61 protein-coding genes and 1 pseudogene (1 of these 62 cut by a window edge) are annotated in these 55,231 nt (G+C 69.1%); 10 read left to right on the top strand and 52 right to left on the bottom strand.

The genetic code is table 11. From position 1 onward, the window contains the following. The 12 genes and pseudogenes from QM721_RS10260 to mraZ form a co-directional block, all read right to left on the bottom strand. Positions 1 to 113 carry the start of a cell division protein FtsQ/DivIB gene (locus tag QM721_RS10260; RefSeq protein ID WP_415121574.1) on the bottom strand. The gene continues 613 nt to the left of window position 1, outside the view, so the window shows 113 of its 726 coding nt (coding positions 1–113); the start codon lies at positions 111 to 113; its stop codon lies off the left edge, out of view. Next, entirely contained in the window at positions 110 to 1,513 is a 1,404-nt protein-coding gene (gene murC, locus QM721_RS10265; RefSeq protein ID WP_415121576.1) for a UDP-N-acetylmuramate--L-alanine ligase, read from the bottom strand. Before murC ends, QM721_RS10260 begins: the two co-directional genes overlap by 4 nt. Position 1,514: 1 nt before the next feature. After that, positions 1,515 to 2,612, bottom strand: a complete 1,098-nt coding sequence (gene murG, locus QM721_RS10270; RefSeq protein ID WP_415121578.1) for an undecaprenyldiphospho-muramoylpentapeptide beta-N-acetylglucosaminyltransferase — start codon at positions 2,610 to 2,612, stop codon at positions 1,515 to 1,517. A 19-nt stretch (positions 2,613 to 2,631) separates the two neighbouring features. Next, positions 2,632 to 3,894, bottom strand: coding sequence for a putative lipid II flippase FtsW (gene ftsW, locus QM721_RS10275; protein ID WP_415121580.1), 1,263 nt, complete (start codon positions 3,892 to 3,894; stop codon positions 2,632 to 2,634). Positions 3,895 to 3,899: 5 nt separating this feature from the next. Next, on the bottom strand, positions 3,900 to 5,390 hold the full coding sequence (murD, locus tag QM721_RS10280) for a UDP-N-acetylmuramoyl-L-alanine--D-glutamate ligase (RefSeq protein WP_415121582.1): 1,491 nt from the start codon (positions 5,388 to 5,390) through the stop codon (positions 3,900 to 3,902). Beyond that, positions 5,387 to 6,457 (bottom strand): phospho-N-acetylmuramoyl-pentapeptide-transferase, encoded by a 1,071-nt coding sequence (gene mraY, locus QM721_RS10285; RefSeq protein WP_415121588.1) that lies wholly within the window; start codon positions 6,455 to 6,457, stop codon positions 5,387 to 5,389. Before mraY ends, murD begins: the two co-directional genes overlap by 4 nt. After that, positions 6,454 to 7,883, bottom strand: a pseudogene (locus QM721_RS10290) (UDP-N-acetylmuramoyl-tripeptide--D-alanyl-D-alanine ligase). The gene mraY and the pseudogene QM721_RS10290 overlap by 4 nt, the downstream one beginning before the upstream one ends. Continuing rightward, positions 7,876 to 9,360, bottom strand: a complete 1,485-nt coding sequence (locus QM721_RS10295; RefSeq protein WP_415121590.1) for a UDP-N-acetylmuramoyl-L-alanyl-D-glutamate--2,6-diaminopimelate ligase — start codon at positions 9,358 to 9,360, stop codon at positions 7,876 to 7,878. The pseudogene QM721_RS10290 and the gene QM721_RS10295 overlap by 8 nt, the downstream one beginning before the upstream one ends. 11 nt (positions 9,361 to 9,371) lie before the next feature. Beyond that, positions 9,372 to 11,204 carry a peptidoglycan D,D-transpeptidase FtsI family protein gene (locus tag QM721_RS10300; protein WP_415121592.1) on the bottom strand — a complete coding sequence of 611 codons (1,833 nt, stop codon included), beginning with the start codon at positions 11,202 to 11,204 and terminating at the stop codon, positions 9,372 to 9,374. Next, entirely contained in the window at positions 11,201 to 11,863 is a 663-nt protein-coding gene (locus QM721_RS10305) for a hypothetical protein (RefSeq protein WP_415121594.1), read from the bottom strand. The genes QM721_RS10300 and QM721_RS10305 overlap by 4 nt, the downstream gene beginning before the upstream one ends. Beyond that, positions 11,860 to 12,825, bottom strand: a complete 966-nt coding sequence (gene rsmH, locus QM721_RS10310; RefSeq protein WP_415121596.1) for a 16S rRNA (cytosine(1402)-N(4))-methyltransferase RsmH — start codon at positions 12,823 to 12,825, stop codon at positions 11,860 to 11,862. Before rsmH ends, QM721_RS10305 begins: the two co-directional genes overlap by 4 nt. A gap of 170 nt (positions 12,826 to 12,995) precedes the next feature. Further along, complete coding sequence (mraZ, locus tag QM721_RS10315; RefSeq protein WP_415121599.1) at positions 12,996 to 13,424, bottom strand: division/cell wall cluster transcriptional repressor MraZ; 429 nt, start codon at positions 13,422 to 13,424, stop codon at positions 12,996 to 12,998. 139 nt (positions 13,425 to 13,563) lie between these two features. On the opposite strand from mraZ, the gene QM721_RS10320 reads away from it, so the two are divergent. The 3 genes from QM721_RS10320 to QM721_RS10330 are packed head-to-tail and all read left to right on the top strand — an operon-like array spanning position 13,564 to position 17,870. Continuing rightward, entirely contained in the window at positions 13,564 to 14,529 is a 966-nt protein-coding gene (locus tag QM721_RS10320; protein ID WP_415121601.1) for an AAA family ATPase, read from the top strand. 6 nt (positions 14,530 to 14,535) lie between these two features. Beyond that, complete coding sequence (locus QM721_RS10325; protein WP_415121603.1) at positions 14,536 to 15,729, top strand: DUF58 domain-containing protein; 1,194 nt, start codon at positions 14,536 to 14,538, stop codon at positions 15,727 to 15,729. Then, the gene (locus QM721_RS10330) at positions 15,726 to 17,870 is read left to right on the top strand and encodes a transglutaminaseTgpA domain-containing protein (protein WP_415121605.1); all 2,145 of its coding nucleotides are present in this window, start codon (positions 15,726 to 15,728) and stop codon (positions 17,868 to 17,870) included. The genes QM721_RS10325 and QM721_RS10330 overlap by 4 nt, the downstream gene beginning before the upstream one ends. Positions 17,871 to 18,032: 162 nt before the next feature. Here QM721_RS10330 and QM721_RS10335 read toward each other — a convergent pair whose 3' ends face one another. The 5 genes from QM721_RS10335 to QM721_RS10355 form a co-directional block, all read right to left on the bottom strand. After that, a complete protein-coding gene (locus QM721_RS10335) occupies positions 18,033 to 18,404 on the bottom strand; it encodes a DUF3040 domain-containing protein (protein ID WP_415121607.1) in 372 nt (123 codons plus the stop codon). A gap of 104 nt (positions 18,405 to 18,508) precedes the next feature. Next, positions 18,509 to 19,777, bottom strand: coding sequence for a DNA polymerase IV (gene dinB / locus QM721_RS10340; protein WP_415121609.1), 1,269 nt, complete (start codon positions 19,775 to 19,777; stop codon positions 18,509 to 18,511). After that, a complete protein-coding gene (dnaE, locus tag QM721_RS10345) occupies positions 19,774 to 24,018 on the bottom strand; it encodes a DNA polymerase III subunit alpha (protein ID WP_415121611.1) in 4,245 nt (1,414 codons plus the stop codon). The genes dinB and dnaE overlap by 4 nt, the downstream gene beginning before the upstream one ends. Positions 24,019 to 24,081: 63 nt before the next feature. Then, the gene (locus QM721_RS10350; protein ID WP_415121613.1) at positions 24,082 to 24,465 is read right to left on the bottom strand and encodes an SAV_6107 family HEPN domain-containing protein; all 384 of its coding nucleotides are present in this window, start codon (positions 24,463 to 24,465) and stop codon (positions 24,082 to 24,084) included. Then, the gene (locus QM721_RS10355) at positions 24,465 to 24,806 is read right to left on the bottom strand and encodes a DUF6504 family protein (RefSeq protein WP_415121615.1); all 342 of its coding nucleotides are present in this window, start codon (positions 24,804 to 24,806) and stop codon (positions 24,465 to 24,467) included. Before QM721_RS10355 ends, QM721_RS10350 begins: the two co-directional genes overlap by 1 nt. A gap of 481 nt (positions 24,807 to 25,287) precedes the next feature. On the opposite strand from QM721_RS10355, the gene QM721_RS10360 reads away from it, so the two are divergent. Continuing rightward, on the top strand, positions 25,288 to 26,622 hold the full coding sequence (locus tag QM721_RS10360; RefSeq protein ID WP_415121617.1) for an FAD-dependent oxidoreductase: 1,335 nt from the start codon (positions 25,288 to 25,290) through the stop codon (positions 26,620 to 26,622). An 89-nt stretch (positions 26,623 to 26,711) separates the two neighbouring features. Here the strand turns inward: QM721_RS10360 and QM721_RS10365 are convergent, their stop codons facing one another. The 6 genes from QM721_RS10365 to QM721_RS10390 form a co-directional block, all read right to left on the bottom strand. After that, positions 26,712 to 27,083, bottom strand: a complete 372-nt coding sequence (locus tag QM721_RS10365; RefSeq protein WP_415121619.1) for a DUF1707 SHOCT-like domain-containing protein — start codon at positions 27,081 to 27,083, stop codon at positions 26,712 to 26,714. 157 nt (positions 27,084 to 27,240) lie between these two features. Then, complete coding sequence (locus QM721_RS10370) at positions 27,241 to 28,083, bottom strand: transglutaminase family protein (protein WP_415121621.1); 843 nt, start codon at positions 28,081 to 28,083, stop codon at positions 27,241 to 27,243. Beyond that, positions 28,080 to 29,012, bottom strand: a complete 933-nt coding sequence (locus tag QM721_RS10375; RefSeq protein ID WP_415121623.1) for an alpha-E domain-containing protein — start codon at positions 29,010 to 29,012, stop codon at positions 28,080 to 28,082. The genes QM721_RS10370 and QM721_RS10375 overlap by 4 nt, the downstream gene beginning before the upstream one ends. Continuing rightward, positions 29,006 to 30,580 carry a circularly permuted type 2 ATP-grasp protein gene (locus QM721_RS10380; RefSeq protein ID WP_415121625.1) on the bottom strand — a complete coding sequence of 525 codons (1,575 nt, stop codon included), beginning with the start codon at positions 30,578 to 30,580 and terminating at the stop codon, positions 29,006 to 29,008. The genes QM721_RS10375 and QM721_RS10380 overlap by 7 nt, the downstream gene beginning before the upstream one ends. Before the next feature lie 62 nt (positions 30,581 to 30,642). Next, positions 30,643 to 32,070, bottom strand: a complete 1,428-nt coding sequence (locus tag QM721_RS10385) for a sodium:proton antiporter (protein WP_415121627.1) — start codon at positions 32,068 to 32,070, stop codon at positions 30,643 to 30,645. Continuing rightward, positions 32,067 to 32,294 (bottom strand): hypothetical protein, encoded by a 228-nt coding sequence (locus QM721_RS10390; protein WP_415121629.1) that lies wholly within the window; start codon positions 32,292 to 32,294, stop codon positions 32,067 to 32,069. The genes QM721_RS10385 and QM721_RS10390 overlap by 4 nt, the downstream gene beginning before the upstream one ends. A 185-nt stretch (positions 32,295 to 32,479) precedes the next feature. Here QM721_RS10390 and ctlX point away from each other — a divergent pair, with 185 nt between their 5' ends. After that, positions 32,480 to 33,412, top strand: coding sequence for a citrulline utilization hydrolase CtlX (ctlX, locus tag QM721_RS10395; RefSeq protein ID WP_415121631.1), 933 nt, complete (start codon positions 32,480 to 32,482; stop codon positions 33,410 to 33,412). A 105-nt stretch (positions 33,413 to 33,517) separates the two neighbouring features. Here ctlX and map read toward each other — a convergent pair whose 3' ends face one another. From map to rpsJ, 25 genes are all read right to left on the bottom strand, one after another. Beyond that, the gene (gene map / locus QM721_RS10400; protein ID WP_415121633.1) at positions 33,518 to 34,354 is read right to left on the bottom strand and encodes a type I methionyl aminopeptidase; all 837 of its coding nucleotides are present in this window, start codon (positions 34,352 to 34,354) and stop codon (positions 33,518 to 33,520) included. Between the two features lie 3 nt (positions 34,355 to 34,357). Further along, positions 34,358 to 34,933, bottom strand: coding sequence for an adenylate kinase (locus tag QM721_RS10405; RefSeq protein ID WP_415121635.1), 576 nt, complete (start codon positions 34,931 to 34,933; stop codon positions 34,358 to 34,360). 23 nt (positions 34,934 to 34,956) lie between these two features. After that, entirely contained in the window at positions 34,957 to 36,267 is a 1,311-nt protein-coding gene (gene secY / locus QM721_RS10410; protein ID WP_415122081.1) for a preprotein translocase subunit SecY, read from the bottom strand. Positions 36,268 to 36,365: 98 nt separating this feature from the next. Next, positions 36,366 to 37,103, bottom strand: coding sequence for a FadR/GntR family transcriptional regulator (locus QM721_RS10415; RefSeq protein ID WP_415121637.1), 738 nt, complete (start codon positions 37,101 to 37,103; stop codon positions 36,366 to 36,368). A 375-nt stretch (positions 37,104 to 37,478) separates the two neighbouring features. Then, on the bottom strand, positions 37,479 to 37,925 hold the full coding sequence (gene rplO, locus QM721_RS10420) for a 50S ribosomal protein L15 (RefSeq protein ID WP_415121639.1): 447 nt from the start codon (positions 37,923 to 37,925) through the stop codon (positions 37,479 to 37,481). A 1-nt stretch (position 37,926) separates the two neighbouring features. After that, positions 37,927 to 38,109, bottom strand: coding sequence for a 50S ribosomal protein L30 (gene rpmD, locus QM721_RS10425; protein WP_415121641.1), 183 nt, complete (start codon positions 38,107 to 38,109; stop codon positions 37,927 to 37,929). Then, positions 38,109 to 38,720 (bottom strand): 30S ribosomal protein S5, encoded by a 612-nt coding sequence (rpsE, locus tag QM721_RS10430; protein WP_415121643.1) that lies wholly within the window; start codon positions 38,718 to 38,720, stop codon positions 38,109 to 38,111. The genes rpmD and rpsE overlap by 1 nt, the downstream gene beginning before the upstream one ends. A 24-nt stretch (positions 38,721 to 38,744) precedes the next feature. Next, positions 38,745 to 39,128, bottom strand: a complete 384-nt coding sequence (rplR, locus tag QM721_RS10435) for a 50S ribosomal protein L18 (protein ID WP_415121645.1) — start codon at positions 39,126 to 39,128, stop codon at positions 38,745 to 38,747. Then, positions 39,128 to 39,670, bottom strand: a complete 543-nt coding sequence (gene rplF / locus QM721_RS10440; RefSeq protein ID WP_415121647.1) for a 50S ribosomal protein L6 — start codon at positions 39,668 to 39,670, stop codon at positions 39,128 to 39,130. The genes rplR and rplF overlap by 1 nt, the downstream gene beginning before the upstream one ends. A 15-nt stretch (positions 39,671 to 39,685) precedes the next feature. Further along, entirely contained in the window at positions 39,686 to 40,093 is a 408-nt protein-coding gene (rpsH, locus tag QM721_RS10445) for a 30S ribosomal protein S8 (protein ID WP_415121649.1), read from the bottom strand. A 136-nt stretch (positions 40,094 to 40,229) separates the two neighbouring features. After that, the gene (locus QM721_RS10450) at positions 40,230 to 40,415 is read right to left on the bottom strand and encodes a type Z 30S ribosomal protein S14 (RefSeq protein ID WP_415121651.1); all 186 of its coding nucleotides are present in this window, start codon (positions 40,413 to 40,415) and stop codon (positions 40,230 to 40,232) included. Between the two features lie 4 nt (positions 40,416 to 40,419). Further along, positions 40,420 to 41,076 carry a 50S ribosomal protein L5 gene (rplE, locus tag QM721_RS10455; RefSeq protein WP_415121653.1) on the bottom strand — a complete coding sequence of 219 codons (657 nt, stop codon included), beginning with the start codon at positions 41,074 to 41,076 and terminating at the stop codon, positions 40,420 to 40,422. Continuing rightward, a complete protein-coding gene (gene rplX, locus QM721_RS10460) occupies positions 41,076 to 41,447 on the bottom strand; it encodes a 50S ribosomal protein L24 (RefSeq protein ID WP_415121655.1) in 372 nt (123 codons plus the stop codon). The genes rplE and rplX overlap by 1 nt, the downstream gene beginning before the upstream one ends. Position 41,448: 1 nt before the next feature. Continuing rightward, a complete protein-coding gene (gene rplN / locus QM721_RS10465; RefSeq protein WP_415121657.1) occupies positions 41,449 to 41,817 on the bottom strand; it encodes a 50S ribosomal protein L14 in 369 nt (122 codons plus the stop codon). Positions 41,818 to 41,824: 7 nt separating this feature from the next. Next, positions 41,825 to 42,091 (bottom strand): 30S ribosomal protein S17, encoded by a 267-nt coding sequence (gene rpsQ / locus QM721_RS10470; RefSeq protein WP_415121659.1) that lies wholly within the window; start codon positions 42,089 to 42,091, stop codon positions 41,825 to 41,827. A 5-nt stretch (positions 42,092 to 42,096) separates the two neighbouring features. Further along, positions 42,097 to 42,327, bottom strand: a complete 231-nt coding sequence (rpmC, locus tag QM721_RS10475; RefSeq protein ID WP_415121661.1) for a 50S ribosomal protein L29 — start codon at positions 42,325 to 42,327, stop codon at positions 42,097 to 42,099. Further along, positions 42,327 to 42,746 carry a 50S ribosomal protein L16 gene (gene rplP / locus QM721_RS10480; protein ID WP_415121663.1) on the bottom strand — a complete coding sequence of 140 codons (420 nt, stop codon included), beginning with the start codon at positions 42,744 to 42,746 and terminating at the stop codon, positions 42,327 to 42,329. The genes rpmC and rplP overlap by 1 nt, the downstream gene beginning before the upstream one ends. Before the next feature lies 1 nt (position 42,747). After that, positions 42,748 to 43,560, bottom strand: a complete 813-nt coding sequence (rpsC, locus tag QM721_RS10485; protein ID WP_415121665.1) for a 30S ribosomal protein S3 — start codon at positions 43,558 to 43,560, stop codon at positions 42,748 to 42,750. Positions 43,561 to 43,562: 2 nt separating this feature from the next. Further along, positions 43,563 to 43,955: a 50S ribosomal protein L22 gene (rplV, locus tag QM721_RS10490; protein WP_415121667.1), complete on the bottom strand. Its 393-nt coding sequence runs from the start codon at positions 43,953 to 43,955 to the stop codon at positions 43,563 to 43,565. Positions 43,956 to 43,977: 22 nt separating this feature from the next. Then, on the bottom strand, positions 43,978 to 44,259 hold the full coding sequence (gene rpsS, locus QM721_RS10495) for a 30S ribosomal protein S19 (protein WP_415121669.1): 282 nt from the start codon (positions 44,257 to 44,259) through the stop codon (positions 43,978 to 43,980). Between the two features lie 22 nt (positions 44,260 to 44,281). After that, positions 44,282 to 45,118 (bottom strand): 50S ribosomal protein L2, encoded by an 837-nt coding sequence (gene rplB / locus QM721_RS10500; RefSeq protein WP_415121671.1) that lies wholly within the window; start codon positions 45,116 to 45,118, stop codon positions 44,282 to 44,284. 19 nt (positions 45,119 to 45,137) lie between these two features. Then, complete coding sequence (gene rplW / locus QM721_RS10505; protein WP_415121673.1) at positions 45,138 to 45,446, bottom strand: 50S ribosomal protein L23; 309 nt, start codon at positions 45,444 to 45,446, stop codon at positions 45,138 to 45,140. After that, positions 45,443 to 46,081: a 50S ribosomal protein L4 gene (rplD, locus tag QM721_RS10510; RefSeq protein WP_415121675.1), complete on the bottom strand. Its 639-nt coding sequence runs from the start codon at positions 46,079 to 46,081 to the stop codon at positions 45,443 to 45,445. The genes rplW and rplD overlap by 4 nt, the downstream gene beginning before the upstream one ends. Then, the gene (gene rplC / locus QM721_RS10515) at positions 46,078 to 46,737 is read right to left on the bottom strand and encodes a 50S ribosomal protein L3 (protein ID WP_415121677.1); all 660 of its coding nucleotides are present in this window, start codon (positions 46,735 to 46,737) and stop codon (positions 46,078 to 46,080) included. Before rplC ends, rplD begins: the two co-directional genes overlap by 4 nt. Before the next feature lie 11 nt (positions 46,738 to 46,748). Next, entirely contained in the window at positions 46,749 to 47,060 is a 312-nt protein-coding gene (gene rpsJ / locus QM721_RS10520) for a 30S ribosomal protein S10 (RefSeq protein WP_020488540.1), read from the bottom strand. A gap of 351 nt (positions 47,061 to 47,411) precedes the next feature. Here rpsJ and QM721_RS10525 point away from each other — a divergent pair, with 351 nt between their 5' ends. From QM721_RS10525 to QM721_RS10535, 3 genes are all read left to right on the top strand, one after another. After that, positions 47,412 to 47,861 (top strand): hypothetical protein, encoded by a 450-nt coding sequence (locus QM721_RS10525; protein ID WP_415121679.1) that lies wholly within the window; start codon positions 47,412 to 47,414, stop codon positions 47,859 to 47,861. After that, on the top strand, positions 47,861 to 48,070 hold the full coding sequence (locus QM721_RS10530; protein ID WP_415121681.1) for a helix-turn-helix transcriptional regulator: 210 nt from the start codon (positions 47,861 to 47,863) through the stop codon (positions 48,068 to 48,070). The genes QM721_RS10525 and QM721_RS10530 overlap by 1 nt, the downstream gene beginning before the upstream one ends. Before the next feature lie 85 nt (positions 48,071 to 48,155). Then, positions 48,156 to 48,572, top strand: coding sequence for a glyoxalase (locus tag QM721_RS10535; RefSeq protein WP_415121683.1), 417 nt, complete (start codon positions 48,156 to 48,158; stop codon positions 48,570 to 48,572). A 121-nt stretch (positions 48,573 to 48,693) separates the two neighbouring features. Here the strand turns inward: QM721_RS10535 and malQ are convergent, their stop codons facing one another. From malQ to QM721_RS10555, 4 genes are all read right to left on the bottom strand, one after another. Then, complete coding sequence (gene malQ / locus QM721_RS10540; RefSeq protein ID WP_415121685.1) at positions 48,694 to 50,868, bottom strand: 4-alpha-glucanotransferase; 2,175 nt, start codon at positions 50,866 to 50,868, stop codon at positions 48,694 to 48,696. Between the two features lie 432 nt (positions 50,869 to 51,300). After that, positions 51,301 to 51,795 (bottom strand): MarR family winged helix-turn-helix transcriptional regulator, encoded by a 495-nt coding sequence (locus QM721_RS10545; protein ID WP_415121687.1) that lies wholly within the window; start codon positions 51,793 to 51,795, stop codon positions 51,301 to 51,303. Between the two features lie 7 nt (positions 51,796 to 51,802). Further along, positions 51,803 to 53,158: an MFS transporter gene (locus tag QM721_RS10550; protein ID WP_415121689.1), complete on the bottom strand. Its 1,356-nt coding sequence runs from the start codon at positions 53,156 to 53,158 to the stop codon at positions 51,803 to 51,805. A gap of 57 nt (positions 53,159 to 53,215) precedes the next feature. Next, a complete protein-coding gene (locus tag QM721_RS10555) occupies positions 53,216 to 54,256 on the bottom strand; it encodes an anthranilate synthase component I family protein (RefSeq protein ID WP_415121691.1) in 1,041 nt (346 codons plus the stop codon). Between the two features lie 107 nt (positions 54,257 to 54,363). Here QM721_RS10555 and QM721_RS10560 point away from each other — a divergent pair, with 107 nt between their 5' ends. Both QM721_RS10560 and QM721_RS10565 read left to right on the top strand, forming a co-directional pair. Next, positions 54,364 to 54,624, top strand: a complete 261-nt coding sequence (locus QM721_RS10560; protein WP_415121693.1) for a DUF3039 domain-containing protein — start codon at positions 54,364 to 54,366, stop codon at positions 54,622 to 54,624. A gap of 1 nt (position 54,625) precedes the next feature. Then, positions 54,626 to 55,120, top strand: a complete 495-nt coding sequence (locus tag QM721_RS10565; RefSeq protein WP_415121695.1) for a SixA phosphatase family protein — start codon at positions 54,626 to 54,628, stop codon at positions 55,118 to 55,120. Positions 55,121 to 55,231 lie beyond the last annotated feature (111 nt).

Consider the following 55,231-nt stretch of genomic DNA (forward strand, 5'->3'; position numbering starts at 1 on the left):
AGCGCGAGCACGCCGGCCGCCAACCCGACCCACAGCCAGCGCTTGCGGCGGTCGCGACGGCGGCGCAGCGTGATCCGCCCGGTGGCGTCGCCGACCTGCGTCATGATGCTCATTCCACCACCTGCCGCAATGCCGCGGGCCCGACGGTGGTCACGTCACCGGCACCAACGGTGAGCGCCAGGTCACCCGGACGCAGCATCTCGGCCAGCACCCGTGAAGCGTCCGCGAGGTCGGCGACGTAGCTGACCGTGGCGCCGCTCGCTCGAGCGGCCCGTGCCACCAATTCGCCGGTGACGCCCGGTATCGGGTCTTCGCGGGCCGGGTACACGTCGAGCACCAGCACCTCGTCGGCCAGGGCCAGCGCGGCGCCGAATTCGGCGGCGAAGTCGCGGGTGCGGCTGAACAGGTGCGGCTGAAAGCAGACCACCAGGCGTCCGGCCCCGGCGATCGGACGGGCGGCACCCAGCAGTGCCCGCACCTCGGTGGGGTGATGGGCGTAATCGTCGTACAGACGGGCGCCGCGCAGCTCGCCGACGTAACTGAACCGCCGGTGGGTGCCGCGAAACGACTCCGCCGCCGCGCGCAACTGCGGCCCGGGTAGGCCCAGGGCACGACCGACGGCGTAGGCGACCGCGGCATTCTGCAGGTTGTAACGGCCGGGCACCGACAGTTGCAGCGGGCCCTGGTCGTCGCCGGCATGCAACGTGGCCCGGGCTGCCGGGCGGTCGGCCACCAGATCGGTCAGCCGAATATCGGCCCCGGGCGACTCGCCGACGGTGACCACCCGGCGTCCGCCGCCCTCGACCAGCGGTCGCAATGCCTGCGTGCCGACGTCATCGGCACACAGCACCACCGTGCCCACCCGCGGCTGGGTGCACAGCCGGACGAACCCCGCGAAGTAGTTCTCGGCGGTGCCCCAGTTGTCGAGATGGTCGGCCTCGATGTTGGTGACGGCAACCACCTCGGCCGGGTACTGCAGAAACGAGCCGTCGGACTCGTCGGCCTCGACCACGAACGCCTCGCCGGCGCCGATGCGCGAACTGCGGCCAGTGCTGGCCAGCGGTGAACCGATCACGTACGACGGGTCGGCGCCCACCCCGGTGAGCAGTTCGGCGGTCATCCCGGTGGTGGTGGTCTTGCCGTGCGTTCCGGTGATCGCCACCCCGCGGCGGCCCAGCATCAGGGCACCCAGGGCGGCGCTGCGGTGCCACACCCGCAGCCCGCGGCGGCGGGCTGCGGCCAGCTCGACGTTGCCCTCGCGGATCGCCGACGACAGCACCACCGTGCCGGCATCGCCGAGATTGGCCGAATCGTGCCCCACGTGCACCTCGATGCCGCGCTGCTGCAACTGGCGCAGCGCTGCGGAGTCGGCCCGGTCGCTGCCGCTGACCGTCACCCCGGCGTCGGCGTAGGCCGCGGCGATGCCGCTCATGCCGGCCCCGCCGATGGCGATGAAGTGCACGCCCCCGAGCTCGGTGATCGGCTCCAGCGGCACGGCCTCGACCAGCCCCACCTCAGGCCCCCTTCGCCGTGGCCAGCACCAGGGTGGCCAGCCGACCGGCCGCGTCGGCGGGCACCAGATCGCGGGTGGCGGCGCGCATGGCCGGCAGCCGGGCCGGATCGGCGAACAGGCCGAGCACCTCGGTGGCCATCCGATCGGCGCTGAAGTCGGCGTTGTCGATCAACAGCCCGGCGCCGCCGGCCACCAGAAAGCCGGCGTTGCGGGCCTGCTCGCCGTTGCCGTGCGGCAGCGGCACGAAGACCACCGGCAGCCCGACGGTCGCGGTCTCCATCACCGTGCCGGCGCCGGCCCGTCCGACCATCAGGTCAGCCGCGGCGTAGGCGTCCTCCATCGCGTCCACGTAGCCCAGCGGCACGTAGCGGGCACCGCTGACCGAGTCGGTCAGCACGGTGTCGGCCTCGGTGATGTTCTTGGGCCCCAGCACGTGCAGCACCTGGATGCCCGCGGCCAACAGGCGGTCGCGGGCTCCGGCGGTGGCCTGGTTGATGCTCTGCGCACCCTGAGAGCCGCCCGAAACCAGCAGGGTCGGACGGTCGGGGTCGAGCCCGAACGCCGCGCGGGCCGGCCCACGCCGCTGGTCGACGTTCAGCTCGGCGATGCCGCGGCGCACCGGCAGGCCCAGGTATCGGGCATTGGCCAGCGGTGTGTCGGGAAACGACACCCCGACCACGGCGGCGAACCGGGCGGCCACCTTGTTGGCCAGGCCGGGCAGCGCATTCTGCTCGTGGATCACCACCGGAATGCCCAGCGAGCGGGCCGCCAGGTAGACCGGCAGCGACACGTACCCGCCGAAGCCGACGGCCACCTGAGCGGCCTCGGCCTGCAGAATGCGCCGGGCCTGGCGCACCGCGTCGATCAGCCGCCAGGGCACCGCCAGCAGCTCCGGGGTGGGCTTGCGCGGTAGCGGCACCGGCGGAATCAGCTCCAGCCGCAGCCCCGCCGCCGGCACCACGGTGGTTTCGAGCCCACGCGCGGTACCCACCGCCACCAGGGTTCCGGACGGGTTCTGCTCGGCGATCCGCTCGGCGGTCGCGATCAGCGGTGAAGTGTGGCCGGCGGTTCCTCCGCCGGCCAGCACGACGTGGGCCATGGTTCTCCTCCGGTCCGGCCTAGCCGCGCCGAGACTCGACGACGGTGACCGCGGTGCCGCCGGCGCGCTTCTTGCGTTCGGCCAGCCTTCGGGCCTCCGGTTCAAGCTTGGCGCAGGCCAGCAGCATGCCGATGGCGGCCAGGTTGGCCATCAGGCCCGACCCGCCGTAGCTCAGCAGCGGCAGCGTGACACCCAGCACCGGGATCATCTTGAGCACCACCATGATGTTCACCAGGGCCTGGATCATCAGCCACACCGTGACGCCGGCGGCCAGGTAACGGCAGAACCCGATGTCTGAGCGCAGCGCGATGCGGAAGCCGGCGTATGCCAGCACCAGGAACAACGACAGCACCACCAGGGTGCCGATCAGCCCGAGCTCTTCGCCGACGATGGCCAATACGTAGTCGGTGTGCGCCTCGGCCAGCGATCCCCACTTCTGCCGGGACGCGCCGAGCCCCAGGCCCCACCAGCCGCCCGAGGCGAGCGCGAACACGCCGCGCAGCGGCTGCAGGTTGACGCCCATCGTGTCGTGGTCGGCGTTGAAGAAGCCGAGAATGCGGTCCATTCGGTTGATCGAGGTGAGCACCAGCAGCACCACGCCGGCGCCCACCACAGCGCCGATCGAGGCCAGCATCCGCCACGAAGCACCGACGTACCACAGCATGGCCACGACGATGGCGCCCATGATCATGCCGGTGCCGAGGTCATGCTGCAGCACCACCAGGCTGATCAGCAGCAGCGAGACCGGCACGAACGGCACCAACAGGTGCTTGGGCTGCTCGAGCAGCTTCTGCTTGCGGGCGAACAGGTCGGCGCCCCACACGATGATGGCCAGCTTCGCCAGCTCGGAGGGCTGAATGCGAAAGAACGAAGTTCCGAACTGCACCCAGTTGCGGTTGCCCTTGGCCTCGCCCCAACCCAGCGGGGTGAAGGTGAGAATCTGCAGCGCGAGCGCCACCACCACCAGCACCCACCCCAGAATCTTCAGCGCGCGCACGTTGCAGCGGGCCAGCACGAAGGCGGCGGCCCCGCCGACGGCCAGGAAGAACACCTGCCGCTTGACGAAGTAGTAGGCGTCGCCGAACCGCACGCTGCCGAGCACGCTGGAGGCCGATAGCACCATCATCATGCCGAGCGACAACAGCAGCACCGTGGGCACCAGCACCAGAAAGAAGCTGGCCCGGGGGTGCGCCAGCGCGTCGGCGATCAGCGACGAGCGGGTGCCGCGAGCAGTCCTCTTCGGTGCGGCCTTTCGATCCAGCGGGGAGGAAAGGATCGCCACTGAACTCAGGCCTCCTCGTCTGCCCCGGTGATCGCCTCCACCGCTTCGGCGAATGCGACACCCCTGGCGTCGTAGCCGGTGAACATGTCTTTACTGGCACAGCCCGGCGCGAGCAACACGACATCGCCGGGCCGGGCGTAGGCGCGTGCGGCCTGCACCGCCTGCACCATCGCTCCAGTGTCGACCGAATCGATCACTGTGAGGGGGATCTGCGGCGCGTGTCGGGCGAGTGCCTCGGCAATCACCTGCCGATCGACCCCCAGCAGCACCGCCGCCCGCAACCGTCCGGCGAAGTCGCGCACCAGGTCGTCGAAGCTGGTCCCTTTGGCCTGGCCGCCCGCCACCCACACCACCGACTCGAAGGCCCGCAGCGACGAGGCGGCGGCGTGCGGGTTGGTGGCCTTGGAATCGTCCACCCAGGTGATGCCGTCGCGCACGGCGATGGTCTGAATGCGGTGGTCGCCCAGCTCAAGCCGCTGCAGCCCGTCGCGGACGGCGGTGGCCGGAACGCCGAACGAGCGGGCCAGGGCCGCCGCCGCGAGGGCGTTCTCGACGTTGTGCGGCGCGTAGGGCCGCACGTCGCTCAGCTTGGCGATCTCGATTGCCGAGTCACGGCGCTGCGCGACGAAGGCGCGATCGACCAGCAGGTCGTCCACCACTCCGAGCATCGAGATCGCCGGCGTGCCCAAGGTGAACCCGATGGCCCGGGCGCCCTCGGTGACCTCGGCGTCCTCGACCATCCGCCGGGTGGCCTCGTCGGCCACGTTGTAGACGCAACTGTGGGTGACGCGTTCGAAGATCTTGGCCTTGTCGGCCGCATAGGCGGCCATCGCGTCGGGGGCGGCGCTGCCCCACGAAGCCGGGTCTGCGTACCACTCCAAATGGTCGGGTTGCAGGTTGAGCACGGCCGCGGAGTGCAGTTGCAGCGAATTGGTCGCGTGCAGTTGAAAGCTCGACAACTCCACTGCCAGCACGTCATAGGGCACCTCGTCGAGAATCGCCTCGACGATCGGCCGCCCCACATTGCCGACCGCGCTGGTGCGCAGCCCGGCCGCGGTGAGGATCGATTCGAGCATGTTGACCGTGGTGGTCTTACCGTTGGTGCCGGTGACGGCCAACCAGGGCACCACCCGGTCGGGCTGCATCATCCGCCAGGCCAGCTCGACCTCGCCCCACACCGGTATGCCGCGTTGCCGGGCCTGGGCCAGCAGCGGCGCGGTGGGCCGCCAGCCGGGCGAGGCGATCACCAGGTCGACGTCGTTCGGCAAGGTCGCCGTGGCCCCGCTGCCGAGCCGCACCTCGGCGTCCAGCACCCCGAGAAGGGCCGCCTTCTCACGATTGGCCGGCGTGTCGGCCTCATCGAGCACGATCACCGTCGCGCCCAGTTCGAGCAGCCCGTCGGCCGCCGCGTAGCCGGACGCCGCCAGGCCGGCGACCACCACGGTGGCCTGCGGCCAGGGTGATAGCCGGGTGGCGGTGGGCAGCCAGTCGATCACTGGGCCACCGTCCACTCGGCGTAGAACAGGCCCAGGCCGAGCGCGACGCACAGGCCGCAGATGATCCAGAACCTGATCACGATGGTGATCTCGGCCCAGCCGATCAGTTCGAAGTGGTGCTGCAGCGGCGCCATCTTGAACAGCCGCTTGCCCTTGGAAAGTTTGAACCAGCCCACCTGCAGCACCACCGACAGCGTGATGATCAAGAACAACCCGGCGATGATCAGCATCAACAGCTCGGTGCGGGTGAAGATCGACAGCGCCGCGAAACCGCCGCCGATCGCCAGCGAACCGGTGTCGCCCATGAAGATCTTGGCCGGGCTGGCGTTCCACCACAGAAAGCCGAAACAGGCTCCGGCCAGGGCCAGCGAAACCAGCGCCAGGTCGCTGGGGTCGCGCACCCAGTAGCACTGCGGGCCGAAGGTAGAGGTCGTCGAGCACGACTGGTTGTTCTGCCAGATGTTCACCACCGCGTAAGCGGCGAACACCATGGCCGCGGCGCCGGTGGCCAGCCCGTCGAGGCCGTCGGTCAGGTTGGCGGCGTTCGACCAGGACGCGATCACCAGCATCAACCAGACCACACCGAGCCAGGGGCCCAACTGCAACCAGCTGATGTCGCGCAGGAACGAGATCGCCACGCTCGCCGGGGTGAGGCCCTGCTCGTCGGGAAACTGGAACGACAGGATCGCGAACGACAACCCCACCGCACCCTGGCCGGCCAGCTTGGCGACGCTCGTCAGGCCCAGCGAGCGGGCCTTGCTGATCTTGGTCCAGTCGTCGGCGAAGCCGACCAGCCCCAGGCCGGTGACCAGATAGATCACCAGCAGCCCGGACGCCGTGGGCGGCGACCAGGTGATCAGGTGGGCCACGGTGTAGCCGAAGATCACCGCGGCGATGATCACGATGCCGCCCATGGTGGGAGTGCCGCGCTTGGTGTGGTGCGCCGTCGGGCCGTCGTCGCGAATGAACTGGCCGTAGCCGTTCTTGACCAGCACCCGAATGGCGAACCGGGTGCCCAGCAGGGTGCCGATCAGGGCCAGCCCGCCGCCCAGCAGAATGCTTCTCATGCGCCGCTCACCCCCGCCCCGGCCAGCGCGTCGGCCACCCGGTCGAGGGCCAGCCCGCGCGACGCCTTGACCACGACCACGTCGAGGGGTTGCAGGTTCGCTCCGGCCACCTCCACCGCCTCCTGAACATCGTTCACCCGGGTCACTGTGCCAAACGCCCGGCGTACGCCACTCGCGATCTCGCCGGCGAGTTGCCCCACCGCGACCACCTCAAAGCCCAGCCCGGCGGCCAACTCACCCAATCTCTCATGCTCGGCGGGGGCGGCCTCACCCAGCTCGAGCATGTCGCCCAGAACCGCCACCAGCCGTCCGCCGGCCCGGCGCATGCCCGCGACGGTGACCAGCGCCACTCGCATCGAGTCGGGGTTGGCGTTGTAGGCATCGTTCACCACCAGCGCCCCGTCGCTGCGCGGCATCAACTGCATGCGCCACGACGACTGGGCAACCGCCGCGCTCAACGCCGCGGCCACCGACTGCCCCGGCAGACCGAGGGCGAGGGCGACGGCGGCCGCGGCAAGCGCGTTGCTGACCTGATGCCGTCCGGAGCCCCGCAGAGTGACCGGCTCGCCGCACCCGACGGCACCCGCATTGCCGGTGCCGGCTGCGCGCAGCGTGAACGAGTGGCGCTGCAGCGCGTCGGCGCTCAGGTTCTCGGCCCAGACCCGCAGTTCGCCCGCCGCCGGCTCACGCTCCACGGCAAAGAACGCCTGCCGGGCCACGGTGCGCGAGGCCATGGCGGTCACCACCGGGTCGTCGGCGTTCAGCACCGCCCAGCCGTGCGGCGGCAACGCCTCAACAAGTTCACCCTTGGCCTGCGCGATGCCCTCGACCGAGCCGAACTCGCCCAGGTGGGCGTGGCCGACGTTGAGTACCAGCCCGACCTCGGGTGGCACGATGCGGCACAGCCAGGCGATGTGGCCGCTGCCGCGGGCCCCCAGCTCGCCTACCAGGTAGCGGGTCTCGTCGTTCACCCGCAGTGCCGTGAGCGGTACTCCGATCTCGTTGTTGAACGACCCCTTCGGGGCAACTGTCGGCGCGTGCGCGGCCAGCACCTGGCCCAGCAGGTCCTTGGTGCTGGTCTTGCCCGACGACCCGGTGAGGCCGATGCAGCACAGGCCGGCGGCCGTCGCCTCGGCGATCACGCCGCGGGCCAGGTCGGTGAGCCCCTGGACGGCGTCCGGCACCAGCAAATGGGCCAGCGCCGCCCCGGTCTGGCGAGTGCAGAGCGCCGGCCGCCGCTCCCCCGGCGGCGGCCGGCCGCGACGAAGTCGTGGCCATCGGCGTGCTCGCCGGGCAGCGCGACGAAGACCGCGCCCGGCGTGGCCAGCCGCGAATCGATCACCACGTCGGGCCCGGCCGTGCCGTCGGCGATCGGGGTGGCGGCCCCGGCCAGGGCCGCCACCTCTCGAATGGTTCTTTCACGCACCGTCGCCGCTCCCCCCACGCACCCGTTGCCATTCCTGCCGCAGCACAGCCACGTCGTCGAACGGGCTGATCACCCCAGCCACCTCCTGGCCGGTCTCGTGCCCCTTGCCGAGCACGGCGACCCAGGTGTCGGGGGTCGCGCGGCTCAGGGCCAGGGCAATCGCCGAGCGGCGGTCGCCGCCGTCGATAACCTCGACCCGGCCGCTCTCACGGGCACCCTCGAGCACGCTGGCCCGGATCAGCTCGGGTACCTCGGAGCGCGGGTTGTCGTCGGTGACCACCACCAGTTCGGCATTGGCCGCAGCCGCGGCGCCCATCGGGCCGCGCTTGCCGACGTCGCGGTCGCCGCCCGCGCCCAGCACCGCGATCCGCGGCGCCGGCAGCACCGCCAGCGCGGCGGTCACCGCCTCCGGGGTGTGCGCGAAGTCGACGATCACCCGCGGCGCGTCCGGGCCGAGCTGCACCCGCTGCATCCGGCCGGGCACGGACGCCCGGGCGAAGCCGGCCACGCCCCGAGCGAGGTCCAGCCCGGCGGCGCTCAGCATGGCCGTTGCCGTGATGGCGTTGTGCACATTGAAACCGCCCGGAATGCCGACGGTGAAACCCAATTCGCCGCTCGGGGTGACCACCCGCACCACGCTGCGCTGCTCGTCGTCCACGCCGACGTCAACCAGCCGGAAGTCGGCCTCGGCGGTGCTGCCGGTGGTGATCAGCGGCGTGCCCGCATCGGCGATCAGAGCAGCCAGTCGACGGCCCCACTCGCCATCGATGTTCACCACGCAGGCCCGGGCCCGGCCGTCCAGGAACAACCGGGTCTTGGCCTCGAAATAGGCCTGCATGGTGTGGTGAAAGTCCAGATGGTCGCGGCCCAGGTGGGTGAACGCCGCCACGTCGAAGGTGATGCCGGCCACCCGCTGCAGGGCCAGCGCGTGCGACGACACCTCCATCGCCACGCTGGTCGCCCCCTCGTCACGCAGTTCGGCCAGCAGTTGCTGCAAATCGGGAGCCTCGGGGGTGGTGACCGTTGAACGCGAACGCGCCAACTGCCGCCCGGCGATGCGAAAACCGATCGTGCCCACCGTGCCGACCGTCTCACCCAGGGCCACCAACGCTGACTCGAGCAGAAACATCGTGCTGGTCTTGCCGTTGGTGCCGGTGATGCCGAACATGCGCATAACCCGGGCCGGGTGGCCCTGAACGGCGGCGGCCACCTCTGCCAGCGCGGTGCGTGGGTCGTCGACCACGATCACCGGCACGTCGGCCTCGACCAGGGCCCGTCCGGCGGCGTCGGTGAGCACGGCGACCGCGCCCCGCGCTACCGCCTCGGCGGCGAACCGCGCGCCGTGGGTGTGCTCGCCGGGCAGTGCGGCGTACAGATCGCCGGCCCGTACGTGACGCGAGTCGAGGTTCACCCCGGCGACGGCCACATCGCCCGCGCCGGGCAGCAGCCCCCGCAGGTGAACAAGGTGGTCAACCATGCCTCACCCTATTACCGGAGCGGGAGCTTGACGCCCTTGGTGGTCGACGGTGCGACCGCATACCGGGGCAGGGCCAGGGCAAGCACATCGTGCATGATCGGGGCCGCCACGGCCGCACCCGAAGCGCCCTTGTACTGGGGGTTCCAGACCACCGCATAGACCAACACCTGCGGGTCGTCGATCGGGGCCACGCCGATGGTCGACACCACGGACTCGCCGCGGTAGCACTTGCAGTCGGCGCTGACCTGACGGGCCGTGCCGGTCTTGGTGCCGATCCGGTAGCCGTTGATGGTGAACGCGCTGCTGGTCTGGTTGAGCGCCTGCTGCTCCATCAGCGAGCGCACCTGCTCAGAGGCCTCTTCGCTGATCACCCGGCGTGCCGTGGTGTCTTGGTTGGTCGCAGTGTATGGCTGGCCGTCCATGGTCGCGATCACCGTCGGAGCGTGGTAGACGCCGCCGTTGACCACCGACGCAACCGCGGCGGCGTTCTGCAGTGCCGTCACCGAGAGGCTGGTGCCGAAGGAGATGCCGTCGCGGGTGTAGTCGGCCATGGTGGCCTTGGGCAGGTAGCCGGTGGCCTCGCCGCCAATGCCGATGTTGGTGCGCTGGCCCAGCCCGAACGACGTGTAGTAGTCGTGCAACTGCTCCTTGCTCATCTCACGGGCCAGAGTGATGGTGCCCACGTTGGACGACTTGGCGAACACGCCCCGAGCCCGCAGGGTGATCGTGCCGTGGTTCCACCAGTCGGTGATCGTGAACTGGTCCTGCTTGATGAAGCCCGGAACCTTCACCTTGGTGTCGGCGGTGGTGGTGCCCGAATCGAGCAGAGCCGCGAAGGTGAGAACCTTCTGCACCGAACCGGGCTCGTAGGCGTTCATCGCGGCACGGTTGCCCATGTTCTCGATGTCGCCCTCACCGGGGTCGTTGCTGTCGAACGAGGGCCCGTTGGCCATCGCCAGCAGCTCGCCGGTACGCGGGTCCATCACGATCACGGCCCCCGCCTCGGCGCCGGTGTTGGCCAGGGCCTTCTCCAAGCGCTGTTCGGCCATCAGTTGCATGGCCGAGTCGATGGTGAGGCTGAAGTTGTGCCCGTTCTGGGCCGGAACGAGCACGTTGTCGCCGAGCGGAATCTTGCCGTTGGGTGACGAGTCGTAGACCTCTTTACCGTCAGTGCCGTGCAGCAGCTTCTCCAGCGACAACTCCAGCCCGCCGGCCGCGTCGCCCTGCTCGTTCACCCAGCCCAGCAGGTTCGCGGCCAGGGTGCCGTTGGGGTAGCGCCGGGTCGGCGCTGTGACTCGCGACAGCCCGAGCAGCCCAGCGGCCTTCATGTCGGTCTGCAGTTCTTGAAAGGTCTCAGCCGGCACCTGCTTGGCGATCACCTTGTACGAGATCTTGTCGTTGGTGAGTTTCGGCAGGTAGTCGGCGGCGGCGCCGCCCAGGTACTTGGCCAGCAGGTCGGCGATCTTCTGCGGCGCGGTCGCGGCGATCGCCTTGTCGCTCTCGGTCATCGGCTGCAGGTTCATCTTGCCGTTGGTGGCGATCGCCTTGGGGTCGGCGATCACATTGACCGTCTGCTCGGTGTAGGCCAGCACGTCGCCGTAGCGGTCGGTGATCTCGCCGCGCAGGGCCGGCAGCACCTGTGACTGCTGCATCTGGTCGGCGGCTTCGGCGGCATAGGCCTGAGCGTCGAAGGCCTGCACCTGCAGGGCACGTCCGGCACACATACTGAACACCACCGCGATCGCGATCAGCATCAGCCGCATCCGGCCGACCGGCGAGGCCAGCGGCCAGCGGGCCCTGCGCAGGTCGGACAAACGCCGCAGGAGTCCGTTCCGCACGCTCATCGATCGGTGCCCTTCTTCTTGTCCGCGGCCTGCTGCTCGGCCTTCTTCTTGGCCGCTTCGGCCTTCTCTTTCTCTTCGGCCTTCTTCTTGGCCGCCTCCGCCTTCTGCTTCTCTTCGGCCTTCTTCTCGGCCGCCTCGGCCTTCTGCTTCTCTTCAGCCCTCTTCTCGGCCGCCGCCTTGAGCTCGGCCACCCGCTTCGCCTCGGCATCGGCCGCCCGCTTGGCCATAGCGGCCAGTTCGGCCGGGGTGCGGTAACGGACGTCCGGCACCTCGTAACCGCTGATCGTGCTCGGGTCGCCGATCACCGTGCCGGCAGGCAGTGCCAGGTACACCGGGTAAGGGTTCGGCACCATGCCGAGCTTGGTCGCCTCGATCGCCAGCCTGGTGCTCGACCGGGCCTCGGTGACCTCGGACTCGAGCGCCGCCACCCGGTAGCCGAGCTGGGTGGCCTGCTTCTGCTGGGCCTGCACCGCGAAGCCCTGCTCTTGCAGTGCAGTGTTGAGCAGCAGCAGCCCGACCATGCCGAGCCCCAGAAAGACGCCGAGCACCAGCACGAACGGCACGCTGGCCATCCGCCGGTCGGGAATCGGCACCTGGGTGAGCCCCCAGCGCCGGGGCCGCTGTTCCGAGGTTCTACGCGGGGCCTCGAGTGCTGTCATGCCGCCACCTCTTCGATTCGTTCGCCGGCCCGCAACCGCGCCGAGGCGGCTCGCGGGTTGTCTTGCACTTCGTCAGACCCGGGCCGCTCCGCACCCCGGGTCAACAGCGCCAACTGCGCCCGCAACTCAGCCGGCACCGCCGGCAGCCCGCGTGGGGCGCGGTCGGTTGTCGCGTCGCGCAGCGCGTTCTTCACCAGCCGGTCCTCGCCGGAGTGGTAGGCCAGCACCGCCATCCGTCCACCGAGCGCCAGGGCGGCGATTGCGGCGGGCAGCAGGCCGGTCAGCGCGACCAGCTCGTCGTTGACGGCGATGCGCAGGGCCTGGAACGTCCGCTTGGCCGGGTGACCCCCTCCGGCCCGGGCCGCCGCGGGAATGGCCGACTCGATCACCCGCACCAGGCGGGCCGAAGTGCTGAACGGCTGATCGGCCCGCTCGGTCACGATCCGGCGGGCGATCCGGTCGGCGAAGCGCTCCTCACCGAACCGACGCAGCATGCCGGCCAGTTCCCCCACTGACGAGGTGTTCACCAGATCGGCTGCGGTCAGCGACTGGGTGTCGTCCATACGCATGTCGAGTGGGGCGTCGACGCTGTAGGCGAAGCCTCGGTCGCGGCGGTCGATCTGCATCGACGACAACCCCAGGTCGGCCAGAATCGCCTGCACCCGCGGCCGTCCGGCCTCGGCCAGCACCTCGGGCAGCTCGTCGTAGCGGGCCTGGTACAGCCGCACCCGGTCGCCGAACGGGGCCAGCCGTTCCCCCGCCAGCAGCAGCGCGTGCTGGTCGCGGTCGATACCGATCAGGCTGGCTTCGGGGCAGGCGCTCAGGATCGCCTCAGCGTGGCCACCCAGGCCGAGGGTGCAGTCGACGTAGACCGAGCCGGGCGCTTGCAGCGGCACGCTGAGCAGCTCGACGATGCGGGCGCACATCACCGGCACATGCCCCGCAGCCTGCTGCTCGACCATCTCGACCCTTCCTCCATCGCCGGCTGGCACCGTCTCCGTCGCCCTGGCTGGCACCGTCGCATGCGCCGTGGTTTCAACCCGCGGCACCCCCCTGGCACCGGGGAAGGTGCGCCAGGAGGTCCTCGGATTGAAGCCGCACCGCACGCGACGGTGTTGCTTGCCCGGTGCGGTCAGCCCGCGCCGAACCCCTCTTCGTCCAGTTCTGCGAAGGCCTCTTCCTGCGCCGCGGCGTAGCTTGCCCAAGCCTTCGCGTCCCACACCTCGATGTGGTCCAAGGCGCCGATCACGACGACCTCCCGTTGCAAGCCCGCATAACTACGCAGGTGCTCCGGCACGGTGATCCGGCCCTGGCTGTCTGGTGCGGACGCTTCCGCTCCGGACGCGAACATGCGCTGCTGCGAGCGCACCTTCGCCAGGCCGGACGATGCCGCCATCATCCGATCGGCGGCCGCCTGGTAGGCGGCCGGGGTGAAGATCCCCAAGCAGCGCTCGGGCTGCCTGGTGATGACGAGACCCCCGTTCAGTTCCTCGCGGAACTTGGCGGGGAGGAAGAAGCGGCCTTTGTCATCGAGCTTCGGGGTGTGGGTGCCCAGGAACACGAAGGCACCCCCCTTCCACTCAGTCCTCCACTGCCCACCACTCTACTCCACTTTGCTCCACCAGGCACCCCCTGCCGGTCTCAGTTGGCACAACGGCGCCCGGTAGGGTTGCCGCAGGCCATCACCAGAGGGGGACCCCGTGGAGCGCAGCGTTGCCAGCCAGGTCGACGAGCTGCAGGCCGTCGCCCAGGACGTCCGGGCAGCCGTTGAGACCGTGATCGAGGGAAAGCCCGAGGCGATCGACCTGGCCCTGGTGGCGCTCTTCGGATCAGGCCATTTGCTGATCGAGGACGTGCCCGGCGTGGGCAAGACGATGCTGGCCAAGGCGCTGGCCCGCTCGATCGCCGGCACGGCGCAGCGCATTCAGTTCACCCCCGACCTGTTGCCCAGCGACATCACCGGCGTGTCGATCTTCAACTCCCAGTCGCGCGGCTTCGAGTTCAAGCCGGGCGGGGTGTTCGCCAACGTGGTGATCGGAGACGAGATCAACCGGGCCTCACCCAAGACCCAGTCGGCCCTGCTCGAGGCGATGGAGGAACGCCAGGTCACCGTTGACGGCATCACCCACCCGCTGCCCGACCCGTTCATGGTGGTGGCCACCCAGAACCCGATCGAGATGGAGGGCACCTACCCCTTGCCCGAGGCCCAGCGCGACCGGTTCATGGTGCGCATCTCGATGGGCTACCCGGTGCGGGCGGCCGAGCTGGCGATGCTCGACCATCACGGCGGCGGCAACCCGCTGGCCGCCCTGCGGCCGGTCACCAACGCATCGACCGTGGCCGCCCTGGCCGAGTCGGTGCGCACGATCTTCGTGCACGGCGCGGTCAAGGACTACCTGGTCGCCGTGCTCGAGGCCACCCGCTTCAGCGCCGATGTGCGGCTCGGCGCGTCACCCAGGGCCGGGCTGCAGTTGCTGCGCGCGGCCCGCGTCCGAGCCATGCTGCAGGGCCGCCACTACGTGATTCCCGACGACATTCAGGCGCTGGCCGGCCCCGCGCTGGCGCACCGCATTCTGCTCAGCCCGGCCGCTCAGTTGGCCCGGCGCAGCGTCGACGAGGTCGTCGACGCTGCGGTCGCCTCGGTGCCGGTCCCCGACCGCGACTGAGCGACCATGATTCGCCTGACCACCAGGGGCTTCGTCCTGCTGAGCGTGGGCGGGGCCCTGCTGGTCACGGCCGCCGCCACCGGCCTGCGCCCACTGGCCTGGCCGGGCGGTGCGTTGATCGGCCTGGTCGGGGCCGGTGCGCTGCTGACCTGGCTGGCGACCCGACGCCCGGCGCTGCACCGGCAGGTGCTGCCCCAGCGGCTCGCCACCGGTGCACCGGTGCGGGTCACCCTCGACCTGCGCCGTCACAGCATCGGCGTCGGCGTGTGGAGTGTGGTCGAGGAAAACATCCCGGCCGGGCTGAGCGGAGCCCCGGCGCTAACCGTCCCCTCGGGCTGGGGGCCGCTGCGCAGCCTGCTCTCTTACCAACTGGGCACCCACCTGCGCGGCCGCTACCGCGTGGGGCCGAGCACCTGGATCACCACCGATCCGCTCGGACTGGCCGCCAGCCGACACCTGCTGGGTGCCACGAACCTGATCACCGTGACGCCTGCGATCCATCCGCTGGGCGATGCCGTCCGGGGCGCCGGAGCCGGCCTGTCGGGCGAGTCGGCGCAGCAGCGCAGCAGCCTGCTCGGGGCCGACGACGCACTGATTCGCGAGTACCGGCCGCGCGACGAGTTGCGGCGCATCCACTGGCCCTCCACCGCCCGGGTCGGCACCTTGATGGTGCGCCGGGAGGAGCATGCGTGGGAGCCGAGCGCACTGCTTCTGCTCGACAACCGCGAACAGGCGCACACCGGGAGCGGGCCGCGCTCGAGCTTCGAGTGGGCGGTGTCGGCGGTGGCCTCGATCGGCGTGCACCTGTGCGACGCCGGCTACGACGTCGATCTCGTGGACGCCGCGGGCAACACCCTCGGCGCCCACGGTGACTCGGTACGCGAGGCCCTGCTCGACCACCTCACCGACATTCGGCTGAGCACCGCCCACGAGTTCGCGGGTGCCGTGGGCCCAGGCGACCGGGCCAAGGGGCAGTTGCTGATCGCGGTGCTGGGCCGACTGTCGCACGCCGATGCGATCACCCTGACCAACACCCGGCGCGACGGACGGCAGTGCCGCGCGATCATGCTGCACCCCGCACCCGAAGGCGACGACGACCCCGCGGAGGTGCTGATCGCGAGTGGCTGGCGGGTCGTGCGCACGACTGCCGACAGCACCGTCACGCAGGCCTGGCAGGCCCTCGACCGGGGGTTGCGATGAGGGACACCGACCGGCTGGGCCTGGCTGTGCTGGCCGCCATGGCGCTCGCACTGACCGCACTGGAGCCGGTGACCACAGACCGGCGGCTGTTCATCGACGCGCTGGTGATGATCGGCGTCGTCGGCATCGGTGGCATCGTGATCCGGCGGCTGCTGCCGTCCGATCGCGGGACGCGGTTCATTCACGTGCTGGTCACCCTGGTGGCGTTCGTTGCGCTGGCCGTGAGCGAGGGGGTGAGCGCGAACCCGTTCGCCGTTCCCGAACTGCTGGCGGACGCAGCGGGCTGGACCATGGAGTCGTCCGCTCCCATGGGCGCCAACGTGGCGGTGCGCATGGTCGTCGTGGCCGCGGTCACCCTGCTGGCGTTGCTGGCCGACCTGTTGACCATCTCGCTCGGCAATCCGGCCTGGTCACTGCTGCCGCTCGGCTTGCCCTACCTGGTCGTGGCCCTGTCATTGCCCACCCTGGCCGAGTTCTGGCCCGTGCTCGGCCTGGCCGGCGGGTACGTGCTGGTGCTGCTGGCCGATGCCACCAACCGCAACCGGGTGCTGCGCTCTCAGGCCGCCAACGGCCCGCGCCACAGCCTGCTGCTCGGTGCGGCGATCAGCCTGATCTGCGCCCTGCTCGTCTCGGCTCTGGCCGGCGTCTTCACCCCCGGGCTCGACCCCGACCGGGGCCCACCGTTCACCGGGCAGGGACCGGTGCAGATGGGCGATCCGTCGCTCGACCTGCGCCGCAACCTGCAACAACCGGTCGATCGCCGGGTGATCAGCTACACCACCAGCAACAACGCCGGCTCGTACCTGCGCCTGACCTCGTTGCCTGGCTTCGACGCCACCGGCTTTCACCTCAACGCCATCGACCTGCTCACCGGCGCCCTGCCCATGCCCGAGGGCGCGCCGTGGGGGCTGCCGCGGTTCACCATCGACGCGGCCGTCGACGACTTCAACGCCGAATGGCTGCCGCTGCCCTACGCCCCGGCCGCGTTCAGCGCCGACGGCGACTGGCGCTTCGACCCTGTGTCGCTCAGCGTGCTCGCTGCCGGAACGCAGCAGAAACGCGCCACCAACGGCCTGCGCTACTCAGCCACCGTCGTCGACGTAACCCCGACCCTCGACAGGTTGCTGCCCGCGACCGCCGGACGGCCGAGCGATGCCGAGGTCACCGCCGGGCTGCCCGCCGACTTTCCCAGCCGGATCGTCGAACTCGCCCGTCGGGTGACCGCCGACGGCAGCACCGACGGCCAGAAGGCGATGCTGTTGCAGAATTGGTTGCGCTCGTCGGCGTTCAGGTACAGCACCGATCCGGCCCCGGGCTCGGGCTACGACGCCCTCACCCAGTTTCTGCTGGTCGACCACACCGGCTACTGCGAGCAGTTCGCCGCCTCGATGGCGGTGATGGCCAGAGCGCTGGGCATTCCGTCGCGGGTGGCGATCGGCTTTCTGCCCGGCCGTGCGGTGGGTGACCACTGGGAGATCACCATTCACGACATGCACGCCTGGCCCGAGCTGTTCTTCGCCGGTCTGGGCTGGGTCAGCTTCGAGCCCACCCCCGGCGTCGCCACGGCACCCGCGCACACCTCGTCGAGGGACGCGACGCCGTCGGCCAGCCCGTCACCCAGCCCGACCCCGACCCGCTCGACCGATACTCGGCAGCCGACCGCGCAGGCGTCCGCTCCGGCCGAAGTCGACGAGCCGGGTGGCGGGCCCGCGGCCGACCTGTCGTGGCTCGGCTGGGTGGGCGCCGGCGTCGGCTTGCTGACTGTGGCGGCGCTGCCCGCGCTGGTGCGTCGGGGCCGCCGGGCTCGTCGGCTGGGCGCCACCGCCCCGGGTGAGGCGGTCGTCGGAGCCTGGGACGAACTGCGCGACAGCCTGTGGGACGCCGGCTACGAGTGGCCGCTCGGGTCGGCCCGCCAGATCGGCGTCGCGGTGGGCCGCACCTTGCCCGACGACGCCGCGGCAGCCATGAGCCGGGTGGCTGTGCTGGTGGAGCGGTCTCGCTATGCCGACAGCATCGGCGACACCACAGGGTTAGCCCAGGATGTCCGGCAGGTGCGTGACGCCGTGGACGCCCGCGGCCGCGGCTGGTGGCGACGGGTGTTTCCGCGGTCGTTGTGGCGCCGGCTGTGGTGGATCGGCTGAGAACTCCGCCGGTTGAGCCCGTCGAAACCCATTTCCGGAGACGAATATCCGAGGTCTCGACAAGCTCGACCAACGACGATCAGCGCCTTCCTCAAAAACGACACGGTTGAACACGCCGAAACGCCCCGCCGAAATAACGGGGCGTCGGTGACTGGTGAAGACCTACTGACCTTCGTCCTGGCGACGTCGCCAGCGTTCTTCCATCTTGTCCATGAAGGCCTTCTCGCCCTGTGGTGAGCGGGCGGCGGGACGGCTGGCCGAAACCTCGCCGACGTGACGCCACGAGGTGACGGCGACCACGGTGGCGACCAGCATGATGACGAAACCGGCGATGCTCAGGGCAGGGCTCACTTCCATGCCGCCGATCAAACAGGCGACACCGATCAGGAATCCGACTCCGGCGATGGCGGCCCTGCGTCGATGCAGGCGACGAGTGGTGGTGCCGCGCAGCGCATTGGCCAGCTTGGGATCTTCGGCTGCCAGAGCCGCTTCCATCTGGTCAAGGAGTCGCTGTTCCTCCTCGGAGAGAGCCATGCCAACCTCCCTTCGGTTAGGCGCACCCATGGTATGAGCGCAGAGCAAGTCTAGGCGGGTGGGTGGTCAAACGGAACAGGTCGGGGTCTTGTTCACTGAGGGTTTCACAGTTGTTTCGATGCATACCCGTGCCGGGTCAGCACCGCCCGCTGTACACCGTGCGGCCCGAACTTGCGCCGGACGGCGTCCGTGGCCCGTTCGGCCTCGCGCCAACCCCGCTCGGGAGCGTCCAAGGTGGGCTGGCAATATGCTTTGTCGGCGTCGACGAGGCCCTCAACCCGAATGCCGACCCGGCGGATCCGCGGTCGCTCCAGGCCGAGCTTGGCGTAGAGCCTCATGGCCTGGGCGTACAACTCGTCGGTGGAATCGGTGGGGCTGGCCAGGGTGAGCGAGCGCGAGACGGTGCGAAAATCGGCGAACCGCAGATTGAGGGTGACCACCCGCCCGAGAACCCCGGCCTGCCGCATCCGCCACGCCACCGTGCCGGCCACCCGCAGCAGTTCGGCGCGCACCACCGCGGGGTCGTCGGTGTCGCGGCCGAAGGTCTCTTGGCAGCCCACGCCGCGCTCGCCCGGGCGGGCCACCACCCGCCGTCCGTCGCGACCCCACGCGAGTTCGGACAGCAGTGACCCCTGCTGCGGGCCGAAGGCGCGGCGCAGCGTGCTGACCGGGGTGTGCGCCAGGTCGGCGACGGTGACGATGCCGAGCCGGTGCAGTTTCTCGGCGGTGACATCGCCCACTCCCCCGATCGTGGTCACCGGCAGCGGGTGCAGAAAGGCGGTGACATCGCCCCGGCCCACCTCGACCAGGCCGTCGGGCTTGGCTCGGCCGGACGCGATCTTGGCGACGAATTTGCTCGGCCCGATGCCGACCGAGCAGGTGATGCCCTGCTCGTCGGCGATCAGGGCACGCAGGTGCTCACCGATCTGGCGCGGGCTGCCGAATATGCGCCGGCTACCGGTGACGTCGAGGTACGCCTCGTCGATGGACGCGCTCTCGACGTGCGCGGTGACCGACTCCAGCACCGCGACGATGCCGGCCGACACCTCGCCGTAGGTGTCGAAGTCGGGCGGCACCGCCACCGCCTGCGGGCACAGCCGGAGGGCCCGCGACGAAGGCATGCCGCCCTCGACGCCGAACGCCCGGGCCTCGTAATTGGCGCTCAGCACCACGCCACGCTCAGCGCCGCCGACGAACATCGGGGTGCCGGCCAGTTCGGGGCGGCGGCGCAGTTCGACCGAGGCGTAGAAGGCGTCCATGTCGATGTGCATGATCACCCGGTCGTGACCACCGGGTTCGGTGGGCAGTGCGGGTGTGGACGGCAACCAGTCCGACCAGGAGCGGCGCGGCCGGGTGCCAGGCTGAGCGGTCATCGTCCAGAGCTTCCGGGGCTGGAGTGCCACAGCTTGCGCGGCGCCGCCGCGATGCTCTCGCCCGCCGGCTTGACGTCGGCGTACGGCGACTGCCGAAAGCCGCTGGCGTGCACAAGCACCCGGCGACGACCGGTAGCGTCGCCGACGCCGTACCCATTGGGTACCTCGGCCATCAGTTCGCGCACCCGCTGCAGGGCCCGGTCGGCCTCGCCGGTCTCGGTGAGCGCCTGGGTGTACAGGTTGTGCAGCACGGTGAGATCCCAGGCGCCGGTGGCCCGCACCGACACTCCGCGTGGGCCGGTGCGGCGCAATTCGCCGCGCACCAGCAGCAGCCACGAGTTGAACACGGTGGCGGCGTAGGGCCCCTGGGCGTCTTCGAAGAAGGTGGCGTCGGCGGGGCCGGTGGAGTCGTCGACGGTGAGAAACACCACCCGACGTCCGGATCGCACCGGCGGTGTCTGGGTGGCCACCTTCACCCCGGCGATCAGCACTTCGCCGTGGCTGCGCCGGCTGAGCAGGTCGGCGGCGAAGATGACCTCGATGGCGTCCAGAAACGGCAGGTACCCGGCGAGCAGGTGCCGGCTGGCGTCCAGCCCGACGATCTCGAGTTCAGCCCCCAGCCGCTCGGCCTCGCTCAACTCGGCCAGCCCGGTCGGCACCACATCGCTCGGCACCGGCCGCCGGCCGAGCCCACGCTGGTCGAGCCCGTCCAGACCCTGCCCACGCTGGTCGAGCCCGTCGAGACCCTCCACCGGTTGGTCGGGATCCGGCTCGCTGAAGTCCAGCGGCAACTGGATCTCTTGTGGGGCGACCGGCTTGGTGGCCTTCGCCTGCCGCCGGGCCTGCTCGCGCGGGTCGCCGGCGGTCTCGGCCGCCCGGACGGTCTTCAGCCCGCGAGCCCGTCCGTGCGCCCGGGCGTGGGCCCGGTCGGCCCGTTCCAGGTCGGCGACGGCCAGCAACAGGTCACGGCGGGTGATCGCACCTCGGCGGCACACTGCGCCGGGCGGTTCGATGCCGTAGAGGGCGTCGAAGGCTCCGGCCAGCGCCAGCCGCTCGGTGATGTCGGACGGGTTGCCGGTGCGCTGCCAGAAATCGCTCAGCGAGTGGTACGGACGACCCGCCACGATGCGGGCGATCTCGGCGTCGGTGATGCCCTTCACATCGGCCAGCGACAACCGGATGCCGCAGCCCCGGCCGTCCGGCAGGCCGTCGCCGGGAGCGAGCCGCTTACCCCGCACCGGCAGATCGGCCGGACGCCGCCCGTCACTGCTCGCGGGTTGAGCTGGTCGAAACCCAGCGCTGCTCGCTGGTTGCGCGGGTCGAAACCCGTTCTCGACCGACATGGCCGAAGGGGTCTCGACAAGCTCGACCAACGGCTCCGCCGCGGAACCAGTCGCAACCGAAAGGGTCTCGACCAACGCAACCGAAGGGGTCTCGACAAGCTCGACCAACGGCTCCGCCGAAGCGGTGGAGCCGGACGACCCCGCCACGCCGACGAGCAGAACCGGAGGTGCCGGAGGGGGGCTCGACTCGAGATGTGGATGGGTCTGGCCGCCGAGGGAGCCTGCGACCGAGGCTGGTTTTCTCGAGTCGAGCCCCCCTCCGGCACCGACCCCGCCCACCGAAGCTGGGGTCTCGACAAGCTCGACCAGCGACTCAGACGTCTCGACAAGCTCAACCAACGACTCAGACGTCTCGACAAGCTCAACCAACGACTCAGACGTCTCGACAAGCTCGACCACCGCAGAGACGTCCAGCTTCTCGACCCGGTAGGCCTCGTCGCTGACGTTCACGTCCAGGCCGAGGATCGCGATGCCGCAGCGTCGGGCCTCTTCGAGGATCAGCCGCTTGGGGTACATGCCCGGGTCGTGGGTGAGCACCCCGGCCAGGAAGTGCGCCGGATAGTGCCGCTTCAACCACGCCGACTGGTAGGTGGGAAGCGCGAACGCCGCCGCGTGCGCCTTGCAGAAGCCGAACGAGGCGAACGACTCCAGCACGAACCAGACCCGGTCGACCACCGCCTGCGCATACCCACGGCCCAACGCTGTGGGCACGAACCAGCGCTTCACGTCGGCCTGTGAATCCGGACGCCCCAACGCCCGCCTGGCCTCGTCGCCTTGGGCCAGCGTGCAGCCGGTCATGATCGCGATGATCTGGATCACCTGTTCGTGGAACACCACCACCCCGCCGGTCTCGGCCAGCGCCGATGTCAGGTCGGGGTGCAGGCAGCCCGGGTCACGCCAGCCCTGCCGGGCCTCGAGAAACGGCACCACCATCTCGGACTTCACCGGCCCGGGCCGAAACAGCGAGATGTCGATGATGATGTCGGAAGAGTCGCTCGGCCCGAATTTGCCGACCAGTTCGCGCTGGCCCGGCGACTCGATCTGAAAACAGCCCAGAGTGACCGCTTTGCCGATCAGATCGTAGGTGTCAGGGTCGTCGTAGGGGGCCAACCCGTCGATGTCGGCCTCCACCCCCTCGACCCGGCGAATCTCGCCGATCGCATGCGCCATCGCCGACTGCATGCGAATGCCCAGCACGTCGAGCTTGAGCAGACCGAGCTCTTCGACGTCGTTCTTGTCGAACTGGCTCATCGGGAAGCCACCGAAGCTGGCCTCGACCGGGGTGCGGTCGAGCAGCGTGGTGTCTGACAGCAGCACCCCGCACGGGTGCAGCGCGATGTGCCGGGGCAGGCCGTCCAGCGATTCGACCAGCGAGAACAGCACCTCAAGGCGCCGCTCCCCCAGCCCGGCGGCGCGCAGTTCGGGCAGGTCACGCAGGGCAGCCGTGGCGTCGCCGGCCCGAATGTGCGGAAATGCCTTGGCGATGGCGTCGATCTCGCTCGGCGGCAGGCTGAGCGCCGCCCCCACGTCGCGGATGGCGTGCCGCACCCGGTAGGTCTCGGGCATCGCCACGCAGGCCACCCGCTCGCCACCGAAGACGTCGAGAATGGCGTCGTAGATCTCGGTGCGGCGAGCCGATTCGACGTCGATGTCGATGTCGGGCAGCACCTGCCGCAGCGGCGAGAGGAAGCGTTCCATCAGCAGCCCGTAGCGCATCGGGTCGACCCCCGAGATGCCGAGCAGGTAGTTGACCAGCGAGCCGGCACCCGAGCCACGGGCCGCGCAGCGCACGCCGAGCCGCGCGATCATGGCGACCACCTCGGCGACGGTCAGAAAGTAGCTGGCGAAGCCGAGGGCCTCGATCACCGCGAGTTCGTCGGCCAGCCGCACTTCGATCGCCGGGCCGGACGTGCCGTAGCGGGCCGCGATGCCGGCCTCGCAGCGCAAAGTGAGCGCCGTCATCGCATCGGGTGCCGTGCCACGCACGTCGAGCACATCGAACTCGGGCAGGTGAATCTCACCCAGGCCGATGTCGGCGTGCGGGTCGAGCCGTGCCCGGATCGCCAGCATGCGGGTGTCGCCGATCAGCTGGTCGGCGTCGCGTCGTCCGGCCAGCCGGGCCACCTCGTCGGCCGCGGCCAGCATCTCTTTGCCGGTCTTCAGATAGCCCTCGGCATTGCGCCGGTCAACGGCGCGAGCATTCAGCGGTACCAGCCGGCGGGACGCGTCGAGCACGTCGACGGTGGGCGCCAGGTGCTTGCCGGCCATCCGGACGGCGTTGGTCAGCACCCCGGTGATGCCGTGGGCGTCGGCGAAGCCGAGCATGCGCCCGGCCAGCGCGGCCGACCCGGCACCCTGGCCGGGCGCATGGTGGTTGGTGACGGCGATGGCCAGGCGGTGCCGGTCGACCAGCTCGAGCCAGCGCCGCAGCACCCGTTCGGCCTCGTCGGGCGATCCGGTGGCCAGGGTGCGGCCGAGGTCGGAATCGTCGCCCAGCATCACCACCAGGTCGTCGCGGCCGGCCAGCAGTTCGGGCGCGCAGCGCGGCCGGCCCCGGTCGCCGGCCAGGTGCACCGCCGAGCTGAGCCGGCACAACGACGCCCAGCCCCGCCGCGAGGTGGCCAGGCTGACCGCCCGCGAACCGTCGGCCATGGTGTGGTCGACCCCGACCACCGGTGCAATGCCGGCGCGCTGACAGGCTCGGGCGAATTTGACCGCGCCGTAGAGGCCGTCGCGGTCGGTGATGGCCAGGGTGTCCATCTCGGCGTCGGTGGCCGCCGCGACCAGTGCCGCCGGCTGGGAGGCCCCGTAGCGCAGCGAGTAGCCGGATGCCACCCGCAGGTGCACGAACGGATCGCTCATCGCAGCGCCCACCAGGGTCTCGACCAGCTCGACCAACGAACAACCACGCACGAACCACTCATCAGACTGCCCACCAGGGTCTCGACCAGCACGAACCGCTCATGATGCTGCACCGGCCGAGCGTGCCGAGACTCGTCGCAGCCGCCCGGCCACCTGGTCATGGAAGAGCCGGACGTCGCGCAGCAGGTCGTCCGCCTCACGGACGCCGACCAGCGCGACCGCACCCGCCTGCACGGCCCGCCGCTTGAGCGCCGAGGCGGCGAAGAAACCGGCCCATTCGCCGTACTCGGGGGCCGTCTCGGCAAGCACCTGCCAGACATCACGGGGGCGCGAGCCGTGGCCGGTGGACGCTCGGCAGGCCAGCACCACCGCCGCCACCCGCAGCGCGGCCAGGTGGGCGAGCAGAAACCGCTGCGCAGGCGCATCGGTCAGCTCGGCCTCGGCCAGCGTGGCCGCGGCGGCGGCCAATTCGTGGCCGGCCATCAGTCCACCACCGTGCGCAGCCGCCAAACCCCGCTGCCCCACGAGCGGGCCAGCTCGTAGACCCCGGACGATCCGTGGCGGCCGTCGGCGGCCACCACCCGCCAGACCTCCTGCTCGCCGAGCAGGTCGTCACCTTCCCCATCGGCAAAGATTGGGCCAGCAGCGTCCTCCCCGCGGGCGACCCGCACCTGGGTGGAGTTCCACCAGTCGGCGGTCTCGACCCAGCGGGTCTGCAGTTCGAGCACCTTCCACAGCCGGCGCCGCCACAGAAACTGCGCCGGGCCCTCGTCGCCGCCCACCAGGCCCTGGCGAACCTCGATCGCCTCGTCGTATCTACGCACGTTTGAACCCCCCGGTGATCGCCGGCTGCGAATGAAACGATCCAAGGAAAGCACGACCCCGGTGCGGACGGGGGTCGAGATCCGTCCGCACCGGGGAGCTAAGAGCCCTTCCCCGACTCAATATCGAACAACTGTTCGACTTGATCCAGTCTGCCGGCCCGGCCCTGGTTCGTCAAGGGCTGGCCCGGACGGATTCGGCCGCCGGTGGTTCGCGAGCCGTCGAGAACCGACTCGGGACACCAGTTTGACCCCACCGCCACCGCAACGCCGCTTGCCACGCCGCGAACCGCTCAGCCTGGGTGGGCAGACTCGTCATCGTCATCGACGTTCGAACTCGTCAGCACCTCGGGCAGCCGTCCTGACCAGGGGTTTCGACCCGCTCGACCAACGGTTCCCGCAGGGTCGAGCCGGTCTGAAACCAACGCCGCCGGGTCTGGCACCCTAGGCGCATGAAGATGCTTGCGCGGCCGGGTGGTCCGGCGTGCCCGACACCGGCGTGCACCGCATGAGCGACGACCCGGTCGCCGTGGTCGGAGGCTCACTGGCCGGCATGGCCGCGGCTGCCCGGCTGGCCAAGCAGCGGCATCGGGTCGTGCTGTTCGAAGCGGCTGACCGGTTGGGCGGCCGGTGGGTCGAGCCGGGCGTGCTGCCACCGGCATTCACCCTGCCCGCCCCATGGCGCGACCTGTTTCGCAAATCGGGTCGCGCCTTCGACGCCGAACTCGCCCGCACCGGCCATGCCCTGGCCCCTGCCCCGCCGGCCACCCACCATTTCGCCGACGGCTCGGCGCTGACGCTGCCCGCCGATCGCGGTCAGCAGTGGGCCGCCCTCACCGACGCCTGGGGGCGCCCAGCGGCCACCCGCTGGCGCGACCTGCTCGACGACCTCGACGACCGCTGGCAGGTGCTGCGCCGGCTCGGTCTCGAACATGAGTTCACCGCGGCCGATCTCACCCCGCAACGCCGCCGGGCCGTCGGCCTGAACCAGACCGTGCAGCAGTTGGCCCGGCAGATCGACCACCCACAGGCCGCCGCTCTGCTGCTCTCGACGGCATGGCGGATCGGCTCCGACCCCGCCCGCACCCCCGGGTTCATCACGGCGCGGCTCGCGCTGGAGCGCACCTTCGGACGCTGGCAACTGACCCGCGACGGGGCTCCTGTGCCCGCGGCGGAGCTGATCGCTCTGCTGGCCGCCCGGCTCGAACTGCGTGGGGTCGAGGTGCGGCTGACCGAACCGGTCACCGGCATTGAGCCCGGGCTGGTGACGACGGCGTCGGGCAGCACCCGGGTGGCCGCCGTGGTCGCGACCGTGAACCCGTGGAGCTATCTGCGACTGGCCGGCCCCACCGAGCCGACGTTGCGCCGGCGAACCCGCTGGACCCGGCCGGCGTGGGCGGCGAGCGTGCGGGTGCGAAACGTCTCACAAGAGGTATCGACAGGCTCGGCCGGTGGCAGCGGGGTCACCAGCGGCGAGGTCTCGACCGGCTCCACCAGCGAAGCCGTGCACCACCTGCCGGACGGCGTCATGGTCGAATACCGCATTCCGGCCAGCGGCGGCCACACCCTGATCACCCACGGCCACGGTGCCGGCCCCGAGGACGCCTCCGCGGGCACCCGCTGGACCTCACCCCGCACCTGGCTACGGCTGCCCCCGCTACGCGCCGAGACCCCCGGCGTGGTCACCGCGAGCGCTTCGAGCCGAGGCGGCAACGACCCGTGGGCCCAACTGCTCAGCGGCGCCCTGGCCACCTACGTCACGCACGAGAACCTGACCGGAGCCGACATCCGTCCGACCAACAAGGCGGTTCGCCCCTGAACCGACGGGCCCCCCGTCCCGACGTTGCCGCCCTCGTGGGCACGTGACTGACTGCATTCAGGCAGCAGCGTGTCACAGGGGCAGCCACGTCACAGAATGATCAGCACCACCAGCAGGATCGCGACCGCGATGCCCGTGCCCAGGCCGGCGACCAGCAGCAGCGGGGCCCGCAGGCCGGTCGTCCGCGCCGGCAGCAGTTCGCCGGGTGCCGCCGTTCCGGTCTCGATCACCACGGGTACCGCGAAGGTATCTTTCGCCGGCAGCGATGCCACCACGCTCGCCACCTCGCCCAGGGTGTTCGCGGCGAAGACCTGGTCGAGCATCGCGCGGTAGGCGTCGGTGTCGATGCCCCCGCGAGCGAATTCGTCGTTCAACCGCTCGGCGAGTTGCTCGCGCTCGGCGTCGCCCAACGGCTCCAGCGGCCGCGAGCGGTACTTCGACGAGATCGGCAGGTTGTCCACCTCACCCAGGGTAGTGGGACGCCGAGGCCCGGGATCGCGGAGGGCGGTCCGGGGTCTCGACAAGCTCGACCAACGACACGCTCGACCAACGGACACGCTCGACCAACGGACAGGGTCGACCCGCGCGACCAGTGACGGGCTCGACCAGCGACATCCCTCAGTCGAGCACCGTCATCTCGACCTCGACGTACATCTTGGACGTTCCGCCGCCCGAATAGATGCCCCGCAACGGCGGCACGTCAGAATAGTCCCGGCCAATGCCGACCTCGACGTGGAACTCGCCCGGCGCGGAGTCGTTGGTGGGGTCCAGGCCGATCCAGGCACCGTCCCAGTACTGCAGCCAGGCGTGCGACTGGGCGCTGCGCGGCTCACCCGGCTGCGGGTCGAGCGACGGCATCAGGTAGCCCGACACGTAGCGCGCCGGAATGCCCACCCGGCGCAGCGCACCGATCGCCACGTGCACCATGTCTTGGCAGACGCCGGCACCCGCGGTCCACACGTCCCTGGCCCGGGTTTGCACGTGAGTGACTCCCGGCACGTAGCGCACCTTCTCGCGAATGCGCTGCACGACTTCGAGGACGGTCTCGGCCGGGCTGTACGCAGCGGCCACCCGAGCCGCGAACCTGCCCAGCTCATCGCCCGGGTCGACATGCTCGCTGACGCTGAGCATCTCGGTCATCCGGTCGGTGAACGCGTCGTCGCGCAACTCGCCCCAGCTTGCCCCGGGCGCCACCTCAGGCGGACGGGTCACCTCCACGGTCGCGGTCGAGGTGACGTCGAGCCGGGCGTGCTTCTCGCGAATCTCGAATGCCGTGACCCGGGTGCCCCAGTAGTCGGTGTAGCTCAGCACCCAGGGGCTGGGGTGAATGTCGATGCGCGAGTTGATCACCCACTGCTCCCGGCTGGCCCTGGGTGTCATTCGCACCTCGTTGTGCGAACCCAGCACGTTCTGCGGGTAGGCGTAGCCGGTGTGGTGAACGATGCGGATCTGCCTGGTCACTGTTCGCCTCCCTGCCACACGGCGGCGGTGGCTCCTTCGAAGTAGCGCTGGCTGATCGCCGTGCTGGCCTGGTTGCAAACCCGCTGCAGATCGGCCATGCGGTTCGGCAGATCGTGCAGCACCTCGCCCGGCGGGCGGTACTCCAGCGCCGCCCGGGCCGTGCCGAGCAGCCGCTGGGCGTCGTCCTCAATGCCCGCCCGACGCTCGGTTCGGCCCAGCTCGGACAGAGCCTGCTCCGCGGCGGTCAAGGTATGCACCAGCGAACGCGGGAACAGCCGGTCGAGCAGCAGAAACTCGGCCGCGTCACGGTCGGTGGTCACGCCGCCGTAGGTGCGCACGAACGCGTGATGCGCCCCACAGCCACGCAGCACGTTGTTCCACGCGCTCTGCGAGCCCGACGTGATCGACGCCGACTGGATCAGCCGCGCCGTCATGTCGGCCCGCTCGATCGAGCGGCCCAGGATCAAGAAATTCCAGCCCTCGTCGTGGCTCATCGTCGAGTCAGCGGTGCCCGAGATGACCGCACACCGCTCCCGGATGAATTTGAACGCGGTCGCCGGACGCATGCGCTGCAGCCGTCCGGCCCGCACCGAGTTCCAGGTGGTGTTGATCGACTCCCACATCTCGGTCGACACGGTTTCGCGCGCCCGCCGGGCCGATTCGCGGGCCCCGCCGAGCGCGGTGGCCACCGAGGCCGGTGCCTCGTCGTCGAAGCACAGCGCGGTGAGCACGTACTGCGGGTCTGCGGTGACTCCCTCGGGTGGCGGGTAGCCCATCACCTCGAGCAGCGACAGCCCCGCGGCCTCCTGGTCGACGGTGGGGTCGTCGAGCAGCAACTGCAGGTGCACCTCCACGATGCGGCAGGTGTCTTCGGCGCGCTCGAGGTAGCGTCCGATCCAGAACAGCGACTCGGCGATGCGGCTCAGCATGACGCCTCCTGACCGGCCTGCTGCTGTTGTTGTTGCTGCTCCTGTTGTTGCTGGATGCCCTCGACGCCGATGTCGGCCAGCGGCACCCGGACCGGCGCGACATGCGCGCGGGCCTTCTTGCGCTGGCCGCGCACCCCGTCGCGGGCCAGCACCCAGGTGTCTTTGGAGCCGCCGCCTTGGGAGCTGTTCACAATCAGCTCCCCCTCGGGCAGCGCCACCCGGGTGAGTCCGCCCGGCAGCACGTAGATGCCGGTGCCGCTGTTCACCGCGAACGGGCGCAGGTCGACGTGCCGCGGCGCCATTCGTCCGTCGATCATGGTGGGCACCGTCGAGAGCTGCACCACCGGCTGGGCGATCCAGCCGCGCGGGTTCTTCAGCACGTCGGCGCGCAGCTTGTCGAGCTTGCGCTGGCTGGCGACCGGGCCGATCACGATGCCCTTGCCACCGGAGCCGTCCACCGGCTTGAGCACCAGCTCGTCCAACCGGTCGAGCACCTCTTCGCGCGACGCGGGGTCTTCCATGCGCCAGGTGTCGACGCCGGGAATGATCGGCTCCTCGCTGAGGTAGTAGCGAATCAGGTCGGCCACATAGGTGTAGATCAGCTTGTCGTCGGCCACGCCGTTGCCCACGCAGTTGGCCAGGGTCACGTTGCCGGCCCGCACCGCGTCGATCAGCCCGGCACAACCGAGCATCGAGTCGGCGCGGAAGGTGGCCGGGTCGAGAAATTCGTCGTCGAGCCGGCGGTAGATCACATGCACCGGGCGCAGGCCCTGCGTGGTGCGCACCCGCACCCGTCCGGCCTGGCACACCAGGTCGCGACCCTCGACCAGTTCGACGCCCATCATGCGGGCCAGCAGGGCGTGCTCGAAGTAGGCGGAGTTGTAGACCCCCGGGGTGAGCACCACCACGTTCGGGTCGCTGATGCCTGACGGCGCGGCGGCCCGCAGCGCGGCCAGCAACTGCAGCGGGTACTGCTCGACCGGACGGATCCGGTGCCGGCTGGTCACCTCCGGCAGGGCCGAGAACATCGCTCGCCGGTTGGTCATCACGTACGAAACCCCAGACGGCACCCGGACATTGTCTTCGAGCACCCGGAAGGTGCCCTCGTTGTCGCGGATCAGGTCGATGCCCGACACATGCACCCGCACCCCGTTGGGCGGCACGACACCGTGCATCACCCGGTGGAAGTGCGGCGAACTGACCACGACCCGGCGCGGAATGACGCCGTCGTCGAACACCTTGCCGTAGCTGTACACGTCAGCCAGGAACGCCTCCAGCGCCCGCACCCGCTGCGCGACCCCGGCCTCGACTACCGCCCACTCGTCGGCCATCAGAATGCGCGGCACGATGTCGAGCGGGAACGGACGCTCCTCACCGCCGATGTCGAAGGTGACGCCCTGGTCCAGATAGGTGCTCTTGAGGTAGTCGGCCCGGGCCCGCACCTCATCGGCCTCAAGCTTGCCCATCTGCCGCTGCGCCGCCGAGTAGGCCGTCCGTACGCCTTCGTCCGAGATCATCTCGTCGAACGCCGGTCCGGAAGCCCGATAGTTCGAGAACAATTCACTCACGAGCGTCAGGGTATTGCTGATTTGTTTCACGCCGGTATCGAAGCGGGCTCCAGTCCGGCGGATCAGTCGATCGTCCGCTCCGCGCCGACGCTGCGGATCGTCAGCCCCGCTCGGGCGAGCAGAGCGGCGACGATCGCCCAGCCGGCCAGCATCGCCGACCAGTGGCCCGACAGGAAGATGCACACCAGCGCGATCAGGACAGGCACCAGGTGGGCGAAAGCCCAGCCCAGGTAGCCGCCGAAGCTGGGCATCGCCACCCCGGAGTGTTCGGCGACCGCCTTCACCATGAAGTTGGGGCCGTTGCCGATGTAGGTGAGAGCACCGCCCAGCACGGCACCGAGACTGATCGCAGTCAAGAGATCGGCCGGCACGCCCGCGACCAGGCCCTCGGCCGGGTGCCCCTCGCCCAGCGCCTTAGCCAGCTCGAAGAAGGTGGCGTAGGTGGGTGCGTTGTCGAGCATCGCCGACAGTCCGCCGGTGAAGATGAAAATGGTGACCCCGTTCAACGGCAGTCCGGGCGCCGCCCCGGCCACGAACTGCATGGCCGGAACCATGGTCAGGAAGATGCCGACGAAAAGGGCCGCGACCTCGACGATCGGCCGCCAAGCGAACCCGTTGCCCTGATAGCGCGCCCTTCGGTTGCTCAGGCGCAGCGACAGCACGGCGGCGAGCACGAACACCAGTTCGCGCCAGGGCACCCAGTCCGACCACGCCGCCTGACCCTCAGCCAGGGTGTGCAGGTCGATCGAGGGCAGGAACGCGATCGCGGCCACCACCATCGCCAGGAAGACGATGTTGATCGAGCCGTGCACCTGTAGTGGTTCGGACTTGACGCGGGTAAGCCGAGAGCCGTCGCGGTCCTGATTCGCGTACCTCTGCACGTCAAGGGCGTAGTAGCCGATGAGCAGCAGCAGGTTGACGAACAGCCACTCCTGAAACAGCGTGAATGTCCACGCGAACGGCACGCCGCGCAGCATTCCGAGGAACAGCGGCGGGTCCCCGAGCGGGGTCAGCAGCCCACCGGAGTTGGCGACGATGAAGATGAAGAAGACCACTGTGTGCACGCGATGCCGGCGCTCGGCGTTCGTCCGCAGCAGTGGCCGGATCAGCAGCATCGCCGCGCCGGTGGTACCGACGAACGAGGCGAGCATCCCGCCCACGGCAAGCAGCCCGGTGTTGGTCCGCGGGGATGCCACCAGGTCGCCGGCCAGATGAATGCCGCCGGCCACCACGAACAGCGCCAGCAGCAGCGCGATGAACTGGCCGTACTCGACCAACGCGTGCAGCACGGCGAGGGTTCCCTCGGGCCCCGTGGCGCACTGCCAAATCGCCACGGGCACGCCGAGCAGCAGCCCAACGGCCAGCTTCACCGAGTTGCGCTCCCACAGGTGTTCGGTGGCCGGCACCAATGGCAGCACCGCAATGCAGATCAGCATCGTGACGAACGGCAGGACACCCCACCAGGGGACGTCCATGGCCAGTGGCGTCACGACCGACCCTCGGACGCCGGCTGTGCTGAACCCATCGCGAGCACCGTGCCGAAGCCTACGACCCCGGGCCCGGCTGGGTCGCCGGGGCGCACTACGACCCGACGGTAGTCGCGATCGTCCGGGTCACGGTGGCGGAGTTCGCCTGCGCCGGCCAGGTCACGGCGCAGCGCCACCGGGTCGGCGATAGCGGCCACGACCCGGCGCCGGTGCCGTGCCTGAGCCATGCCCACATCATGCCAGCGCCGTTGCCGGATGCACTGCACCCTGGGGAACAGCCGATTGTCCGCTGGTCGAGCGTGTCGAGACTTCAAACGGAGTGCTCTGACTAGGGGTTTCGATACGCTCAACCAGCGGTGGGCGCAGTGATCAGTACTTCCCTAGACTGTCGCCGAATACACAGGGGGACCGGATGAATTTTCGGCATGCACAGGCACCGCCATCAGTGGTGATGGTGCGGCCGCACCGGTTTCGGGTCAACGCCGAGACATTGGCCGACAACACCTTTCAGGCACCCTCAGATATCGCCCTGACCGACGACCAGCTCGCCACCCGCGCACTCGAGGAATTCGACGGCTGCGTCGCGGCGCTCACCCACGCGGGCGTCGGCGTGCACGTCTTCGACGACTTCGGGCACCTGGACACCCCCGACTCGGTGTTTCCGAACAACTGGTTCTCGACCCACCACGGCGGCCGCATCGCGGTGTACCCGATGTTCGCGCCCAATCGCCGCCGGGAGCGCCGCTTTGACGTGATCGAGCTGCTGAAGCGCTGCTACCGCGTCCAGGAGGTGATCGACTACTCGGGCCTGGAGTACGACAACCTGTTTCTCGAGGGCACCGGCGCGATGGTGTTCGACCACCTGGAGCGGGTCGCCTACGTGGCCAACTCGTATCGGGCAGACCCGGTGATTCTGGAGCGCTTCTGCACCGCGTTCGGCTACGAACCGATGGCCTTTGCGACCGCCGGGCCGGACGGTCGTCCGATCTACCACACCAACGTGCTGATGGGCATCGCCTCGGAGTACGCCTTGGTCTGCCTGGACGCGATCAGCGACCCGCGGCGCCGCGACCAGGTGGCCGCCCGGCTGGCCGAGAGCGGACGGACGGTGCTGGAGCTCAGCTTCGAGCAGGTAGCCGAGTTCGCCGGCAACACCATCGAACTGACCGGGACGAACGGACGGGTGCTGGCCCTGTCGCAGCGGGCCACGGCAGCACTGACCGATGAGCAGCGGGCAGTGATCGAAGAATCGGCCAGGCTGCTGCCGCTGCGGGTGCCGACCATCGAGTTGGCCGGCGGTTCGGTTCGCTGCATGATCGCCGGGGTGCACCTGACCCCCCGCTGAGCCTCGATTTACCGCTGGTTGAGTTCGTCGAAACCCTTGCCACAGCCACACGTCCGAGGTCTCGACAAGCTCGACCAGCGACCATCAACCGCTCGGCCAGCGGACTCAGTCGCCCAACGGGCCGAATCTGGCGCCCAGTGCCGTGAGTTCGGCCTCGCCGCCGTCCTCGGCCGTGAGCACCCACAACCCGCGCCGCGTGATTGCCACCGTGTGCTCCCAGTGGCAGGCCCGGGACCCGTCCCGGGTGACCACCGTCCAGTCGTCCTCCAGGGTCGCGGTCGCCTCACCACCCAGGGTGAGCATGGGTTCGATCGCCAGGCACATGCCCTGCACCAGCAGCGGGCCTCGTCCGCGCCTGCCGTGATTGGGGACGTCCGGCGCCTGGTGCATCGCCGAACCGATGCCGTGCCCGGTGAACTCGCGCACGATGCCGTAACGACGCGGCTGGGTGCGCACGAAACCCTCGATGGCCGCCGAAATGTCGCCGATGCGGCCACCCAACCGGGCGGCCGCGATGCCCCGCCACATCGACCGCCGGGTCACCTCGCTCAATTCCCGGTCATCGGCACGAGGTTCGCCGATCACGAAGCTCAGCGCCGAGTCGCCATGCCAGCCGTCGACGATGGCGCCGAAGTCCACCGACACCAGGTCGCCGTCGGCCAGCACCCGCTCCCCCGGTATGCCGTGCACGATCTCGTCGTTCACCGAGATGCAGGTGACGGCCGGGAACGGTTGTACGCCGTACCCGGCGCCGTAGTTCAGGAACGACGAGGTGGCGCCCTGCTCGGCGAGCAGCACACGCGCCATCCGGTCGAGATCGCCGGTGGTGAGGCCGGCCCGGGCCGCGTCACGCAACGCCGCAAGCGTGCGCGCCACCACCAGGCCCGCCCGCCGCATCACCAGGATCTGCTCAGGGGTCTTAACCTCGATACCGCCGGCCAACGGTCAGTCGCCAATACGCTGGGCCAGGGCGGTCAGCACGCGTTGGGTGACCTCCGAGACCTCGCCCATGCCGTCCACCTCGAGCAGCAGGCCACGCTCCCGGTACACCTCAAGCAACGGATCGGTCTGCTCGTGGTACACCTCAAGCCGGTTGCGAATGGTTTCTTCGTTGTCATCGGGACGGCCCTCGATCTCGGCCCGCTTGAGCATCCGCCGCACGATCGCCTCTTCGTCGGCAGTCAGTGAGATCACCGCGTCGAGGGTGAAGCCATGCGCCTCTAGCTCTTTGTCGAGCGCCTTGACCTGGCCAAGGGTGCGCGGGAAACCGTCCAGCAACCAGCCACCCTTGGTGTCCTCCTCTTCGAGGCGCTGCACGACGACCTTCAGGGTGAGGCTGTCGGGCACGTAGCCACCGTCGGCGATGATCCGCTTGATCCGCTCCCCCAGGTCGGTGCGATTGGTGATCGCAAGCCGAAAGATGTTGCCGGTCGAGATGGCGGGAATGCCGTAGTATTCGCCGATCACGGCAGCCTGGGTTCCCTTGCCCGCACCCGGCGGACCCATGATGAGCAGTCGCATGTCTTGCCTACCTCGCCCTTGAGTTACCTGAGGAATCCTTCATAGTTGCGTTGTTGGAGCTGACTCTCGATCTGCTTGACCGTGTCGAGTCCGACGCCGACAACGATCAGGATGCTAGTGCCTCCGAAGGGAAAGTTGGTCTGCGCGTTGAAGAAGATGAACGCGATCGCCGGAATCAACGAGATCAGCGCCAGGTAGAGCGAGCCGGGGGCGGTCAGCCGCGACAGCACGAAGGCCAGGTATTCTTCGGTCGGCCTACCCGCCCGGATCCCCGGAATGAAGCCGCCGTACTTCTTCATGTTGTCGGCGACCTCTTCGGGGTTGAAGGTGATCGCCACATAGAAGTAGGTGAAGGCGATGATCAGCACGAAGAAGATCGAGTTGTACCACAGGCCGGTGCCCCGCACCAGGTGCGTCTGAATCCACGACGACACGGGATTGTCGGGCTGGAACTGCGCGTACAGCACGGGCAGGTAGAGCATCGAACTGGCAAAGATCACCGGAATGACGCCGGCCTGGTTGACCTTCATCGGAATGTAGGTGGTGGTGCCGCCGAACAGCCGGCGCCCCACCATGCGCTTGGCATACTGCACCGGAATGCGCCGCTGCGCCTGCTCCATGAAGATCACGCCAAGCATCACCAGTAGGCCGACCGCCATGACGGTGGCGAAGGCCAGCCAGCCGGCCGCCCCCTCACGGCTCTCTTTGATGGTCCACAGCGAGGCCGGAAACTGCGCGGCGATCTGGGTGAAGATCATCACCGACATACCGTTGCCCACACCGCGCTCGGTGATCAGCTCGCCCATCCACATGATCAGGCTGGTTCCGGCGGTCATGGTGAGCACCATCACGACGATCGGGAAGATGCCCTTGTCGTAGACCAGGTCACGGGTGCAGCCCTGGAACAACTGCCCGTTGACCGCCAGCGTGACGAAGGCGGTGGCGTTCAGCACGGCCAGCACCAAGGTGAGGTAGCGGGTGTACTGGGTGATCTTCGCGGTGCCGGCGGCGCCCTCTTTCTTCAGCGTCTCGAGCCGAGGAATCACCACGGTCAGCAACTGCAGAATGATGCTCGCCGTGATGTAGGGCATGATGCCGAGTGCGAAGATCGCCAACTGGAGCAGCGCACCACCCGAGAACAGGTTGATCATCGAGTAGAGGCCCGCATTGGTGCCGCTGGCCGCCTCCAGGCGGCAGGCATTCACGTTCACCATGTTCACGTTGGGCGTCGGAATCACCGAGCCCAGCCGGAAGACGGCCAGGATCGCAAGGGTGAACAGGATCTTGCGGCGCAGGTCAGGGGTCTTCAGCGCGTTCCAGAAGGCCGACAGCATCCGACCAGTACTCCTCACATGTGGTGCTCGCACGCGAGAACCGCGCACAACCTGGGAAACTCTACCAAGTTCTGGACGTGGGTCACTCCGGTGGGTCGCTACACCGACCAGTCGTCGGTGCTCGGCGGCTCGGTGAGTGTCGGACGCGGCCCGACCCGCGTCGCCATCGCGGCCAGCCCCTGCGCCACCTGAGCGCGGGACGCGATGCGCGCCGTCTCGGCGTCGCCGGCGGCCACCGCCCCCGCGATGCGTCGGTATCGTTCGGCCCACACCAGGCCGGGTTCGACGCCGGCGGGGCCGTCCAGGCGTTGAACCAACCGCACCATGCCCGAGAAGCCGAAGAACAGCTCGTTGGCCGTGGCCCGCAACAGCAACGTGTTGAAGTCGAGTTCGGCCTCGGCCATGGCCGACGCCTTCTCGGGCTGCCGGCTGGTGCGCACGATCTCGTCGGCCAGCTCACTCAACCGCTGCCGCTGTTCGGGGGTGGCGTTGCGGGCCGCGAGCTCGGCGGCCATCGGCTGCAGCGAGGCCCGCAACTCCGTGACGTCGAGCAGCACCCGGTCGTGTTCGGCCCCGGCGAGCCGCCAGCGCACCACCAAAGGATCGAGCACATTCCAACTCGACCGCGGCCGAATCGTGATGCCTACCCGGCGGCGCGAGCGCACCATGCCCAAGGCCTCCAGAATGCGCATGATCTCGCGGGCAACTGTGCGCGACACCACGAACCGCTGCTCCAGGTCGGCCAGGGTGAGCACCGAGCCCACCGGACGAACGCCGTCGACGATCTCTTGCCCGATCTCGTCGAGCGCCGCGTGGTGCAACTGTGCAGAGGCCATGGGGGTGTCCTTACGTCGCCGGTCAGGATAGTCGCACCATTGCCGGGCAGGTGCGCCTGCGTGACATCTGGGCCGCTCGCCGCATCTGCGAGGCAGAACCACGAACCCGCCAACCAACGCATCCGCCTTGGGGGAAACGCTGATTTTCGCCGGTCGAGCCTGTCGAGACCTCGAACATGCCCCTCCAATCACCGGTTTCGACACGCTCAACCAACGGGCCGCACTCAGCTCTCGCCGGTCGAGCCTGTCGAGACCTCGAACATGCCCCTCCAATCACCGGTCTCGACAAGCTCGACCAGCGGAATACACGCTCCACCAACGCCGAACGGGCGGGACGACCCGTGGCCGTCCCGCCCGTTCGGCGGTGCTGTGCGATCAGACCTCGGTGGCGGTGCCTCCGGCGGCCTCGATCTTGCTCTTGGCCGAGGCCGAGAAGGCGTTCGCCCGCACGGTCAGGGCGACCGAAAGCTCGCCGTTGCCGAGCACCTTGACCAGGTTGCCGTCGCGGACGGCGCCCTTGGCCACCAGGTCGGCCACGCCGACCTCACCGCCGTCGGGGAACAGTTCGCCCAGCTTGGCGACGTTCACCACCTGGTACTCGACCCGGAACGGGTTCTTGAAGCCGCGCAGCTTGGGCAGCCGCATGTGCAGCGGCATCTGCCCGCCCTCGAAGTTCTGCGGGGTGTTCTTGCGCGCCCCGGTGCCCTTGGTGCCACGACCCGCGGTCTTGCCCCGCTTGCCGCCCTCACCGCGACCCACCCGGGTCTTCTCAGTCTTCGCGCCCGGCGCCGGGCGCAGGTGGTGCAACTTCAGTGCAGCCATGTCAGTTGACCTCCTCGACGCTGACCAGGTGCGCGATCGACTTGGCCATCCCGACCAGTTCGGGACGATCCTCGATCACGACCGAGTCACCGATGCGCTTCAAACCGAGCGACCGCAGCGTGTCGCGCTGGTTCTGCTTACGACCCACGCCGGACTTGACCTGGGTCACCTTGAACGTGGTCATCAGTGCGTCGCCCCCTCACGGGCCCGCAGCAGGGCTGCCGGGGCGACGTCCTCGACCGACAGCCCGCGACGCTTCGCGACCTGCTCGGGCTCTTCCAGGCTCTTCAGCGCGGCCACGGTGGCATGCACCACGTTGATCGCGTTGTCAGAGCCCAGCGACTTGGCCAGCACGTCGTGCACACCGGCGCACTCCAGCACGGCGCGCGCCGAGCCGCCGGCGATGACGCCGGTACCCGGCGAGGCCGGACGCAGCATGACTACGCCGGCCGCCTTCTCGCCCTGCACGGGGTGCGGGATCGTGCCCTGAATGCGGGGCACCCGGAAGAACGACTTCTTGGCCTCTTCGACGCCCTTGGCGATCGCGGCCGGCACCTCGCGGGCCTTGCCGTAGCCGACGCCCACGGTGCCGTCGCCGTCGCCCACCACGACCAGCGCGGTGAAGCTGAACCGGCGGCCACCCTGGACGACCTTCGCCACCCGGTTGATCGCCACTACCCGCTCGAGGTACTGGCTCTTGTCTTTGTCAGCGGCGGCGTTCTGGCCCCGACGGTCCTCGCGGCCACGACGCTCGCCACCAGCGGCACCGCCTCCGCGGCGCTGGTTTCCATTCATCGTCTCTCTACCTTTCGAGTTCCGTCAGAATCCCAGGCCGGCCTCGCGCGCACTGTCAGCCAGTGCGGCGATCCGTCCGTGGTACTTGTTGCCGGCCCGGTCGAAGACCACGTCGGAGACACCGGCGGCCTTGGCCCGGTCGGCGATCAGGGTGCCGACCTGCTTGGCCACCTCGGTCTTGTCGCCGGACGCCTTGCGGACGTCCGCCTCCATGGTCGAGGCCGAGGCCAGGGTCTTGCCCACCGTGTCGTCGATCACCTGAACGAACAGGTGCCGCGCCGAGCGGGTGACCACCAGGCGGGGACGCTGCGGGCTGCCAGCGATCTTCTTGCGACCACGAGCCTGGCGACGCAGCCGCGAAGCGGTGCGGGCGGCCGTGCCCTTGTTGTTCGACAGCGAGATAGCCATCACTTACCAGCCTTTCCAACCTTGCGGCGAACCCGCTCGCCGGCGTAGCGCACGCCCTTGCCCTTGTAGGGCTCCGGCTTACGGATCTTGCGGATGTTTGCCGCAACCTCGCCCACGACCTGCTTGTCGATGCCGTAGACGGTGAACGCCGTCGGCTTCTCGACCGAGAACGTGATCCCTTCGGGGGCGTTCACGACAACCGGGTGACTGAACCCGAGGTTGAACTCGAGCTGGGTCGGGCCCTTGCTGATCACGCGGTAGCCGACGCCGACGATCTCGAGCTTCTTCTCGTAACCGGCGGTCACGCCGGTGACCATATTCGACACCAGGGTGCGGGTCAGGCCGTGCAGCGAACGGCTCAGCCGCTCGTCGTCGGGACGGGTGACCTCGATCTCACCGGCCTCGTTGCGACCCACCTTGATCGGTTCGGCCACAGTGTGGGACAGGGTGCCCTTGGGGCCCTTCACCTCGACCTGCTGGCCCTCCAGCGTGACGTTCACGCCGGCCGGCACGGCGATCGGGAGCCTTCCAATTCGCGACATGTCAGTACTCCTTTCTCACCACACGTAGGCGAGCACTTCGCCGCCCACGGACTTGGCATTGGCTTCGGAGTCGGTGAGCAGGCCCTGGGAGGTCGAGATGATCGCGATCCCCAGGCCGCCGAGCACCTTCGGCAGGCCGGTCGACTTGGCGTAGACCCGCAGGCCCGGCTTGCTGATCCGCCGGACCCCGGCGATCGAACGCTCCCGGTTGCTGCCGTACTTCAAGGTGATGGTCAGCGTCTTGCCGACCTCGCCGGCCGCCGGCTCTTTCACCTCGAAGCTGCTGATGTAGCCCTGAGCCTTGAGGATCTCGGCGATGCCCACCTTGATCTTGCTGTGCGGCATCGACGTCGAGTCGTGGTACGCCTGGTTGGCGTTGCGCAGACGCGTCAGCATGTCTGCGATCGGGTCAGTCATGGTCATGACTTGTTTCTTCTTTCTCGAACGGTTTCAAGTGGGCGTGACACGCCGCAGCTGACCTGTTCGGGTTGTGGTCAGTGGGTTCGGACGAACCCGGTGGTCGATGGGCCGAGGTCTCGGCCGGCTCGACCGGCGATCGTCACCAGCTGGACTTGGTCACGCCCGGAAGCTGGCCGGCATGGGCCAGGTCGCGCAGGCAGACCCGGCACAGGCCGAATTTGCGGAACACGGCCTTGGGCCGGCCGCACTTGCTGCACCGGGTGTAGGCCCGGACGGCGAACTTCGGCTTGCGGGCCTGCTTCACCTTCAGCGCAGTCTTTGCCATTTCGTCACTTCCTCTTCAGGGACTTCTTCTGGGCGCTCTTGGACGCACCCTGCGGACGCCGCTTCTTGGCGACGGCCTTCTTCGGATCGTTCTCGGGCGCCTTGAACGGGAAGCCCAAGGCGCGCAACAGCGCCCGGCCCTCGTCGTCGTTGGTCGCGGTGGTGACGAAGGTGATGTCCATGCCCCGGGTGCGATCGATCCGGTCCTGGTCGATCTCGTGGAACATGACCTGCTCGGTCAGGCCGAAGGTGTAGTTGCCCTTGCCGTCGAACTGCCGTGCCGACAGGCCGCGGAAGTCGCGAATGCGGGGCAGCGCCAAGGTGAGCAGCCGGTCGGCGAACTCCCACATGCGGTCACCGCGCAGGGTGACGTGGCAGCCGATCGGCATGCCCTCGCGCAGCTTGAACTGGGCGATCGACTTGCGGGCCTTGGTCACCTGCGGCTTCTGGCCGGTGATCTGGGTCAGGTCGCGCACGGCGCCGTCGATCACCTTAGAGTCGCGGGCGGCGTCACCGACACCCATGTTGACCACGATCTTGGTCAGCCCAGGAATCTGCATCACGTTGTCGTAACCGAACTCAGTGTGCAGCGCGGGCGCGATCTCTTCGCGGTACTTCTGCTTCAGCCGCGGCAGAGTCTTTTCTGCGACAGTCGCGGTCATCAGATTTCCTTCCCGGTCTTGCGGGCGACGCGGACACTCCGGGTCGCTGCGTACTCCGAGCCGTCGGGACGTCGCTTGGTCACCTCACGGCGCTCGTAACCAACCCGGGTCACCACCTCTTTGCCGTCCACCTTCACGACCAACTGCACGTTGGAGGCGTCGATGGGGGCCTCGGTGGTGATGATGCCGCCCTTGTCCTTGCCGCCCTGGGCGGAGCGATCCGGGGTGTGCTTCTTGACGACGTTCACGCCCTCGACGATCACCCGGCCCTGCTCGGGCAGCACCTCGATGATGTCGCCGACCAAGCCCTTGTCTTTGCCGGCGATGACCTTGACCCGGTCACCCTTCTTCACATGCAACGAGTTCGCCATGTCACAGCACCTCCGGGGCCAGCGAGACGATGCGCATGTACTTCTTCTCGCGCAGTTCACGGCCGACCGGACCGAAGATACGGGTGCCGCGAGGCTCCCCGTCGCCCTTCAAGATCACGGCGGCGTTCTCATCGAATTTGATGTAGGAGCCGTCGGGCCGACGGGTCTCTTTCACCGTACGGACGATGACGGCCTTGACCACCTCGCCCTTCTTCACGTTTCCGCCCGGGATGGCGTCCTTGACCGTGGCGACGATCTTGTCGCCCAGGCCCGCGTAGCGACGCTTGGAGCCACCGAGCACCCGGATGCACAGGAGTTCCTTCGCACCGGTGTTGTCCGCGACCTTCAGCCGCGATTCCTGCTGGATCATCTCTGCCTCACTTGGCCTTCTCGAGAATCTCGATCAGACGCCAGCGCTTGGTCGCTGAGGTCGGACGAGTCTCCATCACCCGGACGCGGTCACCGACGCCGGCATCATTCGCCTCGTCGTGCGCCTTCAGCCGCTCGGTCTTGGTCATCACCTTGCCGTACAGCGGGTGCTTGACCCGCTGCTCGATGGCCACCACGACGGTTTTGTCCATCTTGTCGGACACCACGACGCCCTCACGGACCTTGCGGGCGCCTTCGCGCTTGCTATCACTCATTGCTCTCACTTGTCCTGATCGGGATCGGGAACGATGCCGAGGTTGCGCTCCTGCAGCACGGTGTAGACCCGGGCGATGTCCTTGCGGACCTCGCGGAGCCGTCCGTGCGACTCGAGCTGACCGGTGGCGGCGGCGAAGCGGAGGTTAAACAGCTCCTCCTTGTATTCGACGACCTTGGCGTTGAGCTCGTCGCGGCTCAGGCCGCGCAGGTCGGCGGCGGTGGTGGTGTTCGCCATCAGATGTCACCTGCTTCCCGCTTGATGAAGCGTGCCTTGAAAGGCAGCTTGTGGATCGCCAGGCGCATGGCCTCGCGGGCCACGTCCTCGCCGACGCCGGACAATTCGAACAGCACGCGGCCGGGCTTGATGTTGGCCACCCACCATTCGGGGGAACCCTTGCCGGAACCCATCCGGGTTTCGGCCGGCTTCTTGGTCAGCGGACGGTCGGGGTAGACGTTGATCCACACCTTGCCGCCACGCTTGATGTGGCGCGTCATCGCGATACGGGCGCTCTCGATCTGACGGTTGGTCAGGTACGAGGACTCCAGGGCCTGGATGCCGTAATCGCCGAACGCCAGCTTGGTACCGCCCTTGGCCGCACCGTCCCGCTTGGGGTGGTGCTGCTTGCGGTGCTTGACCCTACGGGGAATCAACATCTCAGGCTCCTGCGTTCTCTGCCACGGCCTCGGCCGCGGGGGCCTCGGCAGCCTCGGCGCGGCGGCGTCCACCGCGCTCCGGACGGTTGTCACGGCCACCCCGGTCGTCGCGACGCGGCCCACGGGCCGGACGACGCTGACCGCCGGAGGTGGCGCGGGCGGCGCGCTGCGCGGCCCGCTCGGCGCGGTTGCCCGACACATCGCCCTTGTAGATCCACACCTTCACGCCGATTCGGCCGAAGGTGGTCTTGGCCTCGAAGAAGCCGTAGTCGATGTCGGCCCGCAGGGTGTGCAGCGGCACGCGGCCCTCGCGGTAGAACTCCGAGCGGCTCATCTCGGCACCGCCCAGACGGCCGGAGCACTTGATCTTGATGCCGGTGGCACCCGAGCGCATCGCGGTCTGCTGCGCCTTGCGCATCGCGCGGCGGAACGCCACTCGGGCGCTCAGCTGCTCGGCAATGCCCTGGGCAACCAACTGGGCGTCGATCTCGGGGTTCTTCACCTCAAGAATGTTCAACTGCACCTGCTTGCCGCTCAGCTTCTCCAGCTCGCTGCGCACCCGCTCCGCCTCGGCACCGTTGCGGCCGATGACGATGCCCGGGCGAGCGGCGTAGAGGAAGATCGTGACCCGCTCGCTGCGGCGCTCGATCTCGACCGACGAAATGCCGGCCCGCTCCAGCGTCTTGTGCAGGTACTTGCGAATCTTGACGTCCTCGGCCACGTACTCGGCGTAGCCCTTGTCGGCGTACCACCTGGTCTTGTGGTCGGTGGTGATGCCGAGCCGGAAGCCGTTCGGGTTGATCTTCTGACCCATGCTCAGGCCTCCTTCGGTTCGACGACGACGGTGATGTGACTGCCCCGCTTCAGGATCCGGCTCGCGGAGCCCTTGGCTCGCGGCCGGATCCGGCGCAGCGTCATGCCCTCGTCAACGAAGGCCTGCGAAATGTACAGCTCCTCGGCCCGCAGGTCTTCGGTGGCCTCGGCATTGGCCGAAGCCGACGCCACCACCTTGTAGACCGGCTCGGAGGCGGCCTGCGGCGCGAACTTCAGCACCGTCAGGGCGTCGGTGACGGGCAGGCCCCGCACCAGGTCGACGACCCGGCGCACCTTGGTCGGCGACATCCGGACTCCACGCGCGATGGCGTACGAGCCAGGACGATCGCCGAGCAGGCGGGAACGCCGGGTGGGCCGGTTCTCCTTGTTGCTCATATCTCTTCCTTTTCTCGCTCGCTCAGCGGCGGCGCGACTTCTTGTCTTCTTTGATGTGCCCGCGGTAGGTGCGGGTGGGGGCGAACTCGCCCAGCTTGTGGCCGATCATCGACTCGGTGACGAAGACCGGCACATGCTTGCGACCGTCGTGCACCGCAATGGTGTGACCGATCATGTCGGGAATGATCATCGACCGGCGCGACCAGGTCTTGATCACCTGCTTGGTGCCCTTGGCGTTCTGCACCTCGACCTTCTTGGCGAGGTGGTCGTCGACGAAGGGACCCTTCTTCAGGCTGCGTGGCATCTTGTTATCTCACCTGTTCCAATCAGCGCTTCTTGCCGGACTTGCGCCGACGAATGATCAGGCGAGAGCTCGCCTTGTTCTTGTCGCGGGTGCGGCCCTCGGGCTTGCCCCACGGGCTCACCGGGTGACGACCACCCGAGGTGCGACCCTCGCCACCACCGTGCGGGTGGTCGATCGGGTTCATCACCACACCGCGGACGGTCGGGCGGATGCCCTTCCAGCGGTTGCGGCCGGCCTTGCCCCAGTTGATGTTCGACTGCTCGGCGTTGCCGACCTCGCCGACCGTGGCGCGGCAGCGGACGTCCACCATGCGCATCTCGCCCGAGGGCAGGCGCAGGGTGGCCATCTTGCCCTCGCGGGCGACCAGCTGGATGCGGGCACCGGCCGAGCGGCCCATCTTGGCGCCGCCGCCGGGACGCAACTCGACGGCGTGCACCGTGGTGCCGACCGGGATGTTGCGCAGCGGCAGGTTGTTGCCGGGCTTGATGTCAGCACCTTCACCGGCCTCCACCGGAGCGCCCTGCTTGAGGCCGTTCGGGGCGATGATGTAGCGCTTCTCGCCATCGGCGTAGTGCAGCAGCGCGATCCGGGCGGTGCGGTTCGGGTCGTACTCGATGTGCGCGACCTTGGCCGGCACGCCGTCCTTGTCGTAGCGCTTGAAGTCGATCAGCCGGTAGGCCTGCTTGTGCCCGCCGCCGATGTGCCGGGTGGTGATCCGGCCGGAGTTGTTGCGGCCGCCGGTCTTGGGCTTGGCCACCACCAGGGACTTCTCGGGCGTCGAGCGGGTGACCTCGGCGAAGTCCGACACGCTCGAGCCGCGGCGGCCCGGAGTGGTCGGCTTGTACTTGCGAATAGCCATGTCAGTGTCTCCTCGTCGCTCAGACGCCGGCCGAGCCGAAGATGTCGATGCGCTGGCCGTCGGCGACGGTCACGATGGCCCGCTTGGTGTCGGGACGCTTGCCCCAGCCGGCCCGCGTGCGGCGCTTCTTGCCCTGGCGGTTGATGGTGTTCACGTTGGTGACCTTGACGTCGAAGACGGCCTCCACGGCGATCTTGATCTCGGTCTTGTTCGCTCCGGGCGCGACCAGGAACGTGTACTTGTTCTCGTCGAGCAGCCCGTAGCTCTTCTCGGAGACCACCGGCGCGAGCAGAATGTCGCGGTGGTCGCGGATCTTGTGGTCGCTCACTTGGCTTCTCCTTCGGCAGCGACCGAGCCGGTGAAGTCGGCCAGGGCTGCGGTGGTGAACACGACGTCGTCGGCGTTCAGCACGTCGTAGGCGTTCAACTGGTCGACTGCCAGGGCGTGCACCGAGGCGACGTTGCGCAGGCTCAGCCAGGCCACGTCCTCGTCACGGCTCAGCACGACCAGGATCTTGGCGCCGCCGACCTCGGCCAGCGCCTTGAGCGCCGCCTTGGTGGACGGGGTCTCGCCGGTGACGATCGACTCGATCACGTGCACGTTGCCGTTGCGGGCCCGGTCGGACAGCGAGCCGCGCAGAGCGGCCACGATCATCTTCTTGGGCGTGCGCTGGCTGTAGTCGCGCGGTTGCGGGCCGTGCACGATGCCGCCACCGGTCCACTGCGGAGCGCGCCGCGAACCCTGGCGGGCTCGTCCGGTGCCCTTCTGGCGCCACGGCTTTGCGCCACCGCCCGCGACATCGCCGCGGGTCTTGGTGGCATGCGTGCCCTGGCGGGCGGCGGCCTGCTGGGCCACCACCACCTGGTGGATCAACGGCACGTTGGTCTGCACGTCGAAGTAGTCGCCGGGCAGGTCGGCGCTGGCCTTCGAGCCCAGCACCTGGACGGTTTGGCTCTCGCTCATTCGGCAGCACCCTTCTTGGCGGCCGTGCGCAGCACGACGAGCGAACCCTTGGGCCCGGGCACCGAGCCCTTGACCAGGATCAGCCCGCGCTCGACGTCGACGGCGTGGATCGTGAGGTTCTGGACGGTGACCTTGTCGACACCCATCCGGCCGGCCATCCGCATGCCCTTGAACACCTTCGAAGGGGTGGACGAGCCGCCGATGGAACCGGGCGAACGGTGCTTGCGGTGCACACCGTGGCTGGCGCGCAGGCCGTGGAAGCCATGTCGCTTCATCACGCCCGCGGTGCCCTTGCCCTTGCTGACGCCGGTCACGTCGACCACGTCGGCGGCGGCGAACACGTCGGCGCCCAGCTCCTGGCCCAGGGTGTATTCGCTGGCGTCAGCGGTGCGCAGCTCGACCAGGTGCTTGCGCGGGGTGACCCCGGCAGCCTCGAAGTGGCCGGCGGCGGGCTTGGTGACCTTGGTGGGCTTGACCGCCCCGAAGCCGAGCTGCACGGCGGAGTAGCCGTCCTTCTCGGGCGACCGGAGTTGCGTTACGACGCACGGGCCGGCCTGGATCACGGTGACCGGGACGACCAAATTGTTGGCGTCCCAGGTCTGGGTCATGCCGAGCTTGGTGCCGAGCAGACCCTTGACTTTACGTTCAGTAGACATATTCGGCGACCTCAGGGGAGCTTGATCTCGATGTCGACACCGGCCGGCAGGTCGAGCCGCATCAGCGAGTCGACGGTCTTCGGCGTGGGGTCGAGAATGTCGATCAGCCGCTTGTGCGTGCGCATCTCGAAGTGCTCGCGGCTGTCCTTGTACTTGTGCGGAGAACGGATCACGCAGAACACGTTCTTCTCGGTGGGCAACGGCACGGGGCCGGCCACCTTGGCACCGGTGCGGGTCACCGTGTCGACGATCTTCTTCGCCGAGGAATCAATGACCTCGTGGTCGTAGGCCCGGAGTCGGATCCGGATCTTTTGTCCCGCCACTGGTTTTCCTTCTGTTCGTCGGATGGTGCTGCTCCGACCCCCGCGGTCGGGCGTGTCGCGCCTATCAGGGCCGCACACGATCGCAATTTCGTTCGTGGTAGGGCCCGGCTGACGACTGGTCCGCCTGGGGGCACCACGGCATGACTGCCGCGGAGCAACCGGACGATTCTGTCACAAGCGGGCCGGCCGCATCAAATCCGGGGCACCTCGGCGTCCGGTTTCGGCGTGTCGCGGGCACGAGCGGGCCACGGGTGATTCAGCAACGGTTCCCCGAGTCAAGGACACTTGACACGTTAAGCACCCTTTACGTACAGTTTCCTTTACTAACCCTCAGCCATCGAAGGAGAACTGATGCCGACCCCCACGACTTTCGGACGAACCCGTCGCGGACGATCGGTCTGGCCGGCCGCGCTAGCGGCAGGCGTCGTCGTGCCCGCGCTACTGGGCGGCGCGGTGCTGATGGTGCGTACCGAGCCCAATGCCTGGGTGTTGGCGACCCTCGTCGCCGCCACCACCTTGCCGATCGGGGCTGCGCTCGGCTGGGCATTGGTCGTCGACCGGCGAACCCTGCGGGGCGCGGTCGCGCAACCCGAGCACTCGGCCGAGAATAGCTGGCTCACCGAGGCGGCCTCGGCGGCCTGCTTCGACCTGATCGCGATCGGCGGGCTCGGTGCGACGGCCCTGATCCTCGCGCCCGGACTGGCCGGAATCTCGGCCGGTGCGGCGCTGGCGTCCCTGACTGCGATCGCAATGGCGGACGGGCTCGTACGCTACCTGGTGATCATGCGGCGGGCGAGCTGATGGAGAACCGGCTGTCCGAGTTGCGCGCGCAACGTGGCTGGTCCCAACAACGGGTCGCCGAGCTGCTCGGAGTGTCTCGCCAAACCATCATCTCGCTGGAGCGTGGTCGCTTCGACCCGTCGCTACCGCTGGCGTTCAATCTGGCCCGGCTGTTCGACCGGCGGATCGAGGACATCTTCACCCCCGAGCCGTGGACTGCGCCCCAGTAGCCGGGACGACTGCGACGCTGCACCGTGGTGGTGCCGAACAACCGTCCCCTCGGTACACAATGGTGCCGACCCGAGGAGGAAACGCATGAAGGTGCACCACGTCCAGGTGATCATGCCGGTCGGCGGCGATGAACAGGTGCGTGCCTTCTGGCGGGACGCCGTCGGCCTGACCGAGGTGACTCCCCCGCCGGAGCTCGCTGGACGTCCGGTGCTGTGGTTCCGGGCCTTCGACGAAACCGGCGCGATCAGCGTAGAGATCCACGTGCTCGCCGACGAGGCTTTCGTGCCGGCCCGGCTGGCCCACCCGGCGATCCTGGTCGACTCGGTGGCCGAGTTGGAGGCGCTGGCCGGGCGGGTCGGGTCAGCCGGGTTCGAACTCAGTTGGGCGCAGCGGACGTCCTTCGCCGGCTACCAGCGCTTTCACTGCTGGGACGGCTTCGGCAATCGCGTCGAGGTGATGACACCCCAGGAAGCGCCGATCGACGCGCCTACCGCTGGTTGAGCCCCGTTGCGCCCTGGCACAGCCGAGGTCGCGACAAGCTCGACCAACCAATGGCCAACGCCGGTTGAGCTGGCGGAACCCCTTGCCACAGCCGTATAGCCGAGGTCGCGACGGGCTCCGGTCAGTCGTGGCCGATGATGAACTCCGAGGTCGACCGGTGGGCGGTGGGCGGCACTACGAAGCCGTTCATCACCGCCGACAGGCGCAGCGCACGTTCGGAGTGGAACACGTCTTCGAGACTCATCGGTTCGCCGTCCGGCCCCGACAGCGGCACCCGCCAGTTGGGGTACTCGTTGGTGGTGCCCGGCTGGTTCTGGGTGCGGTGGTCGCCGACCGCGTCGGTGAGTGCCGCGCACAGCATGCGGGCCGGGGTGGCCAGCAGGAATTTGTGCATGGCCAGCACCACGTCCTCGATGCTGGGATCGTCACCGGTCAGCAGGCCGCGCTCACGTAGCACGCCCAGCCACTCGTCGACCTCGCGGGCGGCGTTGGCCAGTTCGACCTCGAGGTCTTCGGTGAGCAGGCCCAACTGGTGCTGCAGCCGGACGTGCGCCGCGTTGAGGTAGCCGGCGGTCGGCGGCAGGTCATGGGTGGTGACCGAGGCCATGCAGTAGTCGCGCCACGACTCCGGCGGCAAAATCCGGCCGTTGCCGTCGCGCTCGAACCAGGCAATGGACGTGCCCAGAATGCCCCGGTCGCGCAGGTACACCCGTACCCACGGCTCGACCACACCGAGATCCTCGCCCACCACGACGGCACCGGCCCGCTGGGCTTCGAGCACCAGGATGCCGACCATCGCCTCGTGGTTGTAGCGCACGTACGTGCCCTTGGTGGGGCCCATGCCCCGGGGCACCCACCAGAGTCGGAACAGCCCCATGATGTGGTCGACCCGGATGCCCCCGGAGTGCCGCAGAATGCCGGCCACCATATTGCGGAACGGCGCGTAGCTCAGATCAGCCAGCCGGTCGGGCCGCCAGGGCGCCTGCCCCCAGTCCTGACCGGTCTGGTTGAAATGGTCCGGCGGCGCCCCCACTGACACGCCGCGGGCGAAGGTGTCGCCGAGCATCCACGCCTCGGCGCTCTGGTCGCTCACCCCCACCGCCAGGTCGTTCATGATGCCCACCCGCATGCCGGCCGCCTTGGCCGTGGACTGCGCCGCCCGCAGTTGCTCGTCGGCCACCCACTGCAACCACGAGAAGAAGACGATCTCGCCCACATGCTCGGCGGCGAACGCCGTGACCTCGGGCGAGCTCGGACGCCGCAACTCGACCGGCCACTCCCGCCAGTTCATGCCATGCTCGTTGACCAGTGCGCACCAGGTGGCGAACTGGCTCAGCGGACGTCCTTCTTTGCGGACGAAGTCGTTCAGGCTCATCAGCCGGGTGGGCTTGAGGCCGGCGTCGAAGATCACCCGCAGCGCCGCCAGCTTCGCCTGCCACACCTCGTCGCGCTTGAGCTCGTCGACACCGGCCAGCTTCTTGTGCAGCTTGGAGTGCAGGTGGGCGACCCGGGCCCGTTGCCGTTCGTCGAGCGCGGCGTACTCGCTGATCGCCTCGGGCCTGATGTAGATCGGGTTGACGTAGCGCCGCGAGGTGGGCAGGTACGGCGAGGGCTCCAGCGGAGTCATCGGCTGTGCGGCGTGCAGCGGGTTGACCAGCACGTACGAGGCGAATTGCTGGGTGGCCGACCAGGTGGCCAGATCGGCCAGATCCTGCAGGTCGCCGATGCCCCACGAGTCGGCCGAACGCACGCTGTACAACTGGGTGGCGTACCCCCAGACCCGTTTCTCGCCCATGCCGGGCGGAAACCCCAGAAAGTGGGGCGTGACGATCAGGGAGGCCTCGGCCGTCCACTCGGCGGTGCGGCAGCCCAACCGGTGATAGCCGGGCGGCAGGTCACCGGGCACTTCGAAGGTGGCCTCGCCGATCAGCCGTCCGTCGATCTCGCGGGGCGGTTCGTCGTTGGTCAGTTGACGCAGGTCACGACCACCGCCGTCCTCGAGACGCACCCAGACGTTCACCCAGGCACCGTCTGGCACATGCACCCGCACCGACTGCGGCGCGCCGTGCTGCATCACCGTGCAGGCCGGGAGGGCTCGTCGCCACGGACGCAGCCGGAGTTCGCGCACCGCCTCGGCCGCACTCTGCTCGGTGCCAGCGTCGATCTCCATGGCCGCGAGCACGGCGATCACGGTCTCGTCCGAGATCTCGGTGAGCCGGCCCTTCCAGTCCCAGAACTCAGTGGCGATGCCGAACTCGGCGGCCAGTTCGGCGAGATGCGGGTTCGACAGTGCCATTGGCGGCGATTCCTTGCGGTCGTTCGGACGGCAACACCCTAGTGGTGTGTCACTGGGGAACCGCGGATCGACGCAGGCGCGGGCACGCGTGCCGGAAGAAATCCATCACGTGCAGATCTTTGCCAGCTCGACCAACTCGACCGCCCGTCCGCTCGGCACGCCAAGGGCACGCCCCCCGCCGCCGTCGACGTAGCTGCAATGCGGTGGTTCAGGGAAGCACCCATCCTCGCCGGTCGAGCCTGTCGAGACCTCAGACGCCCCACCACGCCAAAATGCAACGCCCATCCTCGCCGGTCGAGCCTGTCGAGACCTCAGACGCCCCCACCACGGCAAGAAGACTTCGACACGCTCGACCAACGAGGAGAAAAGAGGCCTCGACACGCTCGACCAACGAGGAGAAAAGAGGCCTCGACACGCTCGACCAACGGTGGATCAGTCGTCCGGCGACTCGAAGTCGGCCAGTAGCGTGCGCAGGGCGTCCGCCAGGTCGTGCCGGGTTCCGGGATCCAGTCGCTCCAGCACGGCCCGCTCGAACCCGACCAGGTCGTCAAGGGCGGCCCCGACCGACGCGGCGCCGTCGGGAGTGAGTCGCACCAGCACGCCGCGCCGGTCGTCGGGGTTGGTGCCGCGTTGCACCAGGCCGCGGGCATTGAGCCGGTCGATTCGGTTGGTCATGGTGCCGCTGGAAGACAGGGTCTGGTGGATCAGTTCCCCCGGCGACAGCTCGTAGGGCGGGCCCTCGCGTCGCAGTGCGGCCAGCACGTCGAACTCCCACACTTCGAGGTCGTGCGCGGCGAAGCAACGCTTGCGGGCCAGGTCGAGGTGCCGAGCCAGCCGGCTCACCCGCGACAGCACGGCCAGCGGCTCGGTGTCGAGGCCCGGCGACTCGATCCGCCACGCCGCGATGATGCGATCGACTTCGTCCATGACCGGGCTAGCCGTCGACCACGCCGCTCGGCACCGGGCCGATGCGGTAGGCCATCAGCACCGAGACCAGGCCCACCAGCACCATCATCACCATCAGGCCGCCGAAGGTGAACGGCAGTGCTGCGGTCTCGTGAAAATGGGCGAACCAGGCGCCGGCCAGACCGGTGAACAGGCTGCTGCCCAGCGACTCCCCCACCTGCAGCGAGGAGGTATTACGGCCCAGCTCATCGTCGTCGGACAGTTGCATCACCGCCAGCGAGGTGCTGGGGTTCTGCAAGCCCATGCCGAACCCGGCGATCACCCACGCGATCACCACCAACCCCAGCCACGAATCGGGAAGCCAGGCGGCCACTGCCAGCACGGCGACGCCCAGGGTGATGCCACCGACGCCGACGATGATCATCTGGTCCCGGCCCCAGGGCACCCAGTCCTGCGACTGCAGCAGAGCGCCGGCCATCCAGCCGACAGCGCCGATGGTCAGGATCACCCCGGTGAACACGGGGTCGAGGCCGCGGGCCTCGACCAGCATCAGGGTGAGAAACGACTGGGCGCCGAAGAACGCGCCGGCGCTGAACAGCCGGGCCCCGACCACTCCCGAGATGCCCTTGCCGGTCCAGTCGATGGTCTTGGGCATCAGCGGCGGCAGGCCGAACACGATGGCGGCCAGGCCGACCCCGGCCCACAGCGCCGACCACGGGTCGAGCCGCTGGCCCGCCCACTGGATCAACGCCAGCCCGGCGGCCACTGCCGCGGCCAGCAGCATCAGCCGCTTCTTCGGCTCGTGCGGCTCTTCGGGTGACAGTTCGATGCCGCGTAGCGGGCGCAGCACCAGCACCCCGCCCACCGCCATCACCGGCAGCACCGACCAGAACACGAAATGCCACGAACTGACCTGCACGATCCAGCCGGCCAGCGGCGGACCGACGAATGCCGGCACCATCCAGCAGGCCGAGAACCACATCATCAATCGGGCCCGCTCGGCCTCATCGTAGGCCCGCGCGATCAGCACCATCACCGCCACGTTCATGGTGCCGGCGCCGAGCCCCTGGGTGAACCTGGCGAGCAGCAGCACCCACATGGTGGAGGCCATGGCGGCGAGCGCCAGGCCCACGGCGAAGATGCCGAAGCCCCAGATCATCGGCTGCACCGGCCCATGCTTGTCACTGAACTGGCCCGACGCCACGATGCTGAACGTCATCGCGATGACGAAGGCGGTGAAGGTCCACGCGTAGAGGGCCACGTTGCCGAGCTCACGCGCAGCGGCCGGCATAGCGGTCAGCACGGCATAGCTCTCGAACGAGATCGCCATCACGCACAGCATCAAGCCGATCGTGAGCCATCGGCGATCGGCCTTGTCGCTCACTGATCCACCTTTCCCCCGACGCTCGTCGCAGCCCCTGCGCGCCGCGTGCTGGTGAGTCTACGACGCGCCGATTGCAGCGCTTCCCGAACGCGCCGGGCCACACCCCGACGGGGACACCACCCGCAGCAGATTCGCCGCCTTGAGTTGGGTCTCGGCCCATTCACCGTCCGGATCGGAGTCCCAGGTGATGCCGCCGCCGGTACCCAGGTGCAGCGCGCCGTCGGAGGCCCAGAAGGTACGGATCGCCACGTTCAGCTCACCCGTCCGGGCGTCGGCGTCCACCCAGCCGACCCCACCGCAGTAGACGCCCCGCGGCACCGGCTCGAGTTCGGCGATCAGCCGCAGTGCGGCCCGCTTGGGCGCCCCGGTCACCGAGCCGGGCGGAAAAGTGGCCTCGATCAGCTCGGACCAGCCCAGGCCGGGGCGCAGCCGTCCGGTCACGGTCGAGACCAGATGGTGCAGCCCCGGGTGTGCTTCCACCGCCAGCAATTGCGGCACACCCACCGTTCCGGGCCGGCAGACCCGGCCCAAATCGTTGCGCACCAGGTCGACGATCATCACGTTCTCGGCAGCATCCTTGGGCAGAAAGCCGTCCGGAGTGGCGGCGGTGCCCTTGATCGGCGAGGACCGCACCAGGTCGCCGGTTCGGGCCACGAACAGTTCCGGCGAGGCCGATGCGATCCGCACCCCGTGGGCCGGCAGCTCGACCACGGCGCTGAACGGTGCCGGATTGCCCCTGGCCAGTGCGGCACCCAGCGCCCCCATCATGGCCCCGGACGGCAGTGGCGCCGACAGCCGCCGGGTCAGATTCACCTGGTACAGGCCGCCCTGGGCGATCACCGCCCTGATCTGCTGCACCCCGGCGATGAACTCCGCCTCGGTCAGCGATGACATCCAGACGTCGCGGGGCGGGCCCTGCCAAGGCGCGCCCGGCCAGGGTTCGGCGGGTCGCACGTGATCGAAACGGGCGCAGGTGGGCGCACCCTCGAAGGGCAGCACCACCGTCCAGTAGCCGGCGGAGTCGAGCGCGGTGAGGTCGGTTGTGACGTCTCGCAGGCCGGTCGCCAGCCGTCCGCCAACCACCGCGTACGCGTCCACCCCGCCATCTCACCATGCCGCCGGCGCCGAGGCAGATTCGACGGCCAGGGTGCTGCGCCGCGGATGCCCGCTGCACCGGACCGGGACGCGGCCACTAGAGTACGGACATGACCGAGCTGGCCCCCGGTGCACAGACCATCACCGACGTACGCAGCGACCTTCGCCTCGACGAGGGCGACCACGAGCGGTTCAGCCACTACGTGCCCAAGAACAAGCTCACCGAAGCCATGGTGATGGGCACTCCCGTGGTGGCGCTGTGCGGCAAGGTCTGGGTGCCCAGCCGCAACCCCGACAAATTCCCGGTCTGCCCCGAATGCAAAGAGATCTGGCTGTCCATGCGCCCCGGCGGCGATGACAGCGAGTCGTGAGGTGACCCACACCCTGATCGTCATGCGCCATGCCAAGTCGTCGTGGAGCACGGCAGAACCCGACCATCGGCGCCCGCTGAACGGTCGTGGCGAGAAGGACGCCGTCGTGGCCGGCGGCATTCTGGCCGGCTACGTCCTCGATGTGGTGCTGTCGTCATCGTCCACCCGCACCCGGCAGACCTGGCAGGGGGCTGTCGCCGGCGGCGCGCGCTGCGCCGACGTCGCGTTCACCGACGAGTTGTACGGCGCCTGGGCGGGCTCGGTCATCGGCCTGGTACGTGAGCTGCCGGAATCGGTGGGCACGACGCTGGTGCTCAGCCACGAACCCACGGTCAGCACGCTGCTGCACGGGCTGGCCGAGCCGTCCGAGTTGGCGGACGAGGCGGCCGACCACTTTCCCACCTGCGCGATGGCGTTTCTGGACTTCGACGGGCCCTGGACGGGGCTGGGGTCGGGTGGGGCGAGGCTGGTGCGGTTCGAGATTCCGCGCGGCTAGCCGGACGGAACCGTCCCCTGAACCAAACGGAACCGTCCCCTGAACCAAGAGACGCGGTGCGGCCCAAGGAAGCGCCGATCGACGCAACCCACCGCTGGTTGAGCTTGTCGA

Source organism: Micropruina sp. (genome assembly GCF_047602085.1).
Lineage (GTDB): Bacteria > Actinomycetota > Actinomycetes > Propionibacteriales > Propionibacteriaceae > Micropruina.

Excerpts from the sequence above, each read along its gene's own strand:
- murG (WP_415121578.1), bottom strand. The coding sequence starts at position 2,612 with ATGGCCCACGTCGTGCTGGCCGGCGGAGGAACCGCCGGCCACACTTCA.
- mraY (WP_415121588.1), bottom strand. The coding sequence starts at position 6,457 with ATGAGAAGCATTCTGCTGGGCGGCGGGCTGGCCCTGATCGGCACCCTG.
- QM721_RS10295 (WP_415121590.1), bottom strand. The coding sequence starts at position 9,360 with ATGGTTGACCACCTTGTTCACCTGCGGGGGCTGCTGCCCGGCGCGGGC.
- QM721_RS10300 (WP_415121592.1), bottom strand. The coding sequence starts at position 11,204 with ATGAGCGTGCGGAACGGACTCCTGCGGCGTTTGTCCGACCTGCGCAGG.
- QM721_RS10305 (WP_415121594.1), bottom strand. The coding sequence starts at position 11,863 with ATGACAGCACTCGAGGCCCCGCGTAGAACCTCGGAACAGCGGCCCCGG.
- rsmH (WP_415121596.1), bottom strand. The coding sequence starts at position 12,825 with ATGGTCGAGCAGCAGGCTGCGGGGCATGTGCCGGTGATGTGCGCCCGC.
- QM721_RS10325 (WP_415121603.1), top strand. The coding sequence starts at position 14,536 with ATGATTCGCCTGACCACCAGGGGCTTCGTCCTGCTGAGCGTGGGCGGG.
- QM721_RS10330 (WP_415121605.1), top strand. The coding sequence starts at position 15,726 with ATGAGGGACACCGACCGGCTGGGCCTGGCTGTGCTGGCCGCCATGGCG.
- QM721_RS10335 (WP_415121607.1), bottom strand. The coding sequence starts at position 18,404 with ATGGCTCTCTCCGAGGAGGAACAGCGACTCCTTGACCAGATGGAAGCG.
- dinB (WP_415121609.1), bottom strand. The coding sequence starts at position 19,777 with ATGACCGCTCAGCCTGGCACCCGGCCGCGCCGCTCCTGGTCGGACTGG.
- QM721_RS10350 (WP_415121613.1), bottom strand. The coding sequence starts at position 24,465 with ATGGCCGGCCACGAATTGGCCGCCGCCGCGGCCACGCTGGCCGAGGCC.
- QM721_RS10375 (WP_415121623.1), bottom strand. The coding sequence starts at position 29,012 with ATGCTGAGCCGCATCGCCGAGTCGCTGTTCTGGATCGGACGCTACCTC.
- QM721_RS10390 (WP_415121629.1), bottom strand. The coding sequence starts at position 32,294 with ATGGCTCAGGCACGGCACCGGCGCCGGGTCGTGGCCGCTATCGCCGAC.
- ctlX (WP_415121631.1), top strand. The coding sequence starts at position 32,480 with ATGAATTTTCGGCATGCACAGGCACCGCCATCAGTGGTGATGGTGCGG.
- QM721_RS10405 (WP_415121635.1), bottom strand. The coding sequence starts at position 34,933 with ATGCGACTGCTCATCATGGGTCCGCCGGGTGCGGGCAAGGGAACCCAG.
- secY (WP_415122081.1), bottom strand. The coding sequence starts at position 36,267 with ATGCTGTCGGCCTTCTGGAACGCGCTGAAGACCCCTGACCTGCGCCGC.
- QM721_RS10415 (WP_415121637.1), bottom strand. The coding sequence starts at position 37,103 with ATGGCCTCTGCACAGTTGCACCACGCGGCGCTCGACGAGATCGGGCAA.
- rplO (WP_415121639.1), bottom strand. The coding sequence starts at position 37,925 with ATGGCTGCACTGAAGTTGCACCACCTGCGCCCGGCGCCGGGCGCGAAG.
- rpmD (WP_415121641.1), bottom strand. The coding sequence starts at position 38,109 with ATGACCACGTTCAAGGTGACCCAGGTCAAGTCCGGCGTGGGTCGTAAG.
- rpsE (WP_415121643.1), bottom strand. The coding sequence starts at position 38,720 with ATGAATGGAAACCAGCGCCGCGGAGGCGGTGCCGCTGGTGGCGAGCGT.
- rplR (WP_415121645.1), bottom strand. The coding sequence starts at position 39,128 with ATGGCTATCTCGCTGTCGAACAACAAGGGCACGGCCGCCCGCACCGCT.
- rplF (WP_415121647.1), bottom strand. The coding sequence starts at position 39,670 with ATGTCGCGAATTGGAAGGCTCCCGATCGCCGTGCCGGCCGGCGTGAAC.
- rpsH (WP_415121649.1), bottom strand. The coding sequence starts at position 40,093 with ATGACCATGACTGACCCGATCGCAGACATGCTGACGCGTCTGCGCAAC.
- QM721_RS10450 (WP_415121651.1), bottom strand. The coding sequence starts at position 40,415 with ATGGCAAAGACTGCGCTGAAGGTGAAGCAGGCCCGCAAGCCGAAGTTC.
- rplE (WP_415121653.1), bottom strand. The coding sequence starts at position 41,076 with ATGACCGCGACTGTCGCAGAAAAGACTCTGCCGCGGCTGAAGCAGAAG.
- rplX (WP_415121655.1), bottom strand. The coding sequence starts at position 41,447 with ATGGCGAACTCGTTGCATGTGAAGAAGGGTGACCGGGTCAAGGTCATC.
- rplN (WP_415121657.1), bottom strand. The coding sequence starts at position 41,817 with ATGATCCAGCAGGAATCGCGGCTGAAGGTCGCGGACAACACCGGTGCG.
- rpsQ (WP_415121659.1), bottom strand. The coding sequence starts at position 42,091 with ATGAGTGATAGCAAGCGCGAAGGCGCCCGCAAGGTCCGTGAGGGCGTC.
- rpmC (WP_415121661.1), bottom strand. The coding sequence starts at position 42,327 with ATGGCGAACACCACCACCGCCGCCGACCTGCGCGGCCTGAGCCGCGAC.
- rplP (WP_415121663.1), bottom strand. The coding sequence starts at position 42,746 with ATGTTGATTCCCCGTAGGGTCAAGCACCGCAAGCAGCACCACCCCAAG.
- rpsC (WP_415121665.1), bottom strand. The coding sequence starts at position 43,560 with ATGGGTCAGAAGATCAACCCGAACGGCTTCCGGCTCGGCATCACCACC.
- rplV (WP_415121667.1), bottom strand. The coding sequence starts at position 43,955 with ATGAGCAACAAGGAGAACCGGCCCACCCGGCGTTCCCGCCTGCTCGGC.
- rpsS (WP_415121669.1), bottom strand. The coding sequence starts at position 44,259 with ATGCCACGCAGCCTGAAGAAGGGTCCCTTCGTCGACGACCACCTCGCC.
- rplB (WP_415121671.1), bottom strand. The coding sequence starts at position 45,118 with ATGGCTATTCGCAAGTACAAGCCGACCACTCCGGGCCGCCGCGGCTCG.
- rplD (WP_415121675.1), bottom strand. The coding sequence starts at position 46,081 with ATGAGCGAGAGCCAAACCGTCCAGGTGCTGGGCTCGAAGGCCAGCGCC.
- rplC (WP_415121677.1), bottom strand. The coding sequence starts at position 46,737 with ATGTCTACTGAACGTAAAGTCAAGGGTCTGCTCGGCACCAAGCTCGGC.
- QM721_RS10525 (WP_415121679.1), top strand. The coding sequence starts at position 47,412 with ATGCCGACCCCCACGACTTTCGGACGAACCCGTCGCGGACGATCGGTC.
- QM721_RS10530 (WP_415121681.1), top strand. The coding sequence starts at position 47,861 with ATGGAGAACCGGCTGTCCGAGTTGCGCGCGCAACGTGGCTGGTCCCAA.
- QM721_RS10535 (WP_415121683.1), top strand. The coding sequence starts at position 48,156 with ATGAAGGTGCACCACGTCCAGGTGATCATGCCGGTCGGCGGCGATGAA.
- malQ (WP_415121685.1), bottom strand. The coding sequence starts at position 50,868 with ATGGCACTGTCGAACCCGCATCTCGCCGAACTGGCCGCCGAGTTCGGC.
- QM721_RS10545 (WP_415121687.1), bottom strand. The coding sequence starts at position 51,795 with ATGGACGAAGTCGATCGCATCATCGCGGCGTGGCGGATCGAGTCGCCG.
- QM721_RS10560 (WP_415121693.1), top strand. The coding sequence starts at position 54,364 with ATGACCGAGCTGGCCCCCGGTGCACAGACCATCACCGACGTACGCAGC.